56 protein-coding genes, 1 pseudogene and 1 riboswitch are annotated in these 54,277 nt (G+C 65.4%); of the genes and pseudogenes, 23 read left to right on the top strand and 34 right to left on the bottom strand.

The annotated features are described in order from the left end of the window. Nucleotides 1-220 precede the first annotated feature (220 nt). From YU9_RS0128320 to YU9_RS0128310, 3 genes are all read left to right on the top strand, one after another. Nucleotides 221-646: a hypothetical protein gene (locus YU9_RS0128320; RefSeq protein WP_156952173.1), complete on the top strand. Its 426-nt coding sequence runs from the start codon at nt 221-223 to the stop codon at nt 644-646. A gap of 323 nt (nt 647-969) precedes the next feature. Further along, a complete protein-coding gene (gene purD / locus YU9_RS0128315; RefSeq protein ID WP_027575827.1) occupies nt 970-2,253 on the top strand; it encodes a phosphoribosylamine--glycine ligase in 1,284 nt (427 codons plus the stop codon). 216 nt (nt 2,254-2,469) lie between these two features. Next, the gene (locus YU9_RS0128310) at nt 2,470-3,372 is read left to right on the top strand and encodes an alpha/beta fold hydrolase (RefSeq protein ID WP_027575826.1); all 903 of its coding nucleotides are present in this window, start codon (nt 2,470-2,472) and stop codon (nt 3,370-3,372) included. Between the two features lie 144 nt (nt 3,373-3,516). Here the strand turns inward: YU9_RS0128310 and YU9_RS0128300 are convergent, their stop codons facing one another. Further along, complete coding sequence (locus YU9_RS0128300; RefSeq protein ID WP_036018360.1) at nt 3,517-3,975, bottom strand: nucleoside deaminase; 459 nt, start codon at nt 3,973-3,975, stop codon at nt 3,517-3,519. A gap of 119 nt (nt 3,976-4,094) precedes the next feature. On the opposite strand from YU9_RS0128300, the gene YU9_RS0128295 reads away from it, so the two are divergent. Together YU9_RS0128295 and rsmD are read left to right on the top strand one after the other, a co-directional pair. Then, nucleotides 4,095-6,059: a pseudouridine synthase gene (locus YU9_RS0128295; protein ID WP_027575824.1), complete on the top strand. Its 1,965-nt coding sequence runs from the start codon at nt 4,095-4,097 to the stop codon at nt 6,057-6,059. Between the two features lies 1 nt (nt 6,060). Next, entirely contained in the window at nt 6,061-6,618 is a 558-nt protein-coding gene (gene rsmD / locus YU9_RS0128290) for a 16S rRNA (guanine(966)-N(2))-methyltransferase RsmD (RefSeq protein ID WP_027575823.1), read from the top strand. Between the two features lies 1 nt (nt 6,619). On the opposite strand, the gene mutL is transcribed toward rsmD, so the two are convergent. Further along, entirely contained in the window at nt 6,620-8,431 is a 1,812-nt protein-coding gene (gene mutL, locus YU9_RS0128285) for a DNA mismatch repair endonuclease MutL (RefSeq protein WP_027575822.1), read from the bottom strand. Nucleotides 8,432-8,751: 320 nt separating this feature from the next. On the opposite strand from mutL, the gene YU9_RS0128280 reads away from it, so the two are divergent. Next, complete coding sequence (locus YU9_RS0128280) at nt 8,752-9,054, top strand: hypothetical protein (RefSeq protein ID WP_027575821.1); 303 nt, start codon at nt 8,752-8,754, stop codon at nt 9,052-9,054. Between the two features lie 320 nt (nt 9,055-9,374). Here the strand turns inward: YU9_RS0128280 and arfB are convergent, their stop codons facing one another. The 7 genes from arfB to YU9_RS0128245 form a co-directional block, all read right to left on the bottom strand. Further along, entirely contained in the window at nt 9,375-9,791 is a 417-nt protein-coding gene (arfB, locus tag YU9_RS0128275) for an alternative ribosome rescue aminoacyl-tRNA hydrolase ArfB (protein ID WP_027575820.1), read from the bottom strand. Nucleotides 9,792-9,922: 131 nt separating this feature from the next. Beyond that, entirely contained in the window at nt 9,923-11,311 is a 1,389-nt protein-coding gene (locus YU9_RS0128270; protein WP_027575819.1) for a pitrilysin family protein, read from the bottom strand. Continuing rightward, nucleotides 11,308-12,699: a pitrilysin family protein gene (locus YU9_RS0128265; protein WP_027575818.1), complete on the bottom strand. Its 1,392-nt coding sequence runs from the start codon at nt 12,697-12,699 to the stop codon at nt 11,308-11,310. The genes YU9_RS0128270 and YU9_RS0128265 overlap by 4 nt, the downstream gene beginning before the upstream one ends. A gap of 205 nt (nt 12,700-12,904) precedes the next feature. Continuing rightward, nucleotides 12,905-13,627, bottom strand: coding sequence for a hypothetical protein (locus YU9_RS0128260; protein WP_027575817.1), 723 nt, complete (start codon nt 13,625-13,627; stop codon nt 12,905-12,907). A 93-nt stretch (nt 13,628-13,720) separates the two neighbouring features. Next, a complete protein-coding gene (gene lspA, locus YU9_RS0128255; RefSeq protein WP_027575816.1) occupies nt 13,721-14,215 on the bottom strand; it encodes a signal peptidase II in 495 nt (164 codons plus the stop codon). Between the two features lie 9 nt (nt 14,216-14,224). Continuing rightward, on the bottom strand, nt 14,225-17,233 hold the full coding sequence (gene ileS, locus YU9_RS0128250) for an isoleucine--tRNA ligase (protein ID WP_027575815.1): 3,009 nt from the start codon (nt 17,231-17,233) through the stop codon (nt 14,225-14,227). Between the two features lie 203 nt (nt 17,234-17,436). Continuing rightward, nucleotides 17,437-18,408: a bifunctional riboflavin kinase/FAD synthetase gene (locus YU9_RS0128245; protein ID WP_027575814.1), complete on the bottom strand. Its 972-nt coding sequence runs from the start codon at nt 18,406-18,408 to the stop codon at nt 17,437-17,439. Nucleotides 18,409-18,637: 229 nt separating this feature from the next. On the opposite strand from YU9_RS0128245, the gene YU9_RS0128240 reads away from it, so the two are divergent. After that, nucleotides 18,638-19,033 carry a response regulator gene (locus YU9_RS0128240; protein WP_008567674.1) on the top strand — a complete coding sequence of 132 codons (396 nt, stop codon included), beginning with the start codon at nt 18,638-18,640 and terminating at the stop codon, nt 19,031-19,033. A gap of 138 nt (nt 19,034-19,171) precedes the next feature. Here the strand turns inward: YU9_RS0128240 and YU9_RS0128235 are convergent, their stop codons facing one another. After that, entirely contained in the window at nt 19,172-20,026 is an 855-nt protein-coding gene (locus YU9_RS0128235) for a TIGR01459 family HAD-type hydrolase (RefSeq protein ID WP_027575813.1), read from the bottom strand. A 15-nt stretch (nt 20,027-20,041) separates the two neighbouring features. Beyond that, the gene (locus YU9_RS0128230; RefSeq protein ID WP_027575812.1) at nt 20,042-21,517 is read right to left on the bottom strand and encodes an EAL domain-containing protein; all 1,476 of its coding nucleotides are present in this window, start codon (nt 21,515-21,517) and stop codon (nt 20,042-20,044) included. Nucleotides 21,518-21,862: 345 nt separating this feature from the next. On the opposite strand from YU9_RS0128230, the gene YU9_RS0128225 reads away from it, so the two are divergent. Then, nucleotides 21,863-22,702: a class I SAM-dependent methyltransferase gene (locus tag YU9_RS0128225; RefSeq protein ID WP_027575811.1), complete on the top strand. Its 840-nt coding sequence runs from the start codon at nt 21,863-21,865 to the stop codon at nt 22,700-22,702. Between the two features lie 48 nt (nt 22,703-22,750). On the opposite strand, the gene YU9_RS0128220 is transcribed toward YU9_RS0128225, so the two are convergent. The 7 genes from YU9_RS0128220 to uvrC form a co-directional block, all read right to left on the bottom strand. Then, nucleotides 22,751-23,881 carry a YihY/virulence factor BrkB family protein gene (locus tag YU9_RS0128220; RefSeq protein WP_027575810.1) on the bottom strand — a complete coding sequence of 377 codons (1,131 nt, stop codon included), beginning with the start codon at nt 23,879-23,881 and terminating at the stop codon, nt 22,751-22,753. Then, nucleotides 23,881-24,495 (bottom strand): phage holin family protein, encoded by a 615-nt coding sequence (locus tag YU9_RS0128215; RefSeq protein ID WP_027575809.1) that lies wholly within the window; start codon nt 24,493-24,495, stop codon nt 23,881-23,883. The genes YU9_RS0128220 and YU9_RS0128215 overlap by 1 nt, the downstream gene beginning before the upstream one ends. 89 nt (nt 24,496-24,584) lie before the next feature. Further along, a complete protein-coding gene (gene prmB / locus YU9_RS0128210; RefSeq protein ID WP_027575808.1) occupies nt 24,585-25,544 on the bottom strand; it encodes a 50S ribosomal protein L3 N(5)-glutamine methyltransferase in 960 nt (319 codons plus the stop codon). After that, nucleotides 25,544-26,011, bottom strand: coding sequence for a molybdenum cofactor biosynthesis protein MoaE (locus YU9_RS0128205; RefSeq protein ID WP_027575807.1), 468 nt, complete (start codon nt 26,009-26,011; stop codon nt 25,544-25,546). The genes prmB and YU9_RS0128205 overlap by 1 nt, the downstream gene beginning before the upstream one ends. Nucleotides 26,012-26,015: 4 nt before the next feature. Then, entirely contained in the window at nt 26,016-26,267 is a 252-nt protein-coding gene (gene moaD, locus YU9_RS0128200; RefSeq protein ID WP_027575806.1) for a molybdopterin converting factor subunit 1, read from the bottom strand. Continuing rightward, the gene (gene pgsA, locus YU9_RS0128195; protein WP_027575805.1) at nt 26,264-26,881 is read right to left on the bottom strand and encodes a CDP-diacylglycerol--glycerol-3-phosphate 3-phosphatidyltransferase; all 618 of its coding nucleotides are present in this window, start codon (nt 26,879-26,881) and stop codon (nt 26,264-26,266) included. The genes moaD and pgsA overlap by 4 nt, the downstream gene beginning before the upstream one ends. Nucleotides 26,882-26,978: 97 nt before the next feature. Continuing rightward, nucleotides 26,979-29,039, bottom strand: coding sequence for an excinuclease ABC subunit UvrC (gene uvrC, locus YU9_RS0128190; protein WP_027575804.1), 2,061 nt, complete (start codon nt 29,037-29,039; stop codon nt 26,979-26,981). 247 nt (nt 29,040-29,286) lie between these two features. Between uvrC and YU9_RS0128185 the strand changes: the two genes are divergently transcribed. Further along, on the top strand, nt 29,287-29,910 hold the full coding sequence (locus YU9_RS0128185; protein WP_027575803.1) for an outer membrane protein: 624 nt from the start codon (nt 29,287-29,289) through the stop codon (nt 29,908-29,910). 71 nt (nt 29,911-29,981) lie between these two features. Here YU9_RS0128185 and YU9_RS0128180 read toward each other — a convergent pair whose 3' ends face one another. The 4 genes from YU9_RS0128180 to YU9_RS0128165 all read right to left on the bottom strand — a co-directional run bounded on the left by YU9_RS0128180 (nt 29,982) and on the right by YU9_RS0128165 (nt 32,717). Continuing rightward, entirely contained in the window at nt 29,982-30,197 is a 216-nt protein-coding gene (locus YU9_RS0128180; RefSeq protein ID WP_008544396.1) for a cold-shock protein, read from the bottom strand. A 252-nt stretch (nt 30,198-30,449) separates the two neighbouring features. Further along, nucleotides 30,450-31,310: a 23S rRNA (adenine(2030)-N(6))-methyltransferase RlmJ gene (locus YU9_RS0128175; RefSeq protein ID WP_027575802.1), complete on the bottom strand. Its 861-nt coding sequence runs from the start codon at nt 31,308-31,310 to the stop codon at nt 30,450-30,452. 133 nt (nt 31,311-31,443) lie between these two features. Beyond that, nucleotides 31,444-32,136 carry a ribonuclease T2 gene (locus tag YU9_RS0128170; RefSeq protein WP_027575801.1) on the bottom strand — a complete coding sequence of 231 codons (693 nt, stop codon included), beginning with the start codon at nt 32,134-32,136 and terminating at the stop codon, nt 31,444-31,446. 119 nt (nt 32,137-32,255) lie between these two features. Beyond that, a complete protein-coding gene (locus YU9_RS0128165) occupies nt 32,256-32,717 on the bottom strand; it encodes a hypothetical protein (protein ID WP_027575800.1) in 462 nt (153 codons plus the stop codon). A gap of 183 nt (nt 32,718-32,900) precedes the next feature. On the opposite strand from YU9_RS0128165, the gene YU9_RS0128160 reads away from it, so the two are divergent. Both YU9_RS0128160 and YU9_RS0128155 read left to right on the top strand, forming a co-directional pair. Next, nucleotides 32,901-33,206, top strand: coding sequence for a hypothetical protein (locus YU9_RS0128160; RefSeq protein ID WP_027575799.1), 306 nt, complete (start codon nt 32,901-32,903; stop codon nt 33,204-33,206). Between the two features lie 44 nt (nt 33,207-33,250). Further along, on the top strand, nt 33,251-33,781 hold the full coding sequence (locus YU9_RS0128155; protein ID WP_027575798.1) for a DUF3617 family protein: 531 nt from the start codon (nt 33,251-33,253) through the stop codon (nt 33,779-33,781). A 178-nt stretch (nt 33,782-33,959) separates the two neighbouring features. Here the strand turns inward: YU9_RS0128155 and YU9_RS0128150 are convergent, their stop codons facing one another. The 3 genes from YU9_RS0128150 to YU9_RS0128140 are packed head-to-tail and all read right to left on the bottom strand — an operon-like array spanning nt 33,960 to nt 36,634. Then, a complete protein-coding gene (locus YU9_RS0128150) occupies nt 33,960-35,348 on the bottom strand; it encodes an ATP-binding protein (RefSeq protein ID WP_027575797.1) in 1,389 nt (462 codons plus the stop codon). Nucleotides 35,349-35,366: 18 nt separating this feature from the next. After that, nucleotides 35,367-36,095, bottom strand: a complete 729-nt coding sequence (locus tag YU9_RS0128145; RefSeq protein WP_027575796.1) for a response regulator — start codon at nt 36,093-36,095, stop codon at nt 35,367-35,369. Beyond that, the gene (locus YU9_RS0128140; RefSeq protein ID WP_027575795.1) at nt 36,092-36,634 is read right to left on the bottom strand and encodes a MarR family winged helix-turn-helix transcriptional regulator; all 543 of its coding nucleotides are present in this window, start codon (nt 36,632-36,634) and stop codon (nt 36,092-36,094) included. The genes YU9_RS0128145 and YU9_RS0128140 overlap by 4 nt, the downstream gene beginning before the upstream one ends. A 338-nt stretch (nt 36,635-36,972) precedes the next feature. Between YU9_RS0128140 and YU9_RS0128130 the strand changes: the two genes are divergently transcribed. From YU9_RS0128130 to YU9_RS42730, 5 genes are all read left to right on the top strand, one after another. Then, nucleotides 36,973-38,055, top strand: a complete 1,083-nt coding sequence (locus YU9_RS0128130; RefSeq protein ID WP_027575794.1) for a branched-chain amino acid aminotransferase — start codon at nt 36,973-36,975, stop codon at nt 38,053-38,055. A gap of 223 nt (nt 38,056-38,278) precedes the next feature. After that, the gene (locus YU9_RS0128125; RefSeq protein ID WP_027575793.1) at nt 38,279-38,803 is read left to right on the top strand and encodes a YegJ family protein; all 525 of its coding nucleotides are present in this window, start codon (nt 38,279-38,281) and stop codon (nt 38,801-38,803) included. A 167-nt stretch (nt 38,804-38,970) separates the two neighbouring features. Beyond that, entirely contained in the window at nt 38,971-40,536 is a 1,566-nt protein-coding gene (gene hisS, locus YU9_RS0128120) for a histidine--tRNA ligase (protein ID WP_027575792.1), read from the top strand. A 55-nt stretch (nt 40,537-40,591) separates the two neighbouring features. After that, entirely contained in the window at nt 40,592-40,840 is a 249-nt protein-coding gene (locus YU9_RS0128115; protein ID WP_084299094.1) for a tautomerase family protein, read from the top strand. 195 nt (nt 40,841-41,035) lie between these two features. Next, nucleotides 41,036-41,482: a thioesterase family protein gene (locus YU9_RS42730; RefSeq protein WP_051380551.1), complete on the top strand. Its 447-nt coding sequence runs from the start codon at nt 41,036-41,038 to the stop codon at nt 41,480-41,482. Here YU9_RS42730 and proC read toward each other — a convergent pair. Both proC and YU9_RS0128100 read right to left on the bottom strand, forming a co-directional pair. Beyond that, nucleotides 41,427-42,302, bottom strand: a complete 876-nt coding sequence (gene proC, locus YU9_RS0128105) for a pyrroline-5-carboxylate reductase (protein ID WP_051380550.1) — start codon at nt 42,300-42,302, stop codon at nt 41,427-41,429. The two genes, YU9_RS42730 and proC, sit on opposite strands and share 56 nt — an antisense overlap. 157 nt (nt 42,303-42,459) lie before the next feature. Then, nucleotides 42,460-42,960 (bottom strand): YbjN domain-containing protein, encoded by a 501-nt coding sequence (locus YU9_RS0128100; RefSeq protein ID WP_027575790.1) that lies wholly within the window; start codon nt 42,958-42,960, stop codon nt 42,460-42,462. A gap of 405 nt (nt 42,961-43,365) precedes the next feature. Further along, a riboswitch (FMN riboswitch) is annotated at nt 43,366-43,524 on the top strand. A gap of 78 nt (nt 43,525-43,602) precedes the next feature. Between YU9_RS0128100 and YU9_RS0128095 the strand changes: the two genes are divergently transcribed. Next, complete coding sequence (locus YU9_RS0128095) at nt 43,603-44,163, top strand: 6,7-dimethyl-8-ribityllumazine synthase (protein ID WP_027575789.1); 561 nt, start codon at nt 43,603-43,605, stop codon at nt 44,161-44,163. 116 nt (nt 44,164-44,279) lie between these two features. On the opposite strand, the gene YU9_RS0128090 is transcribed toward YU9_RS0128095, so the two are convergent. From YU9_RS0128090 to lgt, 5 genes are all read right to left on the bottom strand, one after another. Further along, complete coding sequence (locus YU9_RS0128090; RefSeq protein ID WP_027575788.1) at nt 44,280-45,233, bottom strand: ribose-phosphate pyrophosphokinase; 954 nt, start codon at nt 45,231-45,233, stop codon at nt 44,280-44,282. 195 nt (nt 45,234-45,428) lie between these two features. Next, the gene (locus YU9_RS0128085; RefSeq protein WP_027575787.1) at nt 45,429-46,055 is read right to left on the bottom strand and encodes a hypothetical protein; all 627 of its coding nucleotides are present in this window, start codon (nt 46,053-46,055) and stop codon (nt 45,429-45,431) included. A 289-nt stretch (nt 46,056-46,344) separates the two neighbouring features. Continuing rightward, nucleotides 46,345-47,112 carry a peptidoglycan editing factor PgeF gene (gene pgeF, locus YU9_RS0128080; protein WP_027575786.1) on the bottom strand — a complete coding sequence of 256 codons (768 nt, stop codon included), beginning with the start codon at nt 47,110-47,112 and terminating at the stop codon, nt 46,345-46,347. After that, nucleotides 47,109-48,227 (bottom strand): class I SAM-dependent methyltransferase, encoded by a 1,119-nt coding sequence (locus tag YU9_RS0128075; RefSeq protein WP_027575785.1) that lies wholly within the window; start codon nt 48,225-48,227, stop codon nt 47,109-47,111. The genes pgeF and YU9_RS0128075 overlap by 4 nt, the downstream gene beginning before the upstream one ends. 21 nt (nt 48,228-48,248) lie before the next feature. Then, entirely contained in the window at nt 48,249-49,094 is an 846-nt protein-coding gene (gene lgt / locus YU9_RS0128070; protein ID WP_027575784.1) for a prolipoprotein diacylglyceryl transferase, read from the bottom strand. 197 nt (nt 49,095-49,291) lie between these two features. Between lgt and YU9_RS0128065 the strand changes: the two genes are divergently transcribed. The 4 genes from YU9_RS0128065 (at nt 49,292) to ychF (ending at nt 52,352) form a co-directional block, all read left to right on the top strand. After that, nucleotides 49,292-49,543: an accessory factor UbiK family protein gene (locus YU9_RS0128065; RefSeq protein WP_027575783.1), complete on the top strand. Its 252-nt coding sequence runs from the start codon at nt 49,292-49,294 to the stop codon at nt 49,541-49,543. 319 nt (nt 49,544-49,862) lie between these two features. After that, on the top strand, nt 49,863-50,585 hold the full coding sequence (locus tag YU9_RS0128060; RefSeq protein ID WP_027575782.1) for a 50S ribosomal protein L25/general stress protein Ctc: 723 nt from the start codon (nt 49,863-49,865) through the stop codon (nt 50,583-50,585). A 58-nt stretch (nt 50,586-50,643) separates the two neighbouring features. After that, nucleotides 50,644-51,249, top strand: a complete 606-nt coding sequence (gene pth, locus YU9_RS0128055) for an aminoacyl-tRNA hydrolase (protein ID WP_027575781.1) — start codon at nt 50,644-50,646, stop codon at nt 51,247-51,249. A gap of 5 nt (nt 51,250-51,254) precedes the next feature. Next, on the top strand, nt 51,255-52,352 hold the full coding sequence (gene ychF, locus YU9_RS0128050; RefSeq protein ID WP_027575780.1) for a redox-regulated ATPase YchF: 1,098 nt from the start codon (nt 51,255-51,257) through the stop codon (nt 52,350-52,352). 157 nt (nt 52,353-52,509) lie between these two features. On the opposite strand, the gene YU9_RS0128045 is transcribed toward ychF, so the two are convergent. Beyond that, a complete protein-coding gene (locus YU9_RS0128045) occupies nt 52,510-52,806 on the bottom strand; it encodes a DUF4282 domain-containing protein (RefSeq protein WP_018648333.1) in 297 nt (98 codons plus the stop codon). A gap of 182 nt (nt 52,807-52,988) precedes the next feature. On the opposite strand from YU9_RS0128045, the gene YU9_RS0128040 reads away from it, so the two are divergent. Together YU9_RS0128040 and YU9_RS0128035 are read left to right on the top strand one after the other, a co-directional pair. Then, on the top strand, nt 52,989-53,441 hold the full coding sequence (locus YU9_RS0128040; protein WP_027575779.1) for a MaoC family dehydratase: 453 nt from the start codon (nt 52,989-52,991) through the stop codon (nt 53,439-53,441). Then, nucleotides 53,441-53,920, top strand: a complete 480-nt coding sequence (locus YU9_RS0128035) for a MaoC family dehydratase (RefSeq protein WP_027575778.1) — start codon at nt 53,441-53,443, stop codon at nt 53,918-53,920. The genes YU9_RS0128040 and YU9_RS0128035 overlap by 1 nt, the downstream gene beginning before the upstream one ends. 76 nt (nt 53,921-53,996) lie before the next feature. Here YU9_RS0128035 and YU9_RS49240 read toward each other — a convergent pair. After that, nucleotides 53,997-54,277 (bottom strand): annotated as a pseudogene (locus YU9_RS49240) (integrase); the annotation flags it as partial.

Raw genomic sequence — 54,277 nt, 5'->3', positions numbered from 1 at the left:
AGATTTCAGATGGGGATTTGTCTTTATGGAATGGGCTCCGAGATTCGCTCCGCCCTGGTCGTGGTTCTATCCTCTTGGGCATTCCCTGGCGGCGCGGAGCACGATCCTCATCCCGATCATCGGCTATCTGATAATCTTCAACGACAATGTCGTGCGGTACCTCAACCTAGCATCAGCTCTAGGGGCTCCGGCCCCGGAAGGCCATGTATCGATGCGGCTCATGCTGATCTATTTCGGCCTGCTGTTCGTCGCGGGTGCGATGGCCATTTACTCTTGGTATTGCCCAAACGAACCGAAGTACTACGCCAGCCCCCATGCATACGTTGGCGGTGTACAGGACAGCATCAACAAATACTCGGTGAGCCGGATTGAGAACGAGGTAGCCAACTCCGACGAGGAGTTCGCGCAGCGCTTCTGGCAGATGCGTGATGCCGCGAGGGGCATTCCCTTAGATTCAGAAAAGCAGGCCGGAAGAAATGGTCTGCTTCATGTATACTACGAGCTGAAGGACTACTCGTACCCGCTCGCGCGACGAACCACGCTTGCGCTGTACGCCATCGGGTTCGGCATCATGCTCGTACCTTCCGCCGACGTGTTCTTCAGGGTTGTGCGTCTGATGTTTAAGACGGTATTGGCCAGCGTCTGAATGCGAGGTTTTACCAACTCATCCAAAATGGAATCGCACGGATTCCAAAATGGCTGCGATGGGTTCCAATCGCAACCATGCTACAAACTGATCTGACGTTCGTGGTTGCCTCTAGCTTCCGCAGAGTACGTCATTTCGCCAAAAGCGGAGATCGATTCTGTATCGTCGCCAACCGTTCTCCGCATAGCGCGGCCCAATGCATTCCATCTCGCACCCAGGTGGGCGCCCCCGAAAGGACGGGAGATCGCCGCCCTCCCCCCTTGAGCCCCACCCCGATTCGTGCGACCTCCGCCCCCAGCAAAACCCCTCATTTCGAGCCTTCGATGCATATTCTCCTGCTCGGTTCCGGCGGCCGCGAACATGCCCTGGCGTGGAAGATCGCAGCTTCTCCCCTGGTGACCAAATTCTGGTGCGCGCCCGGCAATGCCGGCATCGCGAAGGAGGCGGAATGCGTGGCGCTCGATGTCGCCGACCATGCCGTCGTGATCGACTTCTGCAAGAAGAACGCGGTCGAGCTCGTGGTGGTCGGGCCGGAGACGCCGCTCGCGGCCGGCATCGTCGATGATCTCTCCGCCGCCGGCATCAAGGCGTTCGGGCCGAGCAAGGTGGCGGCCCAGCTCGAAAGCTCCAAGGGGTTCACCAAGGCGCTGTGCACCGAGTTCGGCATTCCGACCGGTGCCTATGAGCGATTCACCAATGCCAATGACGCGCGCGCCTATGTGCAGAGCCAGGGCGCGCCGATCGTGGTCAAGGCCGACGGCCTTGCGGCCGGCAAGGGCGTCGTCGTTGCGAAAACCGTGCGCGAGGCGGAGGACGCCATCGCCATGATGTTCGAGGGCGCCTTTGGCGAGGCCGGCGCCGAGGTCGTGATCGAGGAGTTTCTCCCGGGCCGCGAGATCAGCTTCTTCGCGCTGTGCGACGGCGAGACCGCCATTCCGCTGGCCTCCGCCCAGGACCACAAGCGCGTGTTCGACCACGACGTCGGCCCGAACACCGGCGGCATGGGCGCCTATTCGCCGACGCCGCTGGTCACGCCTGCGATCCACGACGCGATCATGGCGAAGATCATCCTGCCGACGGTATCAGGCATGAAGCAGCGCGGCACGCCGTTCCGCGGCGTGCTCTATGCCGGGATCATGCTGACGACGCAGGGCCCGAAGCTGTTCGAGTTCAACGTCCGCTTCGGCGATCCCGAGTGCCAGGTGCTGATGTTGCGCATGATGTCGGACATCGTGCCGGCGTTCCTTGCGGCCTGTGACGGGCAGCTGAAGCATTTCGATCTGCGCTGGCATCCGGAATCAGCGCTCACCGTGGTGATGGCCGCGCAGGGCTATCCCGGCGACTACCAGAAGGGCACGCGCATCCAGGGGTTGGAGGAGGCCGCCAAGGTCGAGAGCGTCGAGATCTTCCACGCCGGCACGGTCGCCAGGGACGGCGCGATTCTCGCCAATGGCGGCCGCGTGCTCAATGTCTGCGCGCTGGGCAAGACCGTGACGGAGGCGCAGGCGCGCGCCTATCAGGCCGTCGACCGCATCGACTGGCCCGAAGGCTTCTGCCGCCGCGACATCGGCTGGCAGGCGGTGGAGGCGGAGAAGGCCAAGAACTAGCAGGACTTAGCTCGTCGTTCCGGACGGCGCGCCGAACGCGCCGATCCGCAAATCTCGACGTTTGTGTCACCGCGCCGCCACATCGGCACTCCAGAATGTGCAATCAGCTGTTGGGGTTAGCAGCCCCGCAAATAATACCGCTACTGTGCATGGGGTTGTTTTCGACATTTTTGTTTGTCGGGCCGGCTCCGGGACTGACCAGAAGGATGCAAAAAGATGTCCGATCTCGCCGACCTCTATCCCGGCTTTGCCGCCGAATGGATCGACACCTCCTTCGGCCGTATCTTCGCCCGCGTCGGCGGCAAGGGGCCGCCGCTCCTGCTCCTGCACGGCTTCTCCGAGACGCACGTGATGTGGCACCAGGTGGCGCCTGAGCTTGCCGAGCACTTCACGCTGATCATCGCCGATCTGCCGGGCTATGGCTGGTCCGACATGCCCGCCAGCGATGCGCTGCACATCCCCTACAGCAAGCGCGCGATGGCGAAAGCCATGGTCGAGGCGATGGAGCGCCTCGGTCATGTGCACTTCGCGCTGGCCGGCCACGACCGCGGCGGCCGCGTCTCCTATCGCCTCGCGCTCGACCATCCCGGCCGGCTGTCGAAGCTCGCCGTGCTCGATATCCTGCCGACCTATAATTACTGGGAGCGGATGAACCGCGCTTATGCCTTGAAGATCTATCACTGGACCTTCCTGGCGCAGCCCTATCCGCTGCCGGAGACGCTGATTTCGAGCAATGGCGAATTCTTCCTGCGCTTCAAGATGGCGAGCCAGACCAAATCGAAGACGCTGGATGCGATCGACCAGCGCGCGCTCGAGCACTACATCGCCCCGTTCCGCGATCCCGCCCGCGTGCACGCCATGTGCGAGGACTACCGCGCCGGCGCCTATTTCGACTACGACCTCGACAAGGCCGATTTCGAGGCCGGCAAGAAGATCACGATCCCGATGCTGGCGCTGTGGGGCAATGCCGGCGTGGCGCAGGCCGCCGCCACGCCGCTGGACACGTGGAAGCAATGGGCGACCAATGTGGAGGGCATGCCGGTGGATTCCGGGCACTTCCTCACGGAGGAGAATCCGGAGGTGACCGCGAAGGCGCTGCGCGAGTTCTTCTTGGCTTAGGCATCGCGGTCCGCCACACCCTCAACTGTCATCGCCCGGCTTGACCGGGCGATCCAGTACTCCGTGACGGCAGTGATTGATCGATAGGCCGCGGCGTACTGGATGCCCCGGTCAAGCCGGGGCATGACAGCGGAGTGCGTTGAGCTACCGCCGCTCCCGAAAGAACTCCTTGAGCAACCGCGCCGCCTCGCTCTCGCCGACGCCGGAATAGACGTCCGGCGCGTGGTGGCAGGTCGGCGAGGCGAAGAACCGCACGCCCGATTCCACCGCGCCGCCCTTGGGATCGGCGGCGCCGTAATAGAGCCGGCGGACCCTTGCAAAGGAGATCGCGCCCGCACACATGGTGCAGGGCTCCAGCGTCACGTAGAGGTCGCAATCGACGAGGCGCTCGCTGCCGATCTTCTTCGCCGCCTCGCGCAGCGCGATGATCTCGGCATGGGCGGTCGGATCATGGTCGGTCAGCGTCCGGTTCGCCGCGGTGGCGATGACCTCGTGATTGCGGACCACCACGCATCCGATCGGAACTTCGCCCGATTTTCCGGCATTGTCGGCCGCCAGAAGCGCCAAATCCATGAAAGAGGGGGCTTTCAAGCCTCGTATCATCGCCAGAAACCTGCTACTAGCTCCGCCTTCAGCAAGAGTGGATACCGATTTTGCCTGAGCATGCGGCTCGGAACGAGCGCGCACAATGCTCATCGCGCCACCCCTAAGTGAGATCATTCATGCCTCGCGACAGCGACAAAGACAACGATTCCCGCGGCCGGCGAGGCCCGGCCAAAGGCCGCAGCGGCAAGCCGCGCGGCCCCGAGAAGAAATTCGCCAAGCGCGGATTCGAAGGCAAGGGCGACCGCGACAGCCGCCCGCCCCGCGGCGACCGCGACAGCCGTCCGTTCCGCCGTCGCGAGGAGGGCGATGCCCCGCGTCGCGAGTTCAGTGGCCGTCCCCGCTTCAAGCGCGACGACCGCGGTGGCGAGGAGCGCAGCTTCAAGCCGCGTGGCGACCGTCCGTTCAAGCCGCGCGGCGATCGCCCGAAATTCGACCGCGACGAGCGCGCGCCACGCGGCGAGCGAGGTGAGCGACGTTTCGAGGACCGCAAGTTCTCGCGTGGCGGCTCGGATCGGCCGCGCAAGGATTTTGGCCGCGACCGCGATTTCCGGGATCGCAAGGGCGACCCGGGAGATCGCAAGCGCGACTTCGAGGGCGGCGACCGCAAGCGCAGCTTTGGCGATCGCCCGCGCGATCGCGGCGAGCGCGGCGATTCCAAGCCGTGGCAGAAGCGTGAGGCGGGCCCGCGTGGTGATCGCCCGCGCAAGTCCTTCGACAAGGATTTCGGCGGCCGCGATCGCAGCGACGAGAAGCCTTGGCGTCAGCGCGACGATCGGCGTGAAGGTGGCCGTGGCGACGACCGTCCGCGTTTCTCGCGGCGCCGCGACGAGGGTGATGATCGCCCGCGTTTCTCCCGCCCGCGCGAGGAGCGTTCCGGTGACGATCGTCCGCGCTTCAACCGCTCGCGCGAGAAGCGGCCGGAAGGCCGCATGGACTGGCAGGAGCATCCGCGCAGCGAAGGCCGCTTCCGCGATCGTCCGCGCCGCGACAATGAGGACGACAGCAGGATTTTCGAGAAGCGTCCTGCCTTCGGCGGCCGCGGTGCCTATCGTGAGCGCGATCGTGATTTCGAGGGCCGGCCGCGCCGCGACGAAGCGCCGAAGCCGAAAAAGGCCGGCGAGCGCATCGCAAAGGTGCTGGCGCGCGCGGGTCTTGCCTCGCGCCGCGACGCAGAGGAGATGGTCACGCAGGGCCGCGTCACCGTCAACGGAAGGGTGATCAACTCGCCGGCGCTCGACGTTACCCGGAACGACGTCGTCATGGTCGACGGCAAGCCGTTGCCGGAGCGCGAGCGCACGCGGCTGTTCCTCTATCACAAGCCACGCGGGCTGATGACGACGCATGACGACCCCGAGGGGCGTCCGACCGTGTTCGACAATCTGCCCGAAGGGCTGCCGCGCCTGATCAGCGTCGGTCGGCTCGACTTCAACACCGAGGGCCTGCTGCTGCTCACCAATGACGGCGGGCTCGCGCGCACGCTCGAGCTGCCCGACACCGGCTGGCTGCGCCGCTACCGCGTCCGCGCCCATGGCGACGTCACCCAGGCGCAGCTCGACCAATTGAAGAGCGGCATCGAGGTCGAGGGCGTCAAATACGGTCCGATCGAGGCGACGCTGGAGCGCGACCAGGGCGCCAATGTCTGGCTGGTGTTCGCGATCCGCGAAGGCAAGAACCGCGAGGTGCGCAATGTCTGCGCCCATCTCGGCCTCGAGGTGAACCGGCTGATCCGCGTCTCCTATGGCCCGTTCCAGCTCGGCGAGATCCCCGAAGGCCAGGTCGAAGAGATCCGCTCGCGCGTGCTGCGCGAGCAGCTCGGCGAGAAGGTGATCGAGAAGTCGGGCGCGCAGTTCGACGTTCCGCAGAAATCTTCTGCGGGCGGCGGCGATGCGCCCCGCGAGAACAAGCCCGCCAGCAAGCGCGCCGTGATCAGCGACCGCAAGGGCCGCCGCGTGCTGGTGCAGCGCACCGGCAGCGAGGAGGCGCGCGAGCGCAACGAGGCGGAAGCGAGCGGCTACGGTCCGCCGCGCCGTCCCAAGCGCGGCTATCACGGCAAGCGCGACCTGACGCCGCGGGAGGACTAGCTTGCGCGTCGTCGGCGGCAGGTTGAAGGGGCGCAATCTGGCCTCACCCTCCTCGCGCGACATCCGCCCCACGGCGGACCGGTTGCGCGAGTCGGTGTTCAACATTCTCGTGCATGCTTACGACGATCCGGTTGCGGATGCGCGCGTGCTCGATCTCTTCGCCGGCACCGGCGCGCTCGGCATCGAGGCGGCCTCGCGCGGCGCCAAGTTCACGCTGTTCGTCGACAACGGCACGGAAGCACGGGCGCTGCTGCGCAACAATGTCGAGTCGCTCGGTCTCGGCGGCATCACAAAAGTCTATCGCCGCGATGCGACCGATCTCGGCCCCGCGCATCCCGTCGAGCCGTTCTCGCTGGTGTTCCTCGATCCGCCCTATGGCAAAGGCTTTGCGGAGAAGGCGCTCGCGAGCCTGCGTGACGGCGGCTGGCTGACGCCGGGTGCGCTGCTGGTGGTGGAGGAGGCGAAGGCCGCGCAATTCGTGACGCCGGAGGGGTTTGAGGAGTTGGAGCGGCGCGCTTATGACGACACGGAGTTCGTGTTTTTGAAGCGCAATACTTAACTCACCTCCGCCCGAACAGCTTCTCCACATCGCTCAGCTTCAGCTCGACATAGGTCGGGCGGCCGTGATTGCACTGGCCGGAGTTCGGCGTCTCCTCCATCTCGCGGAGCAGGGCGTTCATCTCTTCCGGCCGCAGCCTGCGGCCGGCGCGCACCGAGCCGTGGCAGGCCATGGTGGCGGCGACATGCATCAAACGACGTTCGAGCGGCAACGCCTCGTCCCATTCGGCCATGTGCTCGGAAAGATCGCGGAGTAGCCCGCCCGCATTGGTCTTGCCGAGCAGCGACGGCGTCTCGCGCACCGCGACCGCTCCGGGGCCGAAGGATTCGATGGCAAGGCCGAATGAGGCTAGTTCCTCGCTGCGCTCCAGCAGGCGCTCGACCGTCGCTTCGTCCATCTCGACGATCTCGGGAATCAACAGGATCTGCCGTTGCACGCCGTTTGCGGCGAGCGAATCCTTGAGGCGCTCGTAGACGATGCGCTCATGCGCGGCGTGCTGATCGACGATGATCAGGCCGTCTCGGGTCTGCGAGACGATGTAGGTCTCGTGGATCTGCGTGCGCGCCGCGCCGAGCGGGCGGTCGACGAGGTCTGCCACCGGCTGCGTCTCGATCCGCACGTCCGCGCTGGGCGCGCCGACATCGAAGGCAGCCTGCGCGCGCTCGGCGAAGGCGGGGGCGACCGAGCCTTCGAATGACGGCATCGGCGCGACCGGGGCGGATGGCGAGGCGCGCCAGTCCCAGCTTGCCGCGCGCGGCGTGAACGCGGGCCGGAACGAGGACAGCGCGCTCGCGCCGCTGTTGGCGGCCGTGCGGCGGCCCTCGCGGGCGAGCGCTTCCTTCAATCCGTGCACGATCAAGGCGCGGACGAGGCCTGCGTTGCGGAAGCGCACCTCGGTCTTGGCCGGATGCACGTTGGCGTCGACCTCGCGCGGATCGAGCGTGACGAACAGCGCCAGCACCGGATGGCGGTCGCGCGGCAGATAGTCGGAATAGGCCGCGCGCACCGCCCCCAGGATCAGCTTGTCGCGCACCGGGCGGCCGTTGACGAAGAGATATTGCCCGAGCGCATTGGCCTTGGTGAGCGCCGGAGCCGCGGCATAGCCGGCGACCACGACGCCCTCGCGCTCGGCATGGACCTCGATGGCATGGCTGCGGAATTCGGCGCCGAGGATATCGCCGAGCCGCGTCAGCCGCCCGGCGGCGCCGGGCAGGGCGGCGGCCCAGGTCACCGGCGCGCGCTCCTCGCCGGCGAGCGTGAAGGCGACGTCGGGCCGCGCCATGGCGAGGCGCCGCACCACCTCGCGGATCGCTTCCGCCTCGGTGCGGTCGGTCTTCAAAAACTTCAGCCGCGCCGGCGTCGCATAGAAGAGATCGCCAACCTCGACGCGCGTGCCATGCGCCAGCGCCGCCGGCATGATCTCGGACTTCTCGCCGCCCTCGACCGACAGCGCCCAGGCATGCGGCTCGCTGGCGTGCCGCGTGGTGATCGACAGCCGCGCAACCGAGCCGATCGAGGGCAGGGCCTCGCCGCGGAAGCCGAGGGTGCGGATCTGGAGCAGATCCTCGTCGTCGAGCTTGGACGTGGCGTGGCGTTCCACGGCGAGCGCGAGGTCCTTCGCGGTCATGCCGCTACCGTCATCGGTGATGCCGATCCGCCGCCGCCCGCCGCCATCGGTGAAGACGTCGATTCGGCTCGCGCCGGCATCGATGGCGTTCTCGACGAGTTCCTTGACCACGCTCGCCGGACGTTCGACCACCTCGCCGGCGGCGATGCGGTTGACGACCTGTTCTGGCAATTGGCGGACGGGCATGAGGCTCACTCGGCGAATATCCCCAGTCTAATGCCGTGCAGCAACAAATGCATGCGGGAGGTCGAGCTTCCCACACACGAAATGCGGATAGTTTTCAGCTCGCGTCGTCGCTGGGAATGCGTGGCATGTTCCGCGCTGCCTTATATGCGGAGCACAATTCCGCGAAACCGCCGTCAAATCCCTAAACGTTCACCACACGATGCGCATTGCATGACGGTTGCGCCGCTTGAACTCTCTACGCGATGCAATGGCCCGGTGCAGACGAGCGGCGCAGGGAGAGCCGCCGAGCCATTCATTGCGAAAAAATCCAGGAGAAATGGATGAAGTTGGTGAAGACCTCGATGATCGCATGCGCTCTGTCGGCTCTCGTTGCGACGCCTGTTCTCGCGCAAGGCGCGCCACCCGCCAAGACAGGCGGCACGGTGCAAAGCAAACCCATGCAAGGCGGCACGATGGGCAGCGGCGATGAGGAAATGAATGCTCAGCCGGGCGCAGCGGGCGAGAAGACCGGCATGAAGTCAACCAAGGGCACCAGGGGCACGGCCGGCACCACGGGTAGCGCTGCGCACAAGGGAACGGCCGACGATACCGCGACGGGCGGTGCCACGGGCAAGCGCTACTAGCCATCCGGGTGAAACGGCAAAACTCCGGTCGCCTTGCGGCCGGAGTTTTTTGCCGCGCCAGTTAAAGCGGAATGGCTTTTGGTTGAATCGATGCTGCGGCTCGTTCACCTCTCCCGTTTGCGGGAGAGGCGTAGGCCGCCTCCGGCGGCCGTCGTCTCAAGAGACGCCGAGGCAAAGCCTCGGCTATGGCGAAGCGCCGGGTGAGGGCTTCGTCCTCCTGGGGATTGTCCCATTGCGGAGGCACCCTCTCCCCGGCCCTCTTCCGCAAGCGGGAGAGGGAGCGCACCTCCGTCGTTGCAACAATCAAGCCTCATAACGCTTCAGTCGTCGAAGCTCCGGCCGCGGCCGGCCTTGATGTCGCTGCGGCGTTTCTTGCCTTCGAGCCGGCGCTGCTTGGAGGCGAAGGTCGGCCGCGTCGCACGCCGCGGCGTCGGCCGCACCATGGCTTCCTTGAGGATCTCGACGAGGCGGTCGATGGCGTCCTGGCGGTTGCGCTCCTGGGTACGGAAGCGCTGAGCGTGGATCACGATGACGCCGTCCTTGGTCATGCGCTGGCCGGCGATGCGGGCGAGGCGCAGCGCGGCATCCTCGGGCAAGGTCAGCTTGCGGGTGTCGAAGCGCAGCTGCGCGGAGGTCGCGACCTTGTTGACGTTCTGCCCACCCGGGCCGGAGGCGCGGACAAAGCCGATCTCGATGTCGTCCTCGTCGATGACGAGATCGCGGGATATCCGCAGCATGATGGCACCATTCGTGATGTCCGGACATACCGCGGACGTCGGCCCTCAGCAATGGCGCTGCCGCGAAACGCAAATGGCCGGGCGAGCCCGGCCATTTCAGGAAGCGTATGGAGAGGAGGTCAGTTCGAACGCTAATTCGATTTGGGCGCCGTGGCCGCCGGCTGTGCGGCGGCCTGCGGGGCGCGGCCGACGACGACAGTCAGCAGCCCCTGGCCCCAGAGACGCTTGGCGGTCGCCTTGGCATCGTCCAGCGTCACCGCATCGACGATGGCGTTGCGCTTCTCGATATAGTCGATCGGCAGCTTGTCCTGCTGATATTGCAGCAGCGCCTGCGCCAGCTTGGACGAGGTGTCGAGCGCCAGCATCTGCGAGCCCTTGAGGTAGGACTTGGCCTCGTCGAGCTCCTTCTGCGTCGGGCCTTCCTCGGCGATGCGGCGCGCCTCCTTCTCGACGGCGTCGATGGTGTCGCCGGCGCGGTCGGCGCGGGTGCCGGTATTGCCGATGAAAACCGCCGAATGCTCCATCCAGAGCAACGATTCGAACACCGAATAGGCCAGCCCGCGCTTCTCGCGCACCTCGCGATAGAGGCGGGAGGACAAGCCGCCGCCGCCGAGGATGTGGTTGACGACATAGGCCGCCATGAAGTTGGGATCGCTGCGCTTCACGCCGGGGCCGCCGAAGGTGATCACGGTCTGCGGCACGTCGAGCGTCACGAAAGTGCGCTGCGGCGGCTTTGCAGCCTCGACGTCGGGGACCGGCGTCAGATTAGCCTTGGCGGGCAGGCTACCGAAGGTGTGGTCGAGCAGCTTGCCCAGGGTCGCCGGATCGACGTCGCCGACGACCGCGATCTTGAGCCCATCCTTGGCGAGGACGCGGCCGACATAATCCCTCATGTCGGCGACCGTGATCGTCGGCACGCTGTCGAGGTTGCCGTTGCTCTGCCGGCTGTAGGGGTGATCGCCGAAGGCGACTTCCAGGAACTTGCGGCTCGCCAGCGAGGTCGGATTGGTGGTCTCGCGGCGCAGGCCCGAGATGACCTGCGAGCGGATACGTTCGACGTCGGCGCTGTCGAAATGCGGCGAGGTCAGTGCCATCCTGAGCAGGTCGAAGGCCTCGTCCTTGTTGTCGCGCAGCATGCGTAGGCTGCCGCGGAGGGTGTCGCGGGTGGCGTTGAAGGAGAGCTCGATGGCGCGGCGGTCGAGCCGTTCATGGAACGTCTTGGAATCGAGATCGCCGGAGCCTTCGTCGAGGAGATCGCCGACGAGGTTGGCGACGCCGGGCTTGTCCTTGGGATCCTGCGCCGAGCCGCCGGCGAAGGAATATTCCATCGCGATCAGCGGCACGGTCGCGTCCTGCACGAACCAGGCTTCGATGCCGCCCGGCGAGATCAGGTGCTGGATTTTTGCGGCGGCCTGCGACGGCGAGACTGCCGCCAGCGCGAGCGCCGCGCCGGTGACGAAGGACAGCGCCAAATGTCTTGTGCGAACGAAGTGTCTTGCGCGAAGGAAAGGATAGGTCACGAACGCTTCTCCTCACGCTTGGCGGTGGCGGTGTCCTTGATCAGATAGCCCGTCACGGAACGCTTCTTCTCGAGCCATTTCTGCGCGACAGCGCGGACCTGCTCGGCGGTGACGGCGCGGATGCGATCGGGCCAGCTCCTGATGTCCTCGATCGATAGGCCCGTGGTCAGCGCGCCGCCGTACCAGCGCGCCAGCACCGCCTGGTTGTCCTGGGCGTAGATCGCTTCGGCGATGAGCTGGGTCTTGACCCGTTCCAGATCCTCGGCGCGGATCGGGTTCTGCGCCACGTTGGCAATGACACCGTCGACCGCCTGTTCCACTTCTGCGAAGCTGACGCCGGGTTTCGGCGCGGCCGAGATCGCGAATTGGGTCGGGTCGAGCGAGATGCTCGAATAGCTGGCGCTGGCGGAGACCGCGAGCGATTTGTCGACGACGAGGGCGCGGTAGAGATAGGAATTGCTGCCGCTGCCCATCAGCTGCGCCAGCACGTCGAGGGCCGCGCTCTCGCCGGCCGCGGCCGTGGTCGCCGAGGGCACCAGATAATAGCGCCGCATGTTCGGCTGCTCGACGCGCGGGTCGGCCAGCGTGACGGTGCGCGGGGCGGCGGGCTCCGGCTCCTGGGGACGGACACGCCGCGCCGGGATTGCGGGCTGGGCGGGAATGGAGCCGAAATTACGCTCGACCAGTGGGCGGATTTCGGCGGCGTCGACGTCGCCGGCGATCACCAGGATCGCGTTGTTCGGCGCATAGAAGCGACGATAGAAGGCGAGCGCATCCTCGCGATCGAGCTTTTCGATCTCCTGATGCCAGCCGATCACCGGACGCCCATAGGGATGGTTGAGATAGAGCCCGGCCATGATCTGCTCGTTCAGCCGCGCGTCCGGATTGTTGGCGACACGCATATTGTACTCTTCGAGCACGACGTCGCGCTCGGGCAGGACGTTCTCGTCCTTGAGGACGAGGCCCGTCATGCGGTCGGCCTCGAATTCCATCATGGTCGGCAGCTGCTCTTTCGGCACACGCTGGTAGTAGTTGGTGTAGTCGACCGAGGTCGAGGCGTTCTCGTTGCCGCCGACGCGAAGCACGGTCTGGGAGAATTCTCCGGCCGGGTGCTTCGAGGTGCCCTTGAACATCAGGTGCTCGAGGAAATGGGCGAGGCCGGACTTGCCCGGCGTCTCGTCGGCCGATCCGACCTTGTACCAGATCATCTCGGTGACCACGGGGGTGCGGTGATCCGGGATCACCACAACCTGCATGCCGTTATTGAGCGTGAAGCTGGCGGGTGGAGCCGATGTCACCGTGGTCTGGGCAAGGGCGGCGCCGGCCGAGAGGACACTCGTCGAAAGCAGCGCGGCAAGTAGGCAGGCAGCCGATCGGTAAGAGGACATCGTGATCCCTAGTGAAAGGTCGAGCCCGGATCTCCGGCTCGGAAGGCACGGCATGCTACACCGTGCGGCTGAGGCTTCGCGTCACGAAGCAGAGAACTCAACGCGTAGGCAAGTTACCGATAGGCAATTTTGAACGGCGTCGGACGGACGTGAGCCGCCGATCCTCGATTCGCGTCGGTCAGAATGTCACGACGGGATAGGAACGTTATTGTTCCTTTTCCTTGCCTGACATGATGTCGTAATACATCCGCCGCGACTTGTCCGGCCCGGCGCCATAGGCATAGTTCGGCGACGGCGTCTGGTAGCCCGGCGGCGGCTCGACCAGCGACTGGCGCGGCGGCTCGCTGGTGAATTTCTTCTCTTCGGTGCCGTTGCCGCCCTTCATCATGTTCCACAGACCACCAGTATAACCCAGCTCGGCGGGGCTGAGTGACGGATTGCCGTTGGTGCCCGGCTGAATTGGATCGTTGCTGGTGCGGGGCGCTGCGGCAACCTGTCCGGCCTTCATCTCGGCGGGCGTCAGCGGCTGGGCGGCCTGCCAGTTCTCCGTTGCCTTGCTGGCCTTCTTGCGCGCGGCGATGGCTTCCTTGCGGCGCTTTTCCTCGGGGTCCTTGGGCCAGTTCGGCGCAGCCTTGGCTTCGGTCGCAGGGGGCGGCAGATCGAGCTTGGGCGGCACGACCAGTGGCGAGCGCTCGCGGTATTCGATGCCCTTCTTCTCCATGCTCTTGGCGCCGAGGCCGGACATCAGATTGTCGATCAGCCTCTCTTCGAAGGTCATATCGTCTTCCTCGTCGTCGTCACCGGCGCGGGCCGCGCCGGTCGACATGACGAGACCAATGCCGAGTGCGACAGCGGACAATTTCAATGCCCGCCAGAACCCCCACCGGGGGTCTTGCACCATCGAACCGCTGGTCATCGCGCTGCGCATCACTTTACCTGTTCCATATTGTGGCAGATTGCCGCTCGCGCGCGGTTCCCTCGCAAAAGCGGGGTTCCACCGGCCGGTCCGTATCGGCCGGGATCAGGGCGCTTTTGCGGCGGGTACCCCCAGGAAGGAATCATACAATAGCGCTGCCACCCCAGCAACGATGGCCACGTCCGCAAGGTTAAATACATACCAATTATAGGTATTTCCGGCGATCTCGATGTGGAGCAGGGCGAAATCCACCACCGCGCCGTAGGCCAGGCGGTCGATGCCGTTACCGATGGCGCCGCCGATGATCAGGCCGAGCGCTATCGTAGCGAGCACGGTCTGCGAGCGGGCCATCCAGATCGCCAGCGCGACCACCGCGATACCTTTGACGGCCATCAGCGCGAGCTGCGCGGCCTGGCTGTCATTTTGGAGCCAGCCGAAGCTGATGCCGATATTCCAGGCCAGCACCAGGTCGAAGAACGGTGTCACCCGCACCGCGCCGCGATGGGCGAGGTCGAAGACGTTCAGGAGCCAGAGTTTCGAGGCCTGGTCGGCCACGAGCGTGACCACGGCCGAGAGGATGCCGGCGCGGAGCGGGGTCATGGCCTACGATCAGACGCTTACCCCCAGCGCCTTCCATTCGCGCAGCGCCTTCGCATCGCGCGGGGTGACGTCGGGGTATTCAGGGTCCTCGCCGACCGTCGGCGAAATCTTCCAGGAGCGGGCGCATTTGGTGCCGACCGCCTTCTCCACCACGACCGCGACGCCGGGCACGGCATCGAGACGGAACGCCGACGCCGGCGCCTCGCCCTCACGCACCTCGTAGTTCGAGGTGATGCAGATCTCGGCGAGATCGGTGTCGAACAGCGTCATCAGCAGGTCCCGGTCGGCGACATAGATCACCGGCGATGCTTCGAGCGAGGAGCCGATGTTCTTGGCGGCGCGTTCCAGCTCGAGCGCCCCGGTGACGACGCGGCGGACGTTGCGGATCGTCTCCCACTTCGCGGCGAGCTTGTCGTCGCGCAGATTTTCGAGATGGGGCGGGAACAGCGTCAGATGCACCGACGGCTCGGCGTCGGGCCGGTACATGCGCCAGGCTTCCTCCGCGGTGAAGCTGAGGATCGGGGCCAGCCATTTCAGAATCGAGGCGCACAACAGATCGATGGTCGTCAGCGCCGCCTTGCGCGTCAGTGACGACGGCGGATCGCAATAGAGCGTGTCCTTGCGGATGTCGAAGTAGAACGCGGAGAGCTCGCTGTTGAGGAAGGCGGACAGAATAGCGACCACGGTCTTGTAGTCGAACTCCCGATAGGCCTTGCCGATCGCGGCGGCGCGCACCGCGAGCTCGTGCAGCATGAATCGCTCGAGCTCGGGCATCTCGGCGGGCGCGACTGCGTCGGCCGGCTTGTAGTGATGCAGGGTGCCCAGCATCCAGCGCACGGTGTTGCGCAGCTTGCGATAGGTCTCGACGGTGTTCTTCAGGATCTCGGGGCCGATGCGCTGGTCGTCGGTGTAGTCGCAGGACGCGACCCAGAGCCTCAGGATGTCGGCGCCGGACTCCTTGATGACCGCCTGCGGCTCGATGGTGTTGCCGAGCGACTTCGACATCTTGCGGCCGTCCTCGGCCTGGGTGAAGCCATGGGTCAGCACGATGTCGTAAGGCGCCCGGCCGCGCGTGCCACAGCTTTCCAGCAGCGAAGAGTGGAACCAGCCGCGGTGCTGATCCGAGCCTTCGAGATACATCACCGTGTCGGTGCCGCCATCGACCTTGCGCTTGATCCCGGCGAGGCCTGGAAAGTGCACGGGGTCTTCGAGCACGAAGGCGTGGGTTGAGCCTGAATCGAACCAGACGTCGAGAATGTCGTCGACCTTCTGCCAGTCCTCGTTCGCGCGCGACCCGAGGAAGCGCTCGCGCGCGCCCTTCGCGTACCAGGCGTCGGCGCCTTCCTTCTCGAAAGCTTCACCGATGCGCGCATTGACGGCCTCGTCCTGGAGGATCTCGGCGGAGCCGTCGCCCTTCTCGCGCACGAATACGGCGATCGGCACGCCCCAGGCGCGCTGGCGCGAGATCACCCAGTCCGGCCGGGCCTCGATCATGCCGTTGATGCGGTTTTCGCCCGATGGCGGCACCCATTGCGTCACCGAGATCGCGTGCAGCGCGCGGGCGCGCAGCGTATCGCCGCTCTTCGCTTTGCCGCCCTGGACCACATCCTTGTCCATCGCGATGAACCATTGCGGCGTGTTGCGGAAGATCACCGGCTTCTTGGAGCGCCAGGAGTGCGGATATTGATGCTTCAGCCGGCCACGCGCGAGCAGCATGCCTCTGTCGACGAGCGCCTTGATCACGGCCTCGTTGGCATCGCCCTTCTCGCCCTTGTCGGTGATGACGCGCTTGCCGGCAAAGCCCGGCGCATGATCGGTGTAGGCGCCGTTCTCATCGACGGTGTAGGGGATCGCGGTGTTGATGCCGCGCGCATCGAGATCGCGCGCATGCGCCATCCAGGCGTCGAAGTCCTCGCGGCCATGGCCGGGCGCCGTGTGCACGAAGCCAGTGCCGGTGTCGTCGGTGACATGGTCGCCGGGCAGCAGCGGCACGATGAAGTCGTAGCCGCCGCCAAGACCCTTCAGCGGATGGGCACATTCGATCGCGTCCATGGTGTCGCCGGGGACCTCGCGGACCTTCTCATAAGCGGTCACGCGCGCCTGCTTGAAGACGTCTTCTGCGAGCGCGTCGGCGAGGATCAGGAGGTCGCCGGTCTTGGCCCAATTGTCGGCGGGGGCGTCCGTCACCTTGTAGAGACCATAGGCGATCTTCGGCGAGAACGAGATGGCGCGGTTACCCGGCAGCGTCCAGGGCGTTGTGGTCCAGATCACGACGCTTGCGGAGGCGAGCGCACCGTGCGCGGGCGAGGTCACCGGGAATTTCACCCAGACCATGTCGCTCGTGTAGTCCTCGTACTCCACTTCGGCTTCGGCCAGCGCGGTCTTCTCGACCACGCTCCACATCACCGGCTTGGAGCCGCGATAGAGCGTGCCGTTTGCGGCGAACTTCATCAGCTCGCGTGCGATCTGGGCTTCGGCGGGATAGCTCATGGTGGCGTAGGGATGGTCCCAGTCACCGATCACCCCGAGGCGCTTGAACTCCTCGCGCTGCACGCCGAGCCAGTGCGTGGCGTAGGCGCGGCACTCTTTCCGGAAATCGATCATTGCGGCAGAGTCGCGGAAGTCGGGCTTCTGCTTGCCCTTCTTGCGATAGTGTTCTTCCTCGACCTTCCACTCGATCGGCAGGCCGTGGCAGTCCCAGCCCGGCACGTAGTTGGAATCGAAGCCCAGCATCTGCTGGCTCTTGGTGACGAGATCCTTCAGGATCTTGTTCAGCGCCGTGCCGATATGGATGTTGCCGTTGGCGTAGGGCGGGCCGTCATGCAGCACGAACTTGGCGCGGCCCTTCGCACTCTCGCGCAGCCTCTCGTAGAGGCCGATCTCGTACCAGCGCTTGAGGATCTCCGGCTCGCGTTGCGGCAGGCCGGCGCGCATCGGGAATTCGGTCTGCGGCAGGAACAGGGTTTTCGAATAGTCTTTGACTTCAGGCTTTTGGGACTTTTGCGGCTTTTCGGACATGAGGCTGACTGGCTCGGAAGGGCGCGGGAACAGATGGCGATGCGGAATCGCGGGGTGAAACGACAAAATCCCGGTCTTGCGCCGAGCCTTTAGGCTCAGGCGGAAGCCGGGCTGCTAATCCCTATGATGCGCCGCGCAAACATGGGCTCTCCATAGCAGGGGGGCGGAGGAAGCGCAAAGGTTCGGCCGGCCCGGTTTCGGGCTCAATCAATCTCGCCCAGCTTCGGAAACGCGTCCGGGGCGGCGGCCAGGATGGCGCGGGCGCGGGCGGAATCGTCGTCCATCTGGCGGATCAGGGCCTCCAGGCTGTCGAATTTCAGCTCCTCGCGGATGAAGCCGATGAAGGCGCAGTCGAGCGCCTGCCCGTAAAGGTCGCCCTTGAAGTCGAACAGGAAGATTTCCAGCAGCGGGGCGCCATTGTCGAAGGTCGGACGGCGGCCGAAGCTGGCCACCCCGTCCAGCCGCTCGGTCCCCCGGCCGACCCGCACCGCGTAGATGCCGTGCTTGAGGCCGCAATTGGCATCCAGGCGGATGTTGGCGGTGGGATAGCCGAGATCGCGGCCGCGCTTTTCGCCGGGGATGACCTCGCCGGTGATGAACCAGGGCGCGCCCAGCATGGTCGTGGCTTGGTCGAGCTGGCCCTCGGCGAGGGCGATCCGGATCGCGCTGGAGGAGACGGGCCGTTCGTCGATATCGACATGCGGCTGCACGTCGACCTCGATGCCGAGCCGGGGCGCCTCGTTGACGAGAAGGCTCGGCGAGCCGACCCGTCCCTTGCCGAAATGGAAGTCGTAGCCGACCGCGATGCCGCTGACGCCGAGACGCCCGATCAGGTCATGGTGAATGAAATCTTGCGCGCTGGTTCCGGCGCGCGCCTTGTCGAAGGTCATGACCACGGCGCCGGCAAGCCCGGTGCCGGCCAGAAGCCGCAGCTTGGCCCGCTCATCCGTCAGGCGGAATTGCGGGGTGTTGGGGCTGAAAAACCGCCGCGGATGCGGCTCGAAGGTCAATGCCAGTGCAGGGCGGCCATGCGCCCTGCCCATCTCCAGGGCAGCCGCGATCACGGCGCGGTGGCCGAGATGAACGCCATCGAAATTGCCCATGGCGACCACGGCGTCCCTCGGAATCGCGGAATCCGGCGTCGTGTCGCGGATAACGGTAAAAGGCGGAGCCATCAGGGGAATTCTCGAACCGGGCAGGACCGGCCCGGACCGTGGCGCGACCGGCCTGACGAAGTCAAGCGGGGGGAGCGCAGACATTGAACACGATTTCAATCCTTCGGAGCTGTCCGCAGTTAACGGGCTGTTTAACGCCTTGATGCTAGTCCTTGAGGCGTGGAACTACCGGGCTTCGGCCTGGCGGGTCCGATCGTAATATTCCTGGGTATGCGTTGGGGGAGTCGAGATGGCGGTTGATTTGTCGATGCCGGTTCTGGTGGTGGATGACTACAGCACCATGATCCGTATCATCCGGAATCTGCTGAAGCAGCTTGGCTTCGAGAATATCGATGATGCCAGCGACGGTTCGGCAGCGCTGAACAAGATGCGTGGCAAGAAGTACGGGCTCGTGATCTCCGACTGGAACATGGAGCCGATGACGGGTTACGACCTCCTGCGCGAGGTCCGCGCGGATCCGAACCTCGCCACCACGCCTTTCATCATGATCACCGCGGAATCGAAGACCGAGAACGTGATCGCGGCCAAGAAGGCCGGCGTGAACAATTACATCGTCAAGCCGTTCAATGCGGCGACGCTGAAGACCAAGATCGAGGCGGTCTTCCCGGACATGGCGAGCGCGTAAGCGCTTTGGTGTCCCGGACAAGGCGCGGCACGTCAGTGACGCGACGCTGAGCCGGGACCCAGTCTATCCACGACGTCACTGCGGTTTCTGGGCCCCGGCTCTGCAGCTCTTCGAGCTGCGTCCGGGGCACAATATTTTCTACCACTTCAATTCGCGCATCAGCGCCTTCGGCGGGTGGCCGAACAATTCCATCACCGAATTCGGGTCGAGCTGGTCGAGACCCTCGAACTCCTCGGCATGGATGCCGCGGGTCACGAACAGGCAGTCGATGCCGAATTCGCGCGCGCCGGTGAGGTCGGTGCGGACGGAATCGCCGATCGCCAGCACCTTCTTGCGATCGATCTGGTGGCCTTGGCGTTCGCCGGCGAGCGCCATCGCGCGCTCGTAGATCGGCCGGTGCGGCTTGCCGTAGAAGATCACCTCGCCGCCGAGCTCGCGGTAGAGCTCCGCGATCGCGCCGGCGCAATAGATCAGCCGGTCGCCGCGTTCCACCACGATGTCGGGATTGGCGCAGACCAGCGTCAGCTTGCGCTCGCGCGCCTTCAGCATCATGCCGCGATAGTCTTCCGCCGTTTCGGTCTCGTCGTCATAGAGGCCCGTGCAGACGATGTAATCGGCTTCCTCCAGCGGCGCGGTCACCGCATCGAGGCCGCGGTAAATCGAGTTGTCGCGCTCGGGGCCGAGCCAGAACATCTTGCGGCCGGGATGCTCGGCGACATAGAGCCGGGTCAAGTCGCCTGAAGATACGATCGCGTCATAGGTCTCATCCGGGACGCCGAGCTTGCGCAATTGCCGCTGCACGGAGTCGGCCGGGCGCGGCGCGTTGGTGATCAGGATCACCGTACCGCCACGGCTGCGATAGGTGTGCAGCGCCTCGCAGGCTTCGGGGAAGCATTCCAGGCCGTTATGAACCACGCCCCAGATGTCGCTGAGCACGACGTCGACGCCGCCCACGAGCTCGCGCAGGCCTTCGGCAAAATGCAGCGTGGTCATGATGCGCGCGGCCGATCAGATGCGGCGCGCGAGCGCCGCGTTGCCGGTGATGCGTTGTGGCGGAGGCGCAGAAGACGTCGCGCCTGAGCTTGGTGTGCCGGAGCCATGAGGTCCCTGAATGTCTTTCGCCTGGTTCGGCGGCGCACCGGCGGTAGCAGATGCTCCCTCCGGCCGCAATGGTCGGGGCGGCGCGAACAGAAACCCCTGGCCGAACCGCACGTCGTAGTCGAGCAGGTCGACCACGGCGCGCTCGCCCTCGATCCGCTCGGCGATCAGGTCGATGCCGAAGCGGCCGAGCAGGTCTGAGAGGTCGGACGGATGGATGTCGGAGGTCGAGGCCTGCCTGGGGTCGAGCAGCAGCGTGGCCGGCACCTTGATGAAGCGTACCCCGCGATCGGCCAGCTCGCGCGGCTCGATGCGTAGATCCGTGACATGGTCGATCGAGAAGCGGAAGCCGCGCTGGGCGAGCGCAGCGAGGTTCTCGGTCTCCGCCGGGCCGAGATTGCGGAACGTCGACTGCTTGAACTCCAGCACCAGCGAGGGCGCCAGCGCGCGGTTGGCTTCGAGGAAGTCGAGGCATTGCGCGAAGGTGGTGGAATTGCCCAGCGTGGAGGCCGCGACGTTGCAGAACACGCCGACGTCCTTGTTGCGAACCATCAGGCGCCGCAGCACCTGCACGCAGCGCAGCATCACCATGTTGTCGATGCGCCCGATCAGCCCGGAGGCTTCCGCGATGCTGATGAACTCCTCGGCGGCGATCAGCTGGTCGCGCTCGTCACGCAGGCGCGTCACCGCCTCGTAGAACCGCACCTTGCGCTGCGGCAGCGTCACCATCGGCTGCAGGAAGATGTCGATGCGGTTCTCGTCGATTGCATTGCGCAGCGTCGCCAGCAACTGGGTCTGGTTGCGTCCGTTGCCGGCCTGGACCGGGTTGGCGGGTTGGGCCTGAACCGCCGGCGCCGGCCGCGGCGGCGGCACGGGAAGCGGAGGAGGGGCGACCGGCTTCTCCTTGAAGGCGTCAGCCAGATCGATCGGCGTCTCCGGCTCGGGCGTCGTGACCGGGGCGGGAGCTGGCGCCGGCGCGTTGCCGGCCAGCAGATCCTCATGAGCAGCCACGGTGGTGGCGAGCTGCCTGACCAATCCGCCCAGCTCGTTGATCTCGCCGATCACCGACTGGACGCGGTCGGAATTGGCCGAATTGGACGAGGCGATGCGGCCCTCGATCGCAGCTAACCGGCGCCCGAACTCGGCCACCTGGCGGGCGAGGTCGGCGGTGCCCCGCGAGAGGTCGGCAATCTGGCCGCCGACGTCGCTGCGGTCGCGCAGCCGCATCGACACGGCGTTGTAGAGGATCAGGAAGGTCAGCGCGGTCAGCGCCACGATCGCCGATTCCGTTCCGCTGATGCCGGCGACCGAATAGAGCGCGAGCCCGAGCGAGGCCGCGACCAGGACCATGCAGATGGCGATGAAGATCGTCGAAATGCGAATCATGCCGCGCGTTCGCCTCAAGAGCTGACTGCCTCACCCCGGGAAAGCACGGGCCGCGTCCGAACCCGTCACGCCTCATGCTTCCCTAGAATGCATGACCCTAACATCATTGTTGATTCGAGGGGATAGCGACTGTCTCGGAGCCTCTCAGGCCCGCGCGGCGAAAGCCTTCGAGGTAGCCGGTCAGGCTCGGGATCGAGCAGGAAGTCCTCGAACAGAGACGTCACACCTCCTCTCCGGCTCCCGCGCGGAAATCAAGGCGCTCTCAGCGTAAAATCACGCCGCCCTCAAGGCCAGCGAGCCGCATGCGCCCTATCGTCCCGGCGTCTTCAACCGCAGGAGATTGCCATGTCGACATCCGCCGCGCTCAAGCCAGCCGCAGCCCAACCTGATCTTGCCGCCGTCAAGCAGCGCCAGCACGGCGCCTGGTCATCGGGCGACTATGCCGTGGTCGGCACCACCTTGCAGATCGTCGGCGAGCAGCTCTGTGAGGCAATCGACTTACGCGCCGGCAGCAAGGTGCTGGACGTCGCCGCCGGCAACGGCAATGCGACGCTGGCGGCGGCGCGGCGCTGGTGCGACGTCACATCCACCGACTACGTGCCGGCGCTGCTCAAGCGCGGGCGCGAGCGCGCTGCGGCCGAACATCTCGTGGTTGAGTTCCGCGAGGCGGATGCCGAAGCGCTGCCGTTTGCCGACGCCAGCTACGACGTCGTGCTCTCGACCTTCGGCGTGATGTTCACGCCGGACCAGGACAAGGCGGCCTCCGAGCTCGCGCGGGTCTGCAAATCCGGCGGCAAGATCGGCCTCGCCAACTGGACGCCGCAAGGTTTCATCGGCCAGCTGTTCAAGACCATCGGCAAGCATCTGCCGCCGCCGGCGGGGGTGAAGTCACCGGCGCTGTGGGGTACGGTGGCGCGGCTGGAAGAGATGTTCGCGAGCCAGGCTTCCGAGATCGTTGCCGAGCCGCGCATGTTCGTGTTCCGCTATCGCTCGCCGGAGCACTGGCTCGAAATCTTCAAGACCTTCTACGGGCCGACGCTGAAGGCGTTTGCCGCGCTCGACGAAACCGGCCAAGCGGCGCTGACGCGCGATCTCCTGGCGCTGCTCGGGGAATTCAACCACGCCGACGATGGCACGATCGTGGTGCACAGCGAATATCTGGAAGCCGTGATCACCAAGCGCTGACAGCGCCTGAGATGCGGTCAGGCCGGCCTCCGGCCTGACCGCCACCGATCAAAATGGCCCAGTGGCGCCGACCGTGTCGGCCGAGACGGCTTCGCGGCTGCCGAGCGGCTTCGGCCGTCCGGTGGTGGTGTCGCGCAGCGTCTGCCGCTCGATCTCCGAATTCAGCTCGGCGCCGAACATGATGACGATCGCCGACATCCACATCCACGTCATCAGGCCGATCGCAGCGCCCAGAGAGCCGTAGGTCGCATTGTAATTGGCGAATTCCGAGAGGTACCAGGACAGCAGCGCCGAACCGGCGATCCAGAGGATCGCGGCCGTCACGGCGCCGAGGCTCAGCCATTGCCAGCGCGGCGCGTCACGGCTGGGCGCGAAGCGGTAGAGGATGGCGAGTGCGACCAGCAGGATCAGGAACAGCAGCGGCCATCGTGCGAGCGCGACGATCAGCTTGCTTTCGGGCGCCATGCCGAGATGATTGAGCGCAAGCGGGAAGGCGACGACGGCCGCCACCATCAACAGCAGCGCCACGATGCCGCCGACGGTGAAGGCCAGCGAGACCATGTTCAGCCGGATGAAGCTGCGCTTCTCGCGTTCCTCATAGGCGACGTTGAGGGCGTCAAAGATCGCCTTGACACCGGCATTGGCGCTCCAGATCGCAAGCAGCAGGCCGAACAGGAACGTGACACCGAGCGTCGCATTGCCGTTCGACACCACGCGCGCGACCTGGTCTTCGACGATCTGGAACGAGCCCTCGGGCAGCATGGTCGCAAGCGTCTGGAGGTTGGCGCTGATCGTCGCGGGATCGGCGAACAGGGCATAAGAGGAGACGAGCGCGGTGACTGCGGGGAAGAGCGCGAGCAGCCCGAAGAAGACGACACCGCCCGCCGTCGCAAGCAGGCGATCCTCGTCGATGCGCTGATAGGTCCGCCAGAAAATATCCTTCCAGCCCGACCAGGGAATTTCGAATGGACTTTTCGCCCGGCGACCGCGGCCGGGTTGCGCGGCGGCGCCCGCCGGGTTCGTTTCCGGTGAATTCGCTTCGGCTTTGCGGTGGTCCTGCGGAGGCCCCAACCGGATCAGGCCGGAATCCTGAAAGTAGCGCTCCGCCGTCAGCACGAAGATGGCCGTCGCCGCCACTAGGAGCCAGGAGTCGATCGGTTCGGAGCGGCGCGCCAGCATCACGCCTCCAGACTGTGCCTGTGGCGCCGCCTCCGGGCGGCCAACCCGACCAGGCCGACCGCCGCGAGCATCAGGCCAAGTTGCACGGGTCGGTTGGCGCGGACCGGCCAAGCCGTGCTGCCATAAGGCTTCCTGCCAAAAGCTTTGCTGCCATGACCGCGTTCCCCCGGCGCGAGCGGCACGAGGGGAATCGTCGTTGCCACCTCCTTCACCGCCTGCGTGACCGTTCCGCGCGGGATCCGCGGCGTCGCGACCGCCGCGCGCAGGCGGCTCGCAAGCGGCACGATCGGCTTGGGCTTGCGCCTCATCTGCGCCATCGCCACCCCGGCACAGACCGCAGCCAGCACCAGCAGCACTGCGCCGACGGCGCCAAAACCCCAGAATTGCCCGTAGGTGATGGCGACCCAGCGGTACAAGGCCATCAGCGCGACGAAGAATGCTGCGATAACGAACAGGCCCGCGACTGCGAACAGTCCGCCGGCCACCGCGTAAGATGTCACCTTGCCGGTGGCCTGGCTGGTCTGGTCACGCAGATAGGATTGAGCGGCGCGTTTGAGGTGGTTGAGCTTGAGCGCCATGCCGGCGCGCAGCAATTCGCCCGATGGCGCGAGCATGCGGACATCCTCCGAGAGCGAAAAAATGCATCGGAGGATGAACGTGGCGGTATTTGACTTGTTCCGAGGAAGCGCACACGTCGCAGAGGCTAGCCAAGATCGGCGGCTGCGATCCAGAACACCTCGCCCTCGGAATCTTCGGTGTCGAGCCAGAGCAGCGGCAATTCCGGAAAGGCCGCGTCGGCCAGCTCGCGGCCGCGGCCGATCTCGCAGATCAGACCGCCGTCCGGCGTCAGGTGACCGGGCGCATCGCGCAGGATGCGGCGCACCACGTCGAGACCGTCGGCGCCGCCGTCGAACGCGAGCTTCGGCTCGGCCCGGCACTCCGGCGGCAGCGCCGCCATGCCTTCGGCGTCGACGTAAGGCGGATTGGTGATGATCAGGTCGTATCTGTTGTCGCCGAGCGGGGCGAACAGGTCGCCGCGATAGAGGCTGATCCGATCCGCGAGCCCGTATTCGCCGACATTGCGGGCGGCAACTTCAAGTGCACCCTTGGAGATGTCGACGGCATCGACCGCAGCATTCGGGAAATGATGCGCGGCGAGGATCGCGAGGCATCCCGACCCCGTGCAGAGATCGAGCACGCGCGCGACAGCCGTGGGATCGTCGATCAGCGAGCCGGCCTCGCCGTCGGCGCCGAAATGCGAATCCAGCAGCTCGCCGATGAAGGAGCGCGGAACGATCACGCGCTCGTCCACGTAAAAGGGCAAGCCGCGCATATAGATCTTGTTGACGAGATAGGCGGCCGGCTTGCGCGTCGTGACGCGCTGATGGATGAGGTCGAGGATGGTCTTGCCTTCTGCGGCCGTGACGCGCGCGTGGGCAAAGCCCTCGAACTGGTCGGGATTGAGATGGAGCGCCTCGCAGACCAGGAAAACGGCTTCCGCGACCGGATCGGTGGTGCCATGGGCGAAGGCGAGCTTGGCTTCGACGAAACGGCTCACGGCATAGCGGACGAAGTCGAGTAGCGTGAGAAGCTCGCCGCGTCCGACTTTCGCAAGCTTCGGCGCGGCGCGGCCGCGCGCGGTTTTTTTGGAGGCTCTTGCCATCAGGATTTCGTCCAGCGCGCGGCGGCTTCGTCGTCACGGGCGTGGGCCTCGACCCAGCCGGTGCCGGTGGCGCTCTCTTCCTTCTTCCAGAACGGCGCACTGGTCTTGAGATAGTCCATCAGGAACTCGGCCGCCTGGAACGCGGCCTGTCGGTGCTGCGAGGCGGTCAGCACCAGCACGATGTTCTGGCCGGGCATGAAGCGGCCGACGCGATGGATCACCGTGACGCCGTTGAGCGGCCAGCGCGAAATGGCCTCGTCGGCGTGACGCCTGATCTCTTCCTCCGCCATGCCGGGATAATGTTCGAGCGTGAGCGCGGCGATCTTCGCGCTATCCTCGTCGGCGCGGCAAATGCCGGAAAAGCTCACGACCGCGCCGATATCGGTCCGGCTGTCGGTCAGGATCGCGATCTCGCGCGCGATGTCGAAATCGTCTTCCTGGATACGGATGGTGACAGGGCAGGTCATGAGCCTAGCCGCCGGTCATCGGCGGGAAGAACGCGATCTCGCGGGCGCCCGCGATCGCGGCGTCTGATTTGACGTGGGCGTGGTCGATTGCGGTGCGGATCACCTTCGGCTTCTCGAACGCATACGCATAGGCCTCGCTTTGGCCGGAGAGCCAGGCGATCAGCTCCTCGACGGTGCGCACGCTTGCGGGCGGCTCGATCGTCTCTTCGGCCTTGCCGACGCGCTCGCGCACCCAGGCGAAATACTTCACCTTCATCCCTCGTCCTCCTTGATGAGGTGATGGATGCCGGCGCGGAAATAGTCGTAGCCGGTGTAGATGGTGAGGATCGCCGAAGCCCACAGCAGCGCGAGGCCAATCATCGAGACGACCGGCACCACCTCATCGCCGGCTGGCCCAGCAAGCAGGAAGCCGATGGCGACGAGCTGGACCGTGGTCTTCCATTTGGCGAGCTTGGTCACGGGCACGCTGACGCGCAGCGCGGCGAGGTATTCGCGCAGGCCCGAAACCAGGATCTCGCGGCACAGGATCACGATGGCGGCCCACAGCGACCAGCCGTGGATGATGCCGTCCGCGGCCAGCATCAGCAGGCAGGAGGCGACCAGCAGCTTGTCGGCGATCGGGTCGAGCATCCGGCCGAACGCCGATTGCTGATTCCAGATCCGCGCATAATAGCCGTCGAGGTAATCGGTCACACCGGCCGCAATGAAAAGGGCGACCGCAACCCAGCGCAGCCAGAGCGGCTGATCCAGAATCGACTGCGCATAGATGCATCCGACCACGACCGGGATCGCGGCGATCCGGCCATAGGTCAGGATGTTGGGGAGGGACATCGCGCGGCTGGTGGTCCCTCGTGTCGTGGCGATGTTCATCCGTCCTACCAATACCGCTCGGGCCCCAAGGTCAACCGTTCCGCTCCCCAGATGGGCGCAGGATGCAACGACCATATGACCGCGGTCCCCCTTTAGTTCATCCCGGCTGGGGATGGAAATATTCGAAAATCCTGCGCGCGCTCTCGGCGCTGACCCCCGGAACCTTGCCGAGATCGGCAATCGAGGCCCGTTCGATCTCCTTCAGGGTTCCGAAATGGTGCAGCAAGGCACGTTTGCGTGACGGGCCGATGCCCGGAATCTCCTGCAAGCCGGCTTCGCGGATGTCCTTCTTGCGCAGCTTGCGGTGCGAGCCGATGACGAAGCGGTGGGCCTCGTCGCGCAGGCGCTGGATGAAATAGAGCACGGGATCGCGCGGCTCCAGCTTGATCGCCTCGCGCTCCGGCATGAACAGGGTCTCGCGGCCGGCATCCCGGTCCGGTCCCTTGGCGACCGACATCAGCGACACCTGGGTCAGCCCGAGATTGGCAAAGATCTCGCGGACGGCATTGAGCTGGCCGCGGCCGCCATCGATGATGACGAGGTCCGGCCATTGCGGGAAGTCGTCGTCCTTCGCCTTGGCCGCGCCCTCCTCGGGCGGATTGATCAGGCGCTTGAAGCGGCGCTCCAGCACCTCGCGCATCATGGCGAAGTCATCGCCGGGCGTGATCCCTTCCGACTTGATGTTGAACTTGCGGTACTGGTTTTTCACAAAGCCGTCGGGGCCGGCGACGATCATGGCGCCGACCGCATTGGTGCCCTGGATGTGGCTGTTGTCGTAGACCTCGATGCGCTTGGGCGGGTGCGGCAGGTTCAGCGTCGTGGCCATGGCCTCGAGCAGCCGGCTTTGCGTCGCGGTGTCCGCGAGCTTGCGGCCGAGCGCCTCGCGCGCATTGGTCAGCGCGTGGGTGACGAGCTCCTTCTTCTCGCCGCGCTTGGGCGCGGTGACCTCGACCTTGTGGCCGGCCTTGATCGAGAGCGCATTGGCGAGCAGCTCGCATTCCTCGATCTCGTGCGAGAGCAGGATGTTCTTCGGCGGTGGCTTGTCGTCGTAGAACTGGGCGAGGAACGAGCCGAGCACTTCTTCCGGCGTAAAGCTCTTTTCCGCGCGTGGGAAGTAGGCGCGGTTGCCCCAGTTCTGGCCGGTGCGGAAGAAGAACACCTCGACGCAGGAGAAGCCGCCCTCCTGGTGGATGGCGAACACGTCGGCTTCTTCCACCGTGCGCGGATTGATGCCCTGCTGCGACTGGATCGCCGACAGTGCGGCGAGGCGGTCGCGGTAGAGTGCGGCGCGCTCGAATTCGAGCTCATTGGCCGCCTTCTCCATCTCGCCGGCGAGCTCCTGCTTCACCGCATGGCTCTTGCCGGACAGAAAGTCGCTCGCCTCGCGCACCAGCGTTGAGTAGCCGCCGAAGTCGATCTCGCGGGTGCAGGGGCCGGCGCAGCGGCGGATCTGGTAGAGCAGGCAGGGCCGGGTGCGGCTCTCGAAGAAGGAATCGGTGCAGGAGCGGATCAGGAACGCGCGCTGCAGCGCCGTTATGGTGCGGTTGACCGCGCCGGCGGAGGCGAATGGGCCGAAATAGCGCCCGGGCCGGGTCTGCGCCCCGCGATGCTTGAGGATCTGCGGCGCCCAATGATCGCCGGTGATCAGGATGTAGGGAAACGACTTGTCGTCGCGTAGCTGCACGTTGAAGCGCGGCCGCAGCTGCTTGATAAGGTTGGCTTCCAGCAGCAGCGCCTCGGTCTCGGTGTTGGTCGAGACGATCTCCACGGTCACCGTGGCGGCGATCATGCGCAGGATGCGGGCCGGCAGCGGCGCACTTTGGCGCGCATAGCTGGACAGGCGCTTTTTGACGTTCTTGGCTTTGCCGACATAGAGCACGTCGGCGCTCGCATTGAGCATGCGATAGACGCCGGGGGAGGTGGGTGCGAGCCGAACCGCGCGCTCGATCGCCTCGTGACCGATCGCCAGCGGGCCCTCGCCGACCGTGCCGCTCTCTTCCAGGATATCCGGCAGCAGCGCATCGTCCTCGTCGTCGCCGCCTGCTGCCGCGGGATCGACGTCCGGCGCTGCCAGCCGCTCGGGCGGCGCGTCGCTCGCAGCGGCCGGCGGCGACTTGCGCGCGCGGTCGTCTTGATTGTCGGAGGAATCGTGAACCATGGGGCGAATTTAGGTATTGGGGGCGCTGATTTGAAGTTCCGGCCATGCGGCACGCACAGGATGGCAGCCAGTTCCCGGTAACGCTTCCTTAAGTCTGTTAAGCGGGCGGTAACCCGACTTAACAGCCCTTTAACTTAAAACTCTCGATAAATCTGACGCGAAAAGTTCTTGGTTCCGTAACCATGCGACGGGCCCGGCGCGGCGGCGCGGGCATCGCGAGGTTGCGACAGTTGCGTTGGAGTGAGTGATGAAGAGGCTCGTTGTGGGCGCAGCCGCGTTGGTTGCAGCCGGCTGGACAGCTTCGGCAGAGGCCGCCGATCTCAATTACGGGCAGCGTGCGCCCTACACCGTCAATCAGCCGCTCAATGCCTATAGCTGGGCAGGTCCCTATCTCGGCGGCAACATCGGTTATGAATGGGGCTCGGTCGACAACAACCCCACGAAGCCATCGGGCTTCGTTGGCGGCGTGCAAGCCGGCTACAATTTCCAGAACGGCCCGTGGGTGTTCGGTGTCGAGGGCGACATCCAGGCCACCGGCGCCGACGACACCTTCGCGCCGTGGAAATTCTCCAATCCGTGGTTCGGCACCCTGCGAGGCCGCGCCGGCTATGCGTTCAGCAATGTGCTGTTCTACGGCACCGCCGGCCTCGCCTTCGGCGAGCTGCGTGGGCAGACCTTCGGCTGGACGGAGTCGCACACCACTGCGGGCTGGACCATCGGTGCCGGCGCGGAAGTGGGCCTCGCGCCGAACTGGAGCGCCAAGCTCGAATATCTCTACATCGATCTGTCGACGAGTCAGTTCGCAATTACGGGCGTGTCGAACGGCTATAGCGCCAGCGTTGTCCGCGCAGGCGTGAACTATCACTTCTGACATCCAGAGAAGAAAATACCGGACCAGCCTCCCGGCCGCTCGCGGCCGGGATTTTTTTTGCTCGGGGCGCGCTAGGAGAGGATCACCAAATTGACCGCCTTCGGTCCCTTCCCCTTCTTGTCCGGCTCGACTTCGAAAGTAATACGCTGTCCTTCGGCGAGGTCCTTCAGTCCCGCCCGCTCCACAGCGGTGATGTGAACGAAGACATCGCGACCGCCGTCATCAGGCTTGATGAAGCCGTAGCCTCGCTCGCCGTTGAAGAACTTGACCGTTCCCGTCATGGCCATCGGGAAACTCCCCCTCATTGCTCCTCCGCCGCGACGCAGACTCACGTCACGACATGACCGGGCCTCACGGAGCCCGGGAGCTGGCCATCCTTGGACGGACCTCACAGGTCCGGCGGGATCTTTCTTAGGGCCTTCACTCCGCCGCAACCATTCGCGGAAGCGGAACGTAAAGCCAGTCACGGAAATAGCATAATACGGTTCTTTGCAGATTGACTACCGGTCCTGCATATTTTTCCCAAGAATGCCGGAGTGTTACGGTCCCGGCACCTCCAATCGGAATCTGGCAGCCCCGCCCTGGCCGAGCGGCATTTCCAGCTCGGGCAGGATGGTCTTGAGCTCGCCGTGCAGCGTATAGGGCGGATTGACGATCAGGAGCCCAGTGGAGGTGAGGGCGGCGCTGTCGGCTTGCGGCGCGACGCTGAATTCGAGGCGCAGGCATTTCCCCGGCGGCTTTGCTGCAGCTGCGAGCCGCGCGGCCGTCTGGGCCAGCGTGTCGGTGGCCCGCCGGTTCTTGGCCGGATACCAAATGACATAGATACCGGTCGGCCATTTCGCGAAGGCCGCCGTGAAGGCGTCGCCGAGCCGCTCGAACTCGTCCTTGGCCTCGAACGGCGGGTCGATCAGCACGAGGCCGCGCCGCTCTTTCGGCGGCACGAAGGCCGGCAGTGCCACCCAGCCGTCGAGATCGACCACGCGGGCCTGTTCGTCGCGGCGCAGCACGTCGATCAGCGCTTTCCGCGCCTTCGGCTCGAGCTCGCAGGCGACGAGCCGGTCTTGCGGTCTGAGCAGGCCGCGCGCAATCAGCGGCGAGCCTGGATAAGCCCTAAGCTCGCCCTTCGGATTGAAGGCGCGGACAATGTCGAGATAGGGCTTGGTCAGCGCCGCGGTCTCGCTCGACAGGCGCGCCTGCAGCAGCCGCGCAATGCCGGTCAGCCATTCGCCGCCGCGGCGCGCCTCGTCGCTGTCGAGATCGTAGAGCCCGGCGCCGGCATGGGTGTCGATGACGCGGAACGCCGCTGGCTTGTCCTGCAAGTAAGTAAGAATGCGCGCCAGCACGATGTGCTTGATGACATCGGCGAAGCTGCCGGCGTGGAAGGCGTGGCGGTAGTTCATGTCGGACAGTTACGACATCGCGCGATGAAAGTAACTGCCGTCATTCCGGGGCGGTGCGCAGCACCGAACCCGGAATCTCGAGATTTCCGGGTCTGGTGCTAACGCACCATCCCGGAATGACGACGAGAGCTAGCTACCCGCCCCTGATCGGCGGCATCGTCACCTGGTCGCGGCGGCAGGCGCGGCGCTCGATCTCGTCGCAGGCGCGGAATTGCAGGTCCTTGCTGAGGCAGATGCGGACCTCGGAGAGCCGTGTCCGGTTGCAGGTCACCGAGACGGCGGCATTGCTGAGACCGGGATTGGCCTTGATGAAGGCCTCCTCGACCTCCGCCGGCGCCACGGTCTTGGCCTGCGACAGATCGAGATATTCGGCCGGGATCTTGATCGCGGCGCGCGCCTTGCGGATCGTCTCGAAATAGCTGCGGCCTTCGAGCCCGGAGCAGGTGCCGTGCTTGTCCCATTCGTTGAAGATCAGGCCCGGCGCCGGCATCAGGTCGAGCATCGAGGAGACGATGCTGCGATTGAGCCGCGGCGCCGGCCGCTGGCAGTATTCCGGAAAGCCGTTCTCATATTGCGGCCACAGCCCATGCACCACGAAGGCGTAGGGCCGCCCGCCGCATTGCATCTGTGACCGGCCGCCGCGCTCGGCTGCCTCCTCGCAGAACGAGGGCGACCAGGACAGCGACAGCACATAGAAATCGAATTCGCCGGGCGCGTTCTGCCGCTTGTCCTGCGCTTTCGCGCCGCCGGCGAGCGACGCCAGCCCGGCGGCAAGGGTGAGTGAGATCACAAGACGGGAGAACGAACGCAATCTGGAATGAAACATGGCGGCGCCCCTCAACTAGACTGTGCAAGCGAGCCTAGCAGGCGATGAGAACATTTCAAGAACAAATTTCGGGCGCCAATCGTTCGGCCGCTTGATCGGACCGAATCAGGGCTTTCGAATCAGGGCTTGGCGGCGCGGCAGGCCGGGTTGTAGGCCCAGTTACGGTCGACCCCGACCACGCACCATTCGACGCCGTTGCCGTAGCCGGCGAAGCCGCCATCCTCGATGATCGAGAAGTGCACCTTGCGCACCTTGCCGTCATTGAGCGTGGCGTCGCCGGTGCAGTAGCGGCGCGGAATGTTGTCGGACTGCCAGGGGCGGAACGCGACTTCGCGAACGGCGGAGAAGCCGGTGATCTGCAACGAGGAATTCCAGAACGAGCTTTCTTTCTCCCAGAACTGGGTGGCGATCGTCGGCAGGGCCTTGTCGCAATCGGCGACGGCGCCGTCATAGCGCGGCCCGCTCAGCCAGAAATTCATCTCGAGTCCATTGGCGGCTTTGGCCTCTCCGAGCGACAGTGCCCCGAACATGAGGCCGAGCACGGCGGCAAAGCGGAGCGATTTCAGGGAGGGGGCGCGCATGATCAATCCGGACGTTCAAGTCTTGCGAAGGTGGGACGGTGCCGCGAAGGCGGGGGGAGGTCAAGTGCAGCGCGGCAACACTTTGCCAGGAGTTGACCAAGACGTCGCGGCCAACTGGCCTTCGGTTCTTTTCACTTCCATCCCGGCACCGTAAACTGCCGCCAGCCAATTGGAGTGACGGGAATGCGAATCATTGCGGCCGCGGGCCTTTTTGCCGGCCTGGTTGTCTCGAGTACGATGGCGAGCCAGCCGGCGCGCGCCGATATCCTTCCGGTGCCTCCGTTCAAGGGCAACGACACCGGCGGTATCATCGCCTATTCGATGGCGAGTCAAGTCGACGCGCGTCAGGTCGCTGTCGATCACTGCGCGCGTTACGGCAAGGTGGTGAAATTCCTGGGCGTGCAGGCCTATGAGGGCGGATATATCTCGTTCTCCTGCCGCTGGGTGCCCTATGGCGCCGCCGATCGGCCGATCCGCACGCTGTACTGAGGCGCTCTCGCAGCGCCGTACTCTCTCAGCCGGGAGCCTTCCACATGACGCGCAAACTCGCTTTGCTCGGCTCGACGCTTTGCCTCGCGTTGTCGGCAGGCAGCGCCGGCGCCGACGACCTGCCGGTGCGCAAGGCCGGTCTTTGGGAAATGAAGCTGGTCACATCAGGCTCGCCGGTGCCCGAGATGACCATGCAGCACTGCACCGACGAGACCGTCGACAGGGAGATGAGCAACAACGTCTCCCCGATGGCCAAGCAGATCTGCGCCAAGCAGGAGATCAAGAAGACCGCGACCGGCTATGGCAGCGATTCCGAGTGCAGCGTCGCCGGTGTCAGCACGACCTCGCATGCCGAGATCACTGGCGATTTCAACTCGGCCTACACGGTGAAGACGACCTCGCATGCGCAAGGCGGCGTCGCCGGCGCGGCGGGGCGCGACAACACCACGACGCTGCAAGCCAAGTGGCTAGGAGCCTGCAAGCCGGAGCAGAAGCCCGGCGACATCGTGATGCCCGGCGGCTTCAAGATGAACGTGCGCGACATGGACAAGCTGAAGGCGCTGCTGCCGAAGTAGGTCAGTCGTGAGCTCGTAGCTCGCGGAAATCGGTGCGCTCGCCCCGTTCTTACGGGGAGAGGGTTGTGGGGTGAGGGGCCTCTCCGCACGCGAAATTGCCGAGAGACCTGTACCCCCTCACCCGGATCGCAAGAGCGATTCGACCTCTCCCCGCAAACGGGGAGAGGTGAACGGTCAGCTACACCGGAATCCGCACGCTCGCCCGCAAGCCCCCCATCGGGCTGTCACCCAGCGTGATGTCGCCGCCGTGCGAGCGGGCGATGTCGCGGGCGATGGCGAGGCCAAGGCCCGTGCCGCCTTCGTCCTGGTTGCGGGCGTTATCCAGCCGCAGGAACGGCTTGAACACCTCTTCGCGCAAGTGCGCGGGAATGCCCGGGCCGTCGTCCTCGATCGTGACGGTGAGATAACGGTGATCGCGCTGGCCGGTGATGGCGATGGCCTTGCCGTAGCGCGCCGCGTTGGTGACGAGATTGGCGAGGCAGCGCTTGAACGAGGCCGGCTTCACCGTCACCACCGGCAGGCCGTGGAAGGCCACGGTCGCGGTATGACCATGGCGCTCGGCGTCGCTGCGCAGCTCCTCGAGCGCTTGCGCCATGTCGGTCGGCTGCGACTGCTCGCCGGAATCGCCGCGGGCAAACGCGAGGTAATCCTCCAGCATCATCGACATCTCGTCGACGTCCTTGCGCATGCCCTCGAGCTCGGGGCTGTCGCCGATCAGCGCCAGCTCGAGCTTGAAGCGGGTCAGGATGGTGCGCAGGTCGTGGCTGACGCCGGCGAGCATCGCGGTGCGCTGCTCCATCGTGCGCTCGATGCGCGACTTCATTTCCAGGAAGGCGACCGCCGCACGCCGCACCTCGCGCGCGCCCCTCGGACGGAAATTCGGCGCCTCGCGGCCCTTGCCGAAACTTTCGGCAGCATCGGCAAGGCGCAGGATCGGCTTGATCTGGTTGCGCAGGAACAGCACGGCGACGATCAACAGGATCGAGGACGTGCCGACCATCCAGAACAGGAAGATCTCCGAATTCGAGGCATAGGCGGCGCTGCGCTGCGCGAACACGCGCATCACGGCATCGTCGAGCTGGATGCGGATCTCGACCAGGTTGGAGCGGCCGACCGTGTCGATCCAGAACGAGCGGCCGATCTGGCGGCCGAGCTGCACCGACAGCGTCTGGTCGAGCAGCGAGAAGAACGGTTTTGGTCCCGGCGGCGGCATGTCGCCGGCGGGCAGGAAGTCGACAACGAGGCCGAGGCGCTGCTGCGCGATGCGGCGGATCTGGTCGCGGTCCTTGTCCTGCGGATAGCCTTTGTAGACGTCGATCAGCGCGGCGATGTCCTGCACCACCGCAGCCGACAATCTGCGTGTCACCGTGTTCCAGTGCCGCTCCATGAACACGAAAGCGACGACCGATTGCAGCACCACCATCGGCACGATCATGATGAGGAGCGCGCGGGCGTAGAGGCCGGTCGGCATCCAGCCCTTGAATGCATTGCCCATCCAGCCATTCGCCGCCGAAACGCGGCCGGCGGCGCTCTTCAGAAGCGTGAGGCCGGTATCGATCGTGCTCATCTAGCGCGCTTCACTGATTTACGGCGAGGCCACCAGGCGGTAGCCGATGCCGCGCACCGCCTGCAAGAACAGTGGATTGGCGGGGTCGGTCTCGATCTTGCGCCGGAGGCGGTTGATCTGCACGTCGACGGCGCGCTCGTTGACGCTGCCATTGCCGGTCAGCGCGCTGCGCGGCACGGTCTCGCCCGGCGTCTCCGCGAGAATCCGCAGCATCTCGCGCTCGCGATCGGTGAGGTGGATGACCTCCTCGCCGTGGCGCAATTCGCCGCGATCGAGGTGGTAGACATAGGGACCGAACGCGATCTTCTCGACGGTCGCGGCCTGCGGCGGCGGCGCGGCGCGCTTGAGGATGTTGTTGATGCGCAGCGCAAGCTCGCGCGGCTCGAACGGCTTTGCCACGTAATCGTCGGCGCCGATCTGCAAGCCCTCGATACGGGCTTCCGCCTCGTGCCGCGCCGTCAGCATCACGATCGGCACCGAGGACGAGGTCCGGATGAAGCGGGCAAGGTCGAAGCCGGTCTCGCCGGGCATCATCACGTCGAGAATCAGGAGATCGAAATGCAGGCTCAGCAGTTTCGAGCGCGCATCGCCGGCGCTCGCCGCGGTGGTGACGCGGTAGCCTTCACTGGCGAGAAAGCGCGAGAGCAGGTCGCGGATGCGGCGGTCGTCGTCGACCAGCAGCAGATGCGGGGCATCGTCGGCGGGTTGCACCGGCGGGCGGGCGAGCGTGGCAGCGAGCACGGTCACTCCTTGGCGTCGTGGTTGACGGAAGCGAAGATCGTCTCGAGCACCTTGTCCGGATCGTCGCGGTCGATCATCGCGCGCAGGAAGCGCTTCACGGTCTCGGCGTCCTGCGGAGCCATCTCCGCGAGCGCCCTGGTGATCCGCGTGGTCTGGAGCCCGGCGAGCTTCTGCACCAGCGCCTCGCCCTTCGGTGTCGCGTAGAGCAGGCGCTGGCGGCGATCATTGTCGCCAGTCTTCTGCACGATATAGCCCTCGTCCAGGAGCTGCTTGAGCACGCGGCCGAGCGACTGTTTTGTGATGCGCAAGACGTCGAGCAGGTCGGCGACCTTCAGCCCGGGATAGCGGTAGACGAAGTGCATGACGCGGTGATGGGCCCGGCCGAAGCCGAACGCCTCCAGCTCCTGGTCGGGATCGCCGACGAAGTCGCGATAGGCGAAGAACAAGAGCTCGATGATATCCCAGCGCAAATTGCCTGCGTCCGACGCGGCGGGCCGAGATTCGGCGACGTCAGGAGGAGAGGCTGCGAAATTTATGTCAGGCATATTGACGTATCTTGGGTTCAATGTTACAAAACGATCGACCCGCACGAAATTTTAGATCGCTTCGCGTCGGGTGGCATCGGAGCAAGGCGGCCGGAGCGAGCCGGACAGGCGACGACGGCCGATCAGATCTACCGTGCGATTGTCGAGCGGCATTTCGGCAAAACATACTGGACTTCCGCCTTCCGCAAAAGCATGTCCTCGGCGACATGCTGGCCACGGAAACCGGCCGTAACAAGGCTGGCGGCGGTCCGGCCAAAAACCCAATCAAGCCAGCCGGGCCCGAAACGGGCAGGCGGGCGCGAGAAACAGCGCCGCCACCGGCAGCGGGAGGCAAGGACATGAGCATGAAATTCGACATCCAGCCCGCATCCAATCCGACGTCCGAGAAGGACCGTATCGCCAAGTTGGTGGACCCCGGCTTCGGGCGGGTCTTCACCGACCACATGGCGGTCGTCCGCTACAGCCAGGCCAAGGGTGGCTGGTACGAGGCGAAGATCGAGGCGCGCGCCAACTTCCAGCTCGATCCGGCCGGTGCGGTCCTGCATTACGCCCAGGAAATTTTTGAAGGCCTGAAGGCCTACAAGCGCGACGATGGCGGGGTGAACCTGTTCCGCCCCGACGCCAATGCGCGGCGCTTCAAGGACTCGGCCGACCGCATGGCGATGGCGCAGCTGCCCGAAGACGTCTTCATCGAGGCGGTCGAGCAGGTCGTGCGCATCGACCGCGCCTGGATGCCGGGCGGTGAAGGCAGCCTTTACTTGCGGCCCTTCATGATCGCGAGCGAGACCTTCCTCGGCGTCAAGCCGTCGTCCGAATACATCTTCGCAGTCATCGCCTCGCCAGTCGGCTCCTACTTCAAGGGCGGGCCCGCCCCGGTCTCGATCTGGGTGTCCGAGAATTATACCCGCGCCGCGATCGGCGGCACCGGCGCCGTCAAATGCGGCGGCAATTATGCCGCGAGCCTGCGCGCGCAGGCCGAAGCGATTCAGCAAGGCTGCGATCAGGTCGTCTTCCTCGATGCGGTCGAGCGCCGCTATATCGAGGAGCTCGGGGGCATGAACGTGTTCTTCGTGTTCGACGACGGCTCACTCTCGACGCCGCCGCTCGGCACCATCCTGCCGGGTATCACCCGCGACTCCATCATCACGCTCGCCCGCGATGCCGGCAAGACCGTGCGCGAGGAGCCGTACTCGCTCGAGCAGTGGCGCAAGGATGCGGCCTCAGGCAAGCTGAAGGAAGCCTTCGCCTGCGGCACTGCCGCCGTCATCTCGCCAATCGGCAAGGTGCGCTCGGTGAGCGGCGATTTCGATATCAGCGGCGGCGCCGCCGGCCCCGTCGCCATGGGCTTGCGCAAGCAGCTCGTCGACATCCAGTACGGCCGCACCAACGATCCGCACAACTGGATCCGCAAGGTGTTTTAGGATTCTCGTCTCCCGGACGCGGCGCAGCGCTTCTTCAGCGGTGCGCCGCAGAGCCGGGACCCATCTCAGCGTCAATGGACCCCGGATCAGCAGCGCATCACGCCGCCAAGAGGCGGCGCGCCGCGCAGCATCCGGGGAACGCAACCAAACTGGGCGCCATGAACGCGCCGCCATGCCTATGCGACAAAGCCAGGAGACATCGAGCATCCCGGACATCGCAAACATGGCATTCAAGCTCTCCCAGCCCATGAAATGGGTGGTTCTCGCCGTCATTACCGGCGTCTCCGTTTTCGGCATCCTGACCATCGGCCCCACGCACGAGGTCGCAGCGGATGACCACTCGCCGGTTGTCAACGTGCGCACCACCGATCCCGAGATGAACGCCGCGATTGCCCGCGCCCGCGGCACGCTCTCTACGTTCTGGGCCTCCTATGACGCGCCAAAGCCGTCCGAGACCGGGCATGCCTTGAAGGTGCACTTTTCGACCCGCAAGGGCGGCGAGCACATCTGGATCGCGGAGGTGAAGAAGCTGCCGGACGGGGCCTATTCCGGTTTCTTCGCCAACGAGCCGCGCGACCTGCCGGGCAGGCGGGCAGGCGACCAGGTGAAGTTCACCGAAGCCGACATCTCAGACTGGATGTTCATGCGCAACGGCAAGATCGTCGGCGGCGAGACCATCAAGCCGACCCTGAAGTCGCTGCCGAAGGCGGACGCCGATGCGTTGAGGGCAAGGATGGAGCAGCCGTAGGGGTGGGGTTGTCATTCCGGGATGGTCTGAAGGGACCAGACCTCAGGTGCGCGATTGCGCACCGGGGAATCTCGAGATTCCGGGTTCGATGCTGCGCATCGCCCCGGAATGACGGCTTCTCCTAAGCCCCGGTTGCCGCCCCGCGCCCCGGCTGGTAAACGCCGCGCATGGCCGAGAAACCCAAAAAACCCCAGAAACTGAAGGCGCGCCTGCCGCGCGGGCTCGAGGATCGCGACCCCTCAGCGATCCGGGCGACGCGCGAGATGGTCGAGAAGATCCGCGCCGTCTACGAGCTCTATGGCTTCGAGCCGGTGGAGACGCCGGCGATGGAATACACCGACGCGCTCGGCAAGTTCCTGCCCGACCAGGACCGCCCGAATGAGGGCGTGTTCTCGTTCCAGGACGACGACGAGCAATGGATCAGCCTGCGCTACGATCTGACCGCGCCGCTGGCCCGCTACGTCGCCGAGAATTTCGACACGCTGCCAAAGCCCTACCGCAGCTACCGCGCCGGCTACGTGTTCCGCAACGAGAAGCCCGGCCCCGGCCGCTTCCGCCAGTTCATGCAGTTCGATGCCGATACGGTTGGTTCGGCCACGCCGGCGGCGGACGCCGAGATGTGCATGATGGCCGCGGACACCATGGAGGCGCTCGGCATCCCGCGCGGCGCCTATGTGGTGAAAGTGAACAACCGCAAGGTGCTAGACGGTGTGCTGGAAGTTGCCGGTCTTGGAGGCGCTGACAATGTCGGAAAACGCCTTATCGTGCTGAGAGCGATCGACAAACTAGATCGCTTGGGCGTCGAAGGCGTCAAGCAGCTCTTGGGTAGCGGTCGCAGGGACGAAAGCGGAGATTTCACTAAGGGCGCTGAATTGAGTCCAGAGCAAATCTCTCTGCTAGCCGAGTTCGTTGAGAAGGCTGTCGGTACTTCGAACGACCTAGCTGCTGGAAAAGAGAGTGAATTCTTAGCCCCCCAAAATATTGATCAGGACGCGTTTATGATCCCAGAGCAGGGATCGTTTTACGCTGGCTCACCCATCGCAATGGAAGGGTGGGAAGAACTTGAATATATGCGAACTCTATTCCGCAAGTCCGGCTACGGCGTTGACCAGATCCGCATCGATCCGTCCGTCGTCCGCGGTCTCGAATATTACACCGGCCCCGTCTACGAGGTCGAACTGCTGCTCGACACCAAGGACGAGAAGGGCCGCCCGGTGCGCTTCGGCTCGGTCGGCGGCGGCGGCCGCTATGACGGCCTCGTCTCGCGCTTCCGCGGCGAGCCGGTGCCAGCGACCGGATTCTCGATCGGCGTATCGCGCTTGCAGGCCGCGCTGACGCTGCTCGGCAAGCTCGACACGCGGCCGGAGTTCGGCCCCGTCGTCGTCACCGTGTTCGACCGCGACCGCGTCGCCGACTACCAGAAGATGGTGGCGAGCTTGCGCACCGCCGGCATCCGCGCCGAGCTCTATCTCGGCAATCCCAAGAACATGGGCAACCAGCTCAAATATGCCGATCGCCGCAACTCACCTTGCGTCATCATCCAGGGCTCGGATGAGAAGGCGCGCGGCGAAGTGCAGGTCAAAGATCTGATCGAGGGCGCCAAGGCGGCCGCCGCGATCGCCTCCAACCAGGAATGGCGCGAGACCCGCCCGGCGCAGTTCTCGTGCAGCGAGGCCGACCTCGTCGCCAAGGTGCGCGAGGTCTTGGCGCGCCATGACGTGAGCTGGGGCTAGCTATTCGCAGGCAGCGTCGTGCCCGGGCTTGTCCCGGGCATCCACGTCTTGTTTGATGGCGACCGTCAATGGCCGGTGTTCGGCCGCAAGGGAGAGAAAAATGCCTGAGATCACCATCAGCATGGCCGAAGGCCGCACCGACGAGCAGAAGGCCGGCATGATGCGCGACATCACCCAGGCACTGGTGAAGAATCTCGGCGTCGATGCCGATGCCGTCGTCATCCAGATCAACGAAGCCCCGCTGCGCCACAAGATGAAGGGCGGCAAGACGTTCGTGGAGCGCGCGGCGGCGGCGAAGAAGTAGCCAGCGCCGTTGCCGCAAACGCCGCTGTCGTCCCGGACAAGCGTCAGCGCAGATCCGGGAGCTATAACCACAGGAAGTGGTCGTGGGGTGAAGCGGTAACTCCGAGTCCCCGTAACCACGATGTCCTGTGGTTATGGGTCCCGGATCGGCGCGCGCTTAGGGCGCGCTTGTCCGGGACGACACTGAGCAAGCACCATGGACGCACGCGACTTCATCACGATCGGCATGAGTGCCGAGCGCACGCTGGTGGTCCCGGTGGAGCGCACGGTCGGGCATTTCGTGCCCGGCATGCCTTTTGTTTATGCGACGCCGATGATGATCCTGGAAATGGAGATGGCATCGGGCGATGCGATCCGCGCCGCGCTTCAGCCAGGCTGGGTCACGGTTGGCACCGAGGTCGACATCCGCCATCTTGCCGCTGCGCTCGTCGGCGCAACGGTGCGGACCACGGCAAAGGTGGTCGCCGTCGAGCGCCGCGTCATCCGCTTCGAGGTCGAGGCATTCGAGGGCACGCGCAAGCTCGGCGAGGGCCGCCACGCGCGCGGACTCGTCAATGTCGAGATGTTCAACAAGCGGCTGGGAGCCGCTACTTCGCCAATTCCTTCGACCGCTTCGTCGCCGCGGCAATCGCGCGGATCATGAGATCGCGCAACCCCGGTTCGCCCATCAGCACGCCGAGCGCTGCGGCGGTGGTGCCGCCGGGCGAGGTGACGTTCTGGCGCAGCGTGCTGGAGGGCAGCTCCGAGCGGTGCAGCAGCTCGCCGGAGCCGGCGACGGTCTCGCGGGCGAGCTTCGTCGCCAGCGCCTCGGGTAATCCCGCTTCGACGCCGGCCCGCGCCAGCTCCTCGGCGAGCAGGAACACGTAGGCTGGCCCCGAGCCGGAGACGGCGGTCACCGCATCCATCAGGCCTTCGTCGTCGACCCATTCCACCGAGCCGGTGGCGCGCAGCAGCGCATCGGCCACCGCGCGCTGCGCGGGGCTGACATTGTTCGCCGCAACGGCGACGGTGATGCCCCGGCCGATCGCGGCCGGCGTGTTCGGCATTGCGCGCACCACGGCCCCGCCGCAGACCTCTTCAAGCGAGGCGATCGTGGTGCCCGCCATGATCGAGACCACCGAGGTCTTGTCCGAGACGAACGGCTTCAGCTTGGCGCCGGCCTCGCGGAACATCTGCGGCTTCACCGCGACGACCAGCGTGTCGATCGCGCCGGCGGTCGTCACGTCGGGATTGAGCGCGACGCCCTTGGCGGCCAGCGCGGAGATCTCGGGCGCAATGTGCGGATCGATCACCGCGACGCGGCGCGGATCGAGCCCGCCCGCAAGCCATCCGGTCAGCATCGCGCCGCCCATCTTGCCGGCGCCGGCGAGCAGGATGGTGCCGGTGATGTTTTGGAGGGGGTTGTTGTCGGCCACTGTGGTCACCACAAACTCGCTGTCGTCCCCGCGAAAGCGGGGACCCATAACCACAAGTGGTCTTAACGGATGGAGGTGTCAGCAACAAGCCGCGTGCCACAAGGGATATCACGCGGTATGGATCCCGGATCTGCACGCGCTTTAGGCGCGCTTGTCCGGGACGACGTGGCGAGGGGGCGGCGGCTCCCTCACTTCTCAGGCAATGTTACGCCTCGCCCACCGTGTCGAACATCGCTGCGTCCATGGCCTGCGCGGTGGTCTTGCCGGCCCACACCACGAACTGGAACGCGGGGAAATAGCGCTCGCAGGCGTGGATGGCGCCGGCGAGCATAGCTTCGCACTGCGCGGTCGAGGCGGTGAGGCCGCCCGGCAGCACCAAAGCCTGGCGGTGCATGATCAAGCCGGTGTTGGTCCACAAATCGAAATGGCCGACCCACAGCTGCTCGTTCACGGCGGCGACGAGCCGCTGCACCTCGCTCCGGCGCGGCAGTGGAATCTTCATGTCGAAGGCGCAGGCCAGATGCAGCGCCTCGATCTCGCCCATCCAGGTGAAGGAGAGCTGGTAGTCGGTCCATTGTCCCTTCGAGACAATCGTGAGTTCGTCTTCGCCGGAGCGTTCGAACGGCCAGTTGTTGCTGGCAGCGATGTCCTCGACCACCGCGAGCGGATGGTTCCTGGAATCGATAGTGCCTTCGAGCAGGGACATGCCGTCTCGACCTCTTGCCTTCTTGTTGTCTTTGATACGCACGCGGTTGGGCCCGGCGCGCGCTCCCTAAACGTCGCTACGGCGTCCCCTCGGAGTCTTACGATCCCTCGGATCAGCGCGGGCCTGTCGCGGATCAAGTGATGTGATTTGCGGAATCTGCGCAACGGGGTCCCGAGTCCGTCCACAAGCCAGGACTCGTTCGTCCACAGCTCATCTCCGCCACAATTCTTAACGGTGAGAACAAACCGGAATCGGATTCCCCAAAGGCGCTCACCGGAAATTCCGTCCCACGAGGCCCGGGCCGCCGCGAGGGCATGGGACCATGCGCTTTGCCCATGCGGAACGCGCTTGCCGCGACTGCTCGCCGGCGGCATATTTCCTCGCAGGCCGTTCATTCCGGACGGCCGATGTTCTCAGGGCGGGGTGAAAGTCCCCACCGGCGGTAAGGGCCGAAAGGCCTAAGCCCGCGAGCGCCTTCCGTGAGGGGTATCCCGAAGGGAAGGGTCAGCAGATTCGGTGCAACTCCGAAGCCGACGGTCAAAGTCCGGATGAAAGAGAACGGTCGGTGGCAGACGCATCGCGAGGATGCGGCTGTTTGTCGTTCCGTGTGCCCTGATTCTGGTCCTTAAACCGAGGAAAGCCATGAATCAGATGTTGCAAGATCCCCAAACCGAAACCTCCCAGCCCACCCAACCGCCGGTTCCACAGGACCCGGCGCCCGACCATCCGCGCTTCGCCAAGCCGCAGCGAGTGGCCTTCGTGCAGGCCTGCTGGCACCGCGAGGTGGTCGCGGAGGCTCGGATCGCCTTCCTGAAGGAGGCGGAGGCGCGGCACCTCACCCATGTCGACGTGTTCGAGGTGCCGGGCTCGTTCGAGATCCCGCTGCACGCCCAGGTCCTCGCCAAGACGCGGCGCTACACCGCGATCGTCGCCGCCGGCCTCGTCGTCGACGGCGGCATCTACCGCCACGAATTCGTCGCCGACACCGTGATCAAGGCGCTGATGGACGTGCAGCTCCGCACCGAGGTGCCGGTGTTCTCGGCCGTGCTCACGCCGCAGCAATTCCACGAGACCGAGGTGCACTACGACTTCTTCCGCAAGCACTTTGCGATCAAGGGTGTCGAGGTCGCGGCAGCCTGTGCGGAGACGTTGCTCGGCCTGGAGCGCCTGCGCGGCCAGGTCGCGGCGGGGATCGTAGGGTAGGGCCCGAAGTCATTCCGGGGCTCGCGAAGCGAGAACTATGGTGCGCAATTGCGCACCTGAGAATCTCGAGATTCCGGGTTCGGCGCTGACGCGCCGCCCCGGAATGACGTCAATGGCTAGTCGAACAGGCTCGACACCGACTCTTCCGCCGCGGTGCGCGCGATCGCGTCCGAGATCAGGCTGGCGATCGGCAGGGTGCGGATGTTCGGCGCCTTGGTCACCGCCTCGGTCGGCAGGATCGAGTCGGTGATGACGAGCTCCTTCAGCCTCGAGCCGGAGATGCGGGCGGCAGCGCCGCCGGAGAGCACGCCGTGGGTGATGTAGGCGTAGACGTCCTTGGCACCCTTGGCGATCAGCGCGTCGGCCGCGTTGACCAGCGTGCCGCCGGAATCGACGATGTCGTCGACAAGGATACAGCTATACCCGGAGACGTCGCCGATCACGTTCATGACTTCGGATTCACCCGGACGCTCACGGCGCTTGTCGACGATCGCGAGCGGGGTGTTGATGCGCTTCGCAAGGCCGCGGGCGCGGGCCACGCCGCCGACGTCGGGCGAGACCACCATCACCTTGCCGAGGTCGAAACGTTCGCGAATGTCGCGCACCATCAGGGGGGCAGCGAACAAATTGTCGGTTGGGATATCGAAGAAGCCCTGGATCTGGCCGGCATGCAGGTCGAGCGTCATGACGCGGTCGACACCGGCATGGGTGATCAGATTGGCGACGAGCTTGGCCGAGATCGGCGTGCGCGAGCCAGAGCGGCGATCCTGCCTGGCATAGCCGAAATAGGGAATCACTGCGGTGATGCGGCGCGCCGAGGAGCGGCGCAGCGCGTCGGTGATGATCAGGAGCTCCATCAGATTGTCGTTCGCCGGAAACGAGGTCGACTGGATGATGAAGGCATCCGAGCCGCGGATGTTCTCCTGGACCTCGACGAAGATCTCCATGTCGGCGAAGCGCCGGACCACCGCTTTGGTCAGCGGCATGTGGAGGCCCTGCGCGATGGCCTGGGCAAGAGCCGGATTGGAGTTGCCGGCGACAAGCTTGATGGAGCCGTTTTTGGCCGACATGGACGCTTCCTCCCGCGCTTTGCTGGATACGACGTTCAACATCCCACGAATACCCACTGGCAGCACGGTTACGACGGGCGAGGAAATATCAGGCCGCGGGCTCAAATGGCAACCCGGGATGCTACGTTTTCCCTTTGAAAATCCTGAGTCGGGCCAACGGCTTGGCCGCAACTTGAGCCCGTGGTTTAGCGGGGGTCATCGCTCCGCATAGCCGAGCGCCGAGGTCAGCATATCAGGCACTGGGGCCTCCTTGATCACGCTCGCGACCGCCGGCCCCCGCAGGCCGGGAGCCGCGCCAGGTGCATCCGGCGTCCCATTGATCATGTTGGAAAGTCCGCTGAATCCGGCCTGGGCGATCTTCCGCAGCACGAGGTCGTCGGCAGCCGCCCAGGCGTCACGCGTCGCGTCGCGACCGCCCTTGGCCGAGGTCGGTTCCTCGCCGGACAGGCGCAGCGCCCGCTGCTGGTTGGCGTCATAGACGTCCCAGACCCAGGCGATCACGGTCTTGCCGCGCACCACCTGGGCGGAGAGGTAGCTGCGCACGCGGTAGGCGGCCGTGCCCTCGCGGGAGACGACGGACAGGCTGCGCAGCTTGGATTCGCTGTCGAGCACGCCGACCATGCGGTCGAACACCTGCGGCGGCGGCCCGTCGATCGATTCGAAGGCGACCGTCGCGCCGCTGCCGCCGCTCGGCGCCATCGCATAGGAGTTGCTCGGCGCGTTGCCGCCGGCGCAGCCGGCGAGCACGGTCGCAGCCGCCAGCAGCATGACCGCCAGCACGCGCGAGCCCGCGCGGCACAGAAAAGATGACGCTTCCCTCATTGGGGGCAGCGATATCGTTAAAACGCATTAACGTCTAGGGCGGCGGCGACACAAACAGGTCCCGAAGGGAATCGTGTGTTGTCACCTTGGTTTGCGTCATAGGGAAGCTTGCCGTGTCCCGGACGCGCTGCGGCGCCATAAGCGCGTTCATAGCGCGTCTTCGACGCGCTATGGTGCCGCTGCGCTGAGCCGGGACCCAGATTGCCGCCGAGATCGAGATCGCAGAGCCATGGGCCCCGGCTCAGCGGCGCATCACTTGCGTGCTGCGCCGCGTCCGGGGCACGAGATCTCACCCCTCGAGCGCGATCGCGTGAACGTGGCGGCCGTAATCCGGCTCCTTGCGATGCACCGAGCGGCGATAGCTGAAGAAGCGCTCGTCGGCATAGGTGTCGAGCCCGAGATCGTCGATCATCAGGATGCCGGCGGCTTCCAGCCGCATGCGGATGAAGCCGGCAAGATCGAACATCGCGTGGCCCTCGCGCACCGAGGGGATGAAGAAGATGGCGTTGTCCGCATCGGCTTCGATGAAGCGCGCGACGAACTCGTTGCCGACCTCGTAGCTGTCCTGGCGGATCAACGGGCCGATCGCGGCGATGGTGCCGCCGCGCGTGGCACCGAGCTTCTCCATCGCCGAGATCGTCGCTTCCAGCACGCCGGTGAGCGCGCCCTTCCAGCCCGCATGCGCGCCGCCGATCACGCGCGCATTGGGATCGACGAACAGCACCGGGCCGCAATCGGCGGTGGAGACGCCGAGTGCGATGCCCGGCGTCTTCGTCACCAGCGCGTCGCCCCTGGGCCGCGGGCCGCTCGGCCACGGCGCATCAGCCACGAGCACGTCGGGCGAATGAGTCTGGTGCAGGCTGAGAAAGCGCTCGGGCGCGACGCCGACATGCTCGGCCATGCGGCGGCGGTTCTCGGCGACCAGGGCCTGATCGTCGTTGGATCCGAGCCCGCCGTTCAGCGCGGCATAGATGCCGCCGGAAACGCCGCCCTCGCGGGTGAAGAAGGCATGGCGCAGGCCGGGCACGGCGGACAGCAGCGACGAAGCAAGCGTCATGAGGCCTCTCCCGCCTGTTCGAGATCGCTGAGGCCGGCAAGGCCCGACAGTCGGGGTTCGGAGATGCCGAGCACCTTGAACATCGAACCCATGCCGCCACGCCCGGTATCGGTCAGGCGCTTGAGCGCCACCGAAATGTCGGTGGCCACCTCCGGCGCCGCCTTCTGCATCAAGGCGGCGGCGCGGGTGTCGATGCCGATACGCCTAAGGAAGTCGCCTTGCGTCACCGGGCCGTGCACGCGGGCGCCGACATCCTCGGCCGCGCGCGCCAGCGCCTGGAAGTCGACATGCGCGGTGACGTCGGCCTGACCCGGCGCCTTCAAGGGATCGGCGAAGGTGTGGCGCGCGATGGCCTGGAAGGTGTCGCCGGCGTCGCTGCGCAGATGGCCGTAGTCGATGATGAGCGCCGCGCCGTCCTGGTCGCGCACGCGCGTGGCGAGCTTCATGATTTCGCCGTCGGGCCGCCACTCGAACACGGCGCCGATCGGTGCGGCGCGCACCAAGGGCGGCAGCAGCACGTCGAAGCGCGGCGTCGGCTCCGGCGCTGCGCCGAACTGAAGCTTGCCGTTGGGATCGATCTCGATCACGCGCTCGTGCCAGCCGTTCTCGTGGCGGATCATCTGGTGGATCGGCAGCACGTCGAAATATTCGTTGGCGAGGATGATGCTTGGGCCCTCCGGCACCTCGTCGATGCTGTCGTGCCAGGCGATGTTGCGCACGTTGGCGAGCGTCGCGCTCTGCCGTTCGCGCAAGACGGGATTGACCTCGACCAAGTGGATGTGAAGCGCCTGGTAGAGCGGCGGCAGCACGCGCAATGCGCGCAGCGCGTCCGCCATCATGGTGCCGCGGCCGGGGCCGAGCTCGATCAGCCGCAAGAATTGCGGCGAGCCCATCTGCTTCCACACCGAGGCGGTCCACAGGCCCAGGAGCTCGCCGAACATCTGGCTGACCTCGGGCGCGGTGGTGAAGTCGCCTTCACGCCCTAAAGGATCCCGCGAGACGTAATAGCCGTAGCGCGGGTGCATCAGGCACAGTTCCATGTACCGCCAGACCGGCATCGGGCCTGAGGATTTGATCAACGCCTTGATCTCGTTGAGGAGCGGCTGGTCGGTCACGGCGTGCTTTCTTGAAATGAATTAACGAACGGCCTCGATCGGCTTCGGCGCACCGCGCCTCACTGCCCATACAATAAGTATGAGGCCGACAATAAGCATCGGGATCGACAACAGCATGCCCATGGTTAATCCGCCCCAGAGGAAACCGAGCTGGGCGTCAGGTTCGCGGAAATGCTCGCCGGCGATCCGGGTCAGGCCGTAGATCAGGATGAAGGCGCCGAGGATCATGCCGGGGCGCCTCAAGGCGCCGAAGCGGATCATGATCGCGAGCATGGTGAACAGCAGGATGCCCTCCATGCCCGCTTCATAAAGCTGGCTCGGATGGCGCGGCAGCTGCGTGGGATCGTTGGGGAAGATCATCGCCCAGGGCAGGCTGGGGTCGGTGGCGCGGCCCCACAATTCGCCGTTGATGAAATTGGCGATCCGCCCAAGCAAGAGCCCGACCGGGGCGACTGCGGTGGTGATGTCGCCGAGCGACAGGATCGAGATGCCGTTGCGGTAGGCGAACCACATCACCGCGACAACGCAGCCGAGGAAGCCGCCATGGAACGACATGCCGCCCTCCCACAATCTGAAGATTGCGGCGGGATGATCGATGAAGAAGGGCAGATTGTAGAACAGCACATAGCCGGTGCGGCCGCCCAGGATGATGCCGAGCGTCACCCACAGGATGAAGTCGTCGATCTGCACCAGCGACATCGGCGCCGGTCCGCTCCACAGGCGCTCTTTCTTCAGCAGCGAGCGCGCGTAGAGCCAGCCGAACACGATGCCACAGATATAGGCGAGCGCGTACCAGCGGATCGCGAACGGGCCGATCTCGATCGCGATCGGCTTGAAGGCGGGAAAGTCGATCAGCAGAAAGGGCATCGCGCCTTCTATGTCCAAGCGAGATCGCGGCGGTCGAGCGCCAGCGGACGCCCTGTGATTCTTCTTATGCAGGGACGTTGAATACGATTGCAAGGAAACCGGTTCATGACAAGGATACCGCCGCTTCGCCCTTGAACCGGCCCAATCGGATTGCCATTGTCTTTCAAGAGTTCGCGCAAAGTTTATCGGAGGCCGCCATGACCCAGACCAGCAACCGGTTTTTCGACGAGATCGGCCGCCTGATGAACGACGCCGCCGGCGCGGCCCAGGGCGTCAAGCGCGAGTTCGACACCGTGATGCGCAGCCAGGCCGAAAAATTCCTGCGCGACATGGATCTCGTCAAGCGCGAGGAATTCGAGGCGGTCAAGGACATGGCCCGCCTGGCGCGCGAAGAGAACGAGGCGCTGAAGGCGCGGATTGCCGCGCTGGAGGCGAAGCTCGGGGGCTAGGGCTGCTTACCCTCCCCTGGAGGGGGAGGGTCGATCGCGCGTAGCGCGAGCGGGGTGGGGTGACAGTCTCTCCGCGTCGAATAGTGCCCGTGGGGAGAGATCACCCCACCCCGTCTCACATTTCGCTACGCTCAATGTGAGCCGACCCTCCCCCTCCAGGGGAGGGTAAGAACCCGGCCCATTCTCCTTGTCATTTCCGCATCTTCCGGGTAAAAGCCCGCCACGTCCGCGGCCCCCGCACCCCTGGAGGCTTGCTGCGGACGATGTCATGGGCCGCGCTGCGGCCCATTAACTTTTGCAAAAACAAGGACTTAACGACATGGCGACGACCGTCAAGGAATTGAAGGCGACCGCACGTCCGAAGAGCGGCAAGGGGGCCGCCCGGGCTGAGCGTCGCGCCGGGCGAGTGCCCGGAGTGATCTACGGCAACAACCAGCCCCCGCTGACGATCTCGATCGAGGATCGTGAACTGCGCCAGCGCATCCTTGCCGGCCGGTTCCTGACCACGCTGGTCGACATCGAGCTCGAGGGCAAGAAGCACCGCGTGATTCCGCGCGACTATCACCTCGATCCGGTCAAGGACTTCCCGATCCATGTCGACTTCATGCGGCTAGGGGAAGGCGCCACCATCCGCATCAGCGTTCCCTTGCACGTCGTGAAGGCGGAAGGCTCGCCGGGCGTGAAGCGCGGTGGCACCGTCAACATCGTCGCCCACGCGATCGAGCTCGAATGCGGCGTCGAGAGCATCCCGCAATACATCGAGGCCGATGTCGGCGCGCTCGAGATCGGTCACTCGCTGCATCTGTCGGATATCAAGCTGCCGGCCGGCGTGAAGGCGCTGGCGCGCGAGGACGCGACCCTCGTCACCATCGTGCCGCCGTCCGGCTACGCCGAAGAGCAGAAGGCTGCTGCTGCGGCTGCGGCGGGTGGTGCGGCTCCGGCCGCGGGTGCTGCTGCTCCGGCTGCAGCTGCTCCGGCTGCGGGTGCTGCTGCTCCGGCGGCGGCTGCCAAGGCTCCCGCCGGCGGCGACAAGAAGAAGTAATCTCTCAAAGCTGGCGCGCGGTCCTTGATCGCGCGCCGAGCGAGGGGCGCGCCGCGTCATGCGACTCTTTGTTGGGCTCGGCAATCCCGGCGCGAAATACGCACGTAACCGGCACAATATCGGCTTCATGGCCGTTGACGAGATCGCGCGGCGTCATGGCTTTGCGCCATGGCGCCGTCGTTTTCAGGGCGAGACCTCCGAGGGCTCGCTGGGCACCGAGCGCGTGATCCTGCTCAAGCCCACGACCTACATGAACGAGTCCGGCCGCAGCGTTCAGGAAGCGGCAGGCTTCTTCAAGATCGCCGAAGGCGACGTCACCGTGTTCCACGACGAGATCGAGCTGCCGCCGGGCAAGGTGCGGGTGAAGATCGGCGGCGGCATCGCCGGCCATAACGGCCTGCGCTCGATCTCGGCGCATATCGGCAACGACTATCGCCGGATTCGGCTCGGCATCGGTCATCCCGGCGTCAAGGAGCTGGTGCACGGCCACGTGCTGTCGGACTTCGCCAAGGCCGACAACGAATGGGTGGCGACGCTCTGCGACGCGGTCGCAGAGCACGCCGCGCTGCTTGCCAAAGGCACGGACGCGACCTTCGCCAACAGGGTGCATCTCGCCATGCAGGCGAAGGGATTTTTGACCAAGGACGAGAACGGCAAGGAATAACGCTCGTGGGATTCAAATGCGGGATCGTCGGATTGCCCAATGTCGGCAAGTCGACCTTGTTCAATGCGCTGACCGAGACGGCCGCGGCGCAGGCCGCGAACTATCCGTTCTGCACCATCGAGCCGAATGTCGGCGAGGTCGCCGTGCCGGATCCGCGGCTGGAGAAGCTCGCCGCCATCGCCAAGTCGGGCCAGATCATCCCGACCCGGCTGACCTTCGTCGACATCGCCGGCCTCGTACGCGGCGCCTCCAAGGGCGAAGGCCTCGGCAACCAGTTCCTCGCCAACATCCGCGAGGTCGACGCCATCGCGCATGTGGTGCGCTGCTTTGAAGACTCCGACATTACCCATGTCGAGGGCAAGATCGCCCCGCTCGCCGACATCGAGACCATCGAGACCGAGCTGATGCTCGCCGACCTCGACAGCCTCGAAAAGCGCGTCGACAACCTCACTAAGAAGGCCAAGGGCAACGACAAGGACGCCAAGGAGCAGCTCGACCTCGTCAACCGCACTTTGGTGCTGCTGCGCGAGGGCAAGCCCGCGCGCCTCGTCGAGCGCAAGGCCGAGGAGGAGCGCGCGTTCTCCATGCTCGGCCTCTTGTCTTCGAAGCCGGTGCTTTACGTCTGCAACGTCGAAGAGGGCTCCGCGGCCACCGGCAATGCCTTCTCCAAGGCGGTCGAGGAGCAGGCTGCAAAGGAAGGCGCGGTTGCCGTCGTCATCTCCGCCAAGATCGAATCCGAGATCGCGACGATCTCGCGTGAAGAGCGTGCGGATTTCCTGGAGACGCTGGGCCTGGAGGAAGCCGGCCTCGATCGCCTGATCCGCGCCGGTTACACGCTGCTCGACCTCATCACCTACTTCACCGTGGGCCCGAAGGAAGCGCGCGCCTGGACCATCCATCGCGGCACCAAGGCGCCGGCGGCGGCCGGCGTGATCCACACCGATTTCGAGAAGGGTTTTATTCGCGCCGAGACGATCGCGTATGAGGATTACGTGGCGCTCGGCGGCGAAGCCGGCGCGCGCGACGCCGGCAAGCTCCGCCTCGAAGGCAAGGAATACGTCGTCGCCGACGGCGACGTGATGCATTTCAGGTTCAATACGTAAGAGGCCGATTGCGTGCCCCTGACGCAGCGCAGCGCTTCCCTGGCGATGCGAAGCATCGTCCAGTGCGGTGCCGCTGCAGAGCCGGGGCCCAGAAGCTTCGTCTATGGACGCATGGGTCGCGTCATTTCATGCCGCGCCGCGTCCGGGAAACGAGGCCTCACCGCATCCCGCCGCCCTGGTCCCTGATCGCGCCGAGATGCTCGTTGATGCGGAAGACGATCAGGATCAGCTCCGCGACGATGCGCGAGAACACGATGCCGACGACGACGCTCGCGATCGAGGACAGCAGCACCAGGAAGCCACCGAACGGGCTGATCGCCATCGCAGCGAGGCCTGAGAAGATGCCGGAGAGGCCGAACAGGCAGATCAGCGCGATCACCAGCCAGTAGAAGGTCTTGATGATCGTCGGCGTGATGAAGCGGTCCCATTGAAACAGGTCGCTGAATGAAAACATTGCTTTCCCCAGGGCAAATCGGGACGTCAAATTTGGGCCGCGTCGATGGATCCTGGCCCTCGGCTGATCCGACGCAAGACCACCGCGGCCACCCCGTATGTAGCACGAGCCATGCGGGCCGGCGGGTTGAGATTGCCGCAAAGTGCGGCCACAATCTGTCATTCCCGCAAAGCTTTCCCAAGATGACCCTGACCTTCGAAGATTTCCCGTCCGGCCGGTTCGGAACGTTCGGCCCGCGCCATGTCACCCGCGACGAGATTCTGGCCTTTGCCGCCGAGTTCGATCCGCAGCCGATGCACCTCGACGAGGAGGCCGCGGCGAGAAGCATGCTGCGCGGCCTGTCCGGCTCGGGCTGGCATCTCTGCTCGCTGATGATGCGGATGATGGCCGACGGTTTTATCACCCGCGCCGCGTCACTGGGATCTCCTGGCGTCGACGAGGTGCGCTGGCTGTCGCCACTTCGGCCCGGCGACGATCTCATGCTCGACGTCGACGTCGTGGAGGCGCGCACCTCGAAGAGCCGTCCCGAGCTCGGCATCGTCAAGTTCAAATGCACCGTGCGCAATGCGGCGGGGCAGGCGCTCGCCGAGATGACCTCGCCGATCCTGATCAAGCGGCGCGAGGGAGCGGTCTGATGCGATTCTTCGAAGACATCGCGATCGGCCAGCGCCGCGAGATCGGCACCTATACGTTCACGGCGGAGTCCATCAAGACATTCGCCGCCAAATTCGATCCGCAGCGCTTTCACCTCGACGAGGAGGAAGGCAAGAACTCACTGTTCGGCGGGCTCGCGGCCTCGGGCTGGCATGTCGGCTCCGCCTGCATGAGCCTGCTTGTCGCCGACGGCCAGCGCCTGGCGCGCGAGGCCGCTTCACGTGGCGAGGAGGTTGCCGTGTGGGGCCCATCGCCGGGCTTTCGCGACCTGCGCTGGATCAGGCCGGTGCTTGCGGGAGACACCGTCTCCTACGTCAACGAAGTCATCGACAAGCGCACCTCCGCCTCGCGCCCTGGCTGGGGCATTCTGACGGCCCGCACCACCGGCACCAACCAACGCGGCGAAGAGGTCTATTCCATCACCGCCACGGCCTTCGTGCCGCTGCGAAAGGATGCGTGATTTAGAATAGGCCATCGCTCTTTGTCCAGCGGATGGAAGGGTAACAAAACAGCCCGGATGGATAGGTAACAATCGTTCATAGTTCGGTCCGCTGCGGCGCTGCGCTAGCGCAGCGCCGCAGCGTCGATGTTTTCTGATCGATGATGCCGATCGGCACGTTGAAGAAGCGCACTTGCCATTGCCCATCGGCGGTTTCCTCTACGGCGACTGTTTCACCAGCGAGAGCGCTGCAAAGGTGGATGAGCTCGCCACGCCATTTGATCTCGCCGTTGGAGCGGACCTGGCGCACCGCCGCTTCGACCGGATAATCCGGCTTCGGAAGCCGACTTGGCATCGCACGAGAGGAAGAGTGGTAGG

The sequence above is a fragment of the Bradyrhizobium sp. WSM1743 genome (assembly GCF_000473065.1).
Taxonomy (GTDB): Bacteria; Pseudomonadota; Alphaproteobacteria; order Rhizobiales; family Xanthobacteraceae; genus Bradyrhizobium.
This window is presented reverse-complemented; position numbering and strand designations above follow the sequence as displayed.

Bases quoted from the DNA above. Each gene is read 5' to 3' on its own strand.
- YU9_RS0128035 (WP_027575778.1), top strand. From the start codon at position 53,441: ATGCGATTCTTCGAAGACATCGCGATCGGCCAGCGCCGCGAGATCGGC.
- YU9_RS0128085 (WP_027575787.1), bottom strand. From the start codon at position 46,055: ATGAGGGAAGCGTCATCTTTTCTGTGCCGCGCGGGCTCGCGCGTGCTG.
- YU9_RS0128150 (WP_027575797.1), bottom strand. From the start codon at position 35,348: ATGAGCACGATCGATACCGGCCTCACGCTTCTGAAGAGCGCCGCCGGC.
- YU9_RS0128295 (WP_027575824.1), top strand. From the start codon at position 4,095: ATGCCTCGCGACAGCGACAAAGACAACGATTCCCGCGGCCGGCGAGGC.
- proC (WP_051380550.1), bottom strand. From the start codon at position 42,302: ATGGGTCCCCGCTTTCGCGGGGACGACAGCGAGTTTGTGGTGACCACA.
- YU9_RS0128265 (WP_027575818.1), bottom strand. From the start codon at position 12,699: ATGTCCTCTTACCGATCGGCTGCCTGCCTACTTGCCGCGCTGCTTTCG.
- lspA (WP_027575816.1), bottom strand. From the start codon at position 14,215: ATGACCCCGCTCCGCGCCGGCATCCTCTCGGCCGTGGTCACGCTCGTG.
- YU9_RS0128215 (WP_027575809.1), bottom strand. From the start codon at position 24,495: ATGCTCGCGCCATCGGGCGAATTGCTGCGCGCCGGCATGGCGCTCAAG.
- YU9_RS0128240 (WP_008567674.1), top strand. From the start codon at position 18,638: ATGGCGGTTGATTTGTCGATGCCGGTTCTGGTGGTGGATGACTACAGC.
- prmB (WP_027575808.1), bottom strand. From the start codon at position 25,544: ATGGCAAGAGCCTCCAAAAAAACCGCGCGCGGCCGCGCCGCGCCGAAG.
- YU9_RS0128205 (WP_027575807.1), bottom strand. From the start codon at position 26,011: ATGACCTGCCCTGTCACCATCCGTATCCAGGAAGACGATTTCGACATC.
- YU9_RS0128060 (WP_027575782.1), top strand. From the start codon at position 49,863: ATGGCGACGACCGTCAAGGAATTGAAGGCGACCGCACGTCCGAAGAGC.
- YU9_RS0128235 (WP_027575813.1), bottom strand. From the start codon at position 20,026: ATGACCACGCTGCATTTTGCCGAAGGCCTGCGCGAGCTCGTGGGCGGC.
- pgsA (WP_027575805.1), bottom strand. From the start codon at position 26,881: ATGAACATCGCCACGACACGAGGGACCACCAGCCGCGCGATGTCCCTC.
- YU9_RS0128180 (WP_008544396.1), bottom strand. From the start codon at position 30,197: ATGGCCATGACGGGAACGGTCAAGTTCTTCAACGGCGAGCGAGGCTAC.
- YU9_RS0128125 (WP_027575793.1), top strand. From the start codon at position 38,279: ATGGCATTCAAGCTCTCCCAGCCCATGAAATGGGTGGTTCTCGCCGTC.
- YU9_RS0128185 (WP_027575803.1), top strand. From the start codon at position 29,287: ATGAAGAGGCTCGTTGTGGGCGCAGCCGCGTTGGTTGCAGCCGGCTGG.
- hisS (WP_027575792.1), top strand. From the start codon at position 38,971: ATGGCCGAGAAACCCAAAAAACCCCAGAAACTGAAGGCGCGCCTGCCG.
- arfB (WP_027575820.1), bottom strand. From the start codon at position 9,791: ATGCTGCGGATATCCCGCGATCTCGTCATCGACGAGGACGACATCGAG.
- YU9_RS0128160 (WP_027575799.1), top strand. From the start codon at position 32,901: ATGCGAATCATTGCGGCCGCGGGCCTTTTTGCCGGCCTGGTTGTCTCG.
- YU9_RS0128090 (WP_027575788.1), bottom strand. From the start codon at position 45,233: ATGTCGGCCAAAAACGGCTCCATCAAGCTTGTCGCCGGCAACTCCAAT.
- uvrC (WP_027575804.1), bottom strand. From the start codon at position 29,039: ATGGTTCACGATTCCTCCGACAATCAAGACGACCGCGCGCGCAAGTCG.
- YU9_RS0128245 (WP_027575814.1), bottom strand. From the start codon at position 18,408: ATGGCTCCGCCTTTTACCGTTATCCGCGACACGACGCCGGATTCCGCG.
- purD (WP_027575827.1), top strand. From the start codon at position 970: ATGCATATTCTCCTGCTCGGTTCCGGCGGCCGCGAACATGCCCTGGCG.
- YU9_RS0128065 (WP_027575783.1), top strand. From the start codon at position 49,292: ATGACCCAGACCAGCAACCGGTTTTTCGACGAGATCGGCCGCCTGATG.
- YU9_RS0128230 (WP_027575812.1), bottom strand. From the start codon at position 21,517: ATGATTCGCATTTCGACGATCTTCATCGCCATCTGCATGGTCCTGGTC.
- YU9_RS0128170 (WP_027575801.1), bottom strand. From the start codon at position 32,136: ATGTTTCATTCCAGATTGCGTTCGTTCTCCCGTCTTGTGATCTCACTC.
- YU9_RS0128260 (WP_027575817.1), bottom strand. From the start codon at position 13,627: ATGCGCAGCGCGATGACCAGCGGTTCGATGGTGCAAGACCCCCGGTGG.
- YU9_RS0128310 (WP_027575826.1), top strand. From the start codon at position 2,470: ATGTCCGATCTCGCCGACCTCTATCCCGGCTTTGCCGCCGAATGGATC.
- pth (WP_027575781.1), top strand. From the start codon at position 50,644: ATGCGACTCTTTGTTGGGCTCGGCAATCCCGGCGCGAAATACGCACGT.
- YU9_RS0128280 (WP_027575821.1), top strand. From the start codon at position 8,752: ATGAAGTTGGTGAAGACCTCGATGATCGCATGCGCTCTGTCGGCTCTC.
- pgeF (WP_027575786.1), bottom strand. From the start codon at position 47,112: ATGACGCTTGCTTCGTCGCTGCTGTCCGCCGTGCCCGGCCTGCGCCAT.
- YU9_RS0128165 (WP_027575800.1), bottom strand. From the start codon at position 32,717: ATGCGCGCCCCCTCCCTGAAATCGCTCCGCTTTGCCGCCGTGCTCGGC.
- YU9_RS0128155 (WP_027575798.1), top strand. From the start codon at position 33,251: ATGACGCGCAAACTCGCTTTGCTCGGCTCGACGCTTTGCCTCGCGTTG.
- YU9_RS0128220 (WP_027575810.1), bottom strand. From the start codon at position 23,881: ATGCTGGCGCGCCGCTCCGAACCGATCGACTCCTGGCTCCTAGTGGCG.
- YU9_RS0128320 (WP_156952173.1), top strand. From the start codon at position 221: ATGCTGATCTATTTCGGCCTGCTGTTCGTCGCGGGTGCGATGGCCATT.
- YU9_RS0128225 (WP_027575811.1), top strand. From the start codon at position 21,863: ATGTCGACATCCGCCGCGCTCAAGCCAGCCGCAGCCCAACCTGATCTT.
- YU9_RS0128175 (WP_027575802.1), bottom strand. From the start codon at position 31,310: ATGAACTACCGCCACGCCTTCCACGCCGGCAGCTTCGCCGATGTCATC.
- YU9_RS0128300 (WP_036018360.1), bottom strand. From the start codon at position 3,975: ATGATACGAGGCTTGAAAGCCCCCTCTTTCATGGATTTGGCGCTTCTG.
- YU9_RS0128140 (WP_027575795.1), bottom strand. From the start codon at position 36,634: ATGCCTGACATAAATTTCGCAGCCTCTCCTCCTGACGTCGCCGAATCT.
- YU9_RS0128100 (WP_027575790.1), bottom strand. From the start codon at position 42,960: ATGTCCCTGCTCGAAGGCACTATCGATTCCAGGAACCATCCGCTCGCG.
- YU9_RS0128040 (WP_027575779.1), top strand. From the start codon at position 52,989: ATGACCCTGACCTTCGAAGATTTCCCGTCCGGCCGGTTCGGAACGTTC.
- moaD (WP_027575806.1), bottom strand. From the start codon at position 26,267: ATGAAGGTGAAGTATTTCGCCTGGGTGCGCGAGCGCGTCGGCAAGGCC.
- YU9_RS42730 (WP_051380551.1), top strand. From the start codon at position 41,036: ATGGACGCACGCGACTTCATCACGATCGGCATGAGTGCCGAGCGCACG.
- YU9_RS0128130 (WP_027575794.1), top strand. From the start codon at position 36,973: ATGAGCATGAAATTCGACATCCAGCCCGCATCCAATCCGACGTCCGAG.
- YU9_RS0128095 (WP_027575789.1), top strand. From the start codon at position 43,603: ATGAATCAGATGTTGCAAGATCCCCAAACCGAAACCTCCCAGCCCACC.
- YU9_RS0128115 (WP_084299094.1), top strand. From the start codon at position 40,592: ATGGCGACCGTCAATGGCCGGTGTTCGGCCGCAAGGGAGAGAAAAATG.
- ileS (WP_027575815.1), bottom strand. From the start codon at position 17,233: ATGTCCGAAAAGCCGCAAAAGTCCCAAAAGCCTGAAGTCAAAGACTAT.
- YU9_RS0128045 (WP_018648333.1), bottom strand. From the start codon at position 52,806: ATGTTTTCATTCAGCGACCTGTTTCAATGGGACCGCTTCATCACGCCG.
- mutL (WP_027575822.1), bottom strand. From the start codon at position 8,431: ATGCCCGTCCGCCAATTGCCAGAACAGGTCGTCAACCGCATCGCCGCC.
- lgt (WP_027575784.1), bottom strand. From the start codon at position 49,094: ATGCCCTTTCTGCTGATCGACTTTCCCGCCTTCAAGCCGATCGCGATC.